This is a genomic window from Micromonospora arida (genome assembly GCF_003857035.1).
In the GTDB taxonomy this organism is placed as follows: domain Bacteria; phylum Actinomycetota; class Actinomycetes; order Mycobacteriales; family Micromonosporaceae; genus Micromonospora; species Micromonospora arida.
The window spans coordinates 1-42,736 of the sequence record NZ_QGSY01000215.1 but is presented as its reverse complement, the minus strand read 5'-3'; the positions used below and the strand labels follow the sequence as shown (position 1 = coordinate 42,736).

Sequence of the window (42,736 nt, the reverse complement as noted above, 5' to 3'; positions counted from 1 at the left end):
TCCCTCGACGTACCGGTGGTCCTCCACCGGGGTGTTGGCCAACCCGAGGTCGGGCTGGGTGTCGCTGAAGGACTTCACCGTCGCCCCCTACAACGGCCAGCAACTCGTCTACGCCACCACCCACGACACCGGCACCCGGTGGGGCTCGATGAACTTCGGCCTCTTCTCGAACTACTCGCAGATGGGCTCGGCCAGCCAGAACGCGATGAACAACGCGACCGTCGCGCCGTCGCTGTTCTACTTCGCGCCGCGCAACATCTGGGTGCTGGCCTACCAGTGGGGTGGGCCGGCGTTCTCCTACCGGACCTCGACCGACCCGACCAACCCGAACGGTTGGTCGTCGGCGCAGACGCTGTTCAGCGGAAGTATCACCGGCTCCGGTACCGGCCCGATCGATCAGGCGGTCATCGGTGACGGCACGAACATGTACCTGTTCTTCGCCGGTGACAACGGCAAGATCTACCGGGCCAGCATGCCGATCGGGAACTTCCCGGGCAGCTTCGGCTCCAACTACACGACCATCATGAGTGACACCACGAACAACCTGTTCGAGGCCGTTCAGGTCTACAAGCTCCAGGGCCTGAACAAGTACCTCATGATCGTCGAGGCCATCGGCTCGAACGGGCGCTACTTCCGGTCGTTCACCGCCAGCAGCCTGGGCGGTTCGTGGACGCCGCAGGCCACCAGTGAGAGCAACCCGTTCGCCGGCAAGGCCAACAGCGGCGCCACCTGGACCAACGACATCAGCCACGGTGAGCTGCTGCGCACCAACGCCGACCAGACCATGACCGTCAACGCCTGCAACCTGCAACTGCTCTACCAGGGCCGTTCCCCCAACTCCGGCGGCGACTACGGCCTCCTGCCGTACCGCCCGGGTCTGCTGACCCTGCAGCGCTGACCCTGTTTGATCACGCTCGACTGACCCGCAACGGGCGGGCTCGGCGCCACGCCGAGCTCGCCCGCACCACTCCGAGTGCGGTTGATCCTCTGGCGTCCCCGGTTGGGACCTGCCTCGCCCGGTCCGGCGCTTGACCCACTCGGGTTCCTGGAAGTCGGGGTGTCGTGTGAGCTGCGAAGCAACAATTTCGGCATTGGATCACTCCCGTGACGTCTGGCTGACAAAGACGGGATACGACACGCACCATCGGGGCGGCCTGTGGCTGACGAGTTTGGGACGATGCGCCGGTCGAACATCACCCGACTCGAAGGGAACCCCACGATGGCAAAGGTCATCTCCACGCTGTTCATCTCGGCCGACGGTGTGGCCGAGATCGACCCTGACTGGCACTTCCCGTACTTCGACGAGAACATGGGCCGCGCCGTCACCGAGGACTATGACCCCGCCGATGTGCTGCTCATCGGCCGCGAGACGTACGACAGCTTCGCCGGGGCCTGGCCCGGCCGGGAGGCCGCGGGTGGCGACGACGCGCCGTTCGCCAAGCAACTCGGCGACATGCGCAAGGTCGTCGTCTCGCGCCAGCCGCTGGAGTTCTCCTGGCGCAACTCCGAGCTGATCAAGGGGGAGCTCCTCGCCGCCGTCACCGCGCTCAAGGCCGATGCCGGCGTCCGGGCAATCCTCATCCCCGGGTCGATCTCCGTGGTGCAGCAACTGCTCGCGGCCGGCCTGGTCGACGAGCTGCGTCTGCTGGTGCATCCGGTGGCCGCGCGCAAGGGCCGCAAGCTGTTCGACGAGGGCGACGTGGCGTATTACCTGCGACTGGTGGCTTCGGAAGCGTTCCCGACCGGCGTCCTCCGGGTGATCTACGCGCCGGGCCCGGCACCGACTCCGGTCGGCTACGACGAGATCAAGGACCAGGTGCCCGCCGGAAACTAGTGCGCGTTTCGGGAACGGCCGCCGCGCCGGCCGTTCCCGGTCCGAGGCCGTCACAAGCCCGTGTGAAGATCGCGCCGTGGTCGCGTTCCGGTGCTCCGCAAGCACGGCATGCGAGTGGAGTGGAACCGCAAGCAGTCCCGGCGGATCCGGGTCACCGGTGCCCGGTGGTACGCACCACTGGATTGACCACCACCGATTCATCCCACACTCCGGACCGGTATTTAGTGAGGGTCATCGATATTGACGGTGGGCGTCGACGGCGACAGGATCTTGGGCACCACCACCCCTGATCCCTCCTGGGAGACTCCATGACCCGTCCCCGCCTGCCCCGCCTGCGGGCAGCCACCCGGTTGGCCGCACTCGTCCTGGCCACCGCCGGCGTGCTGCTCACCGTCGCCACCCCCGCCAGCGCCGCCGTGCCCACCGGCCGTTACGTCGCGTTGGGTGACTCGTACACCGCAGGTCCGCTGGTCCCCACCCAGGTCGACCTCAACTGCCTGCGGTCCAACCGCAACTACCCGTCGCTGGTGGCGGCGTCCGCCGGCTCGTCGTCGTTCGCCGACGTGAGCTGCTCCGGCGCTACCACCGACGACATCCTCTACGGCGGTAGTGGCCAACTGGGCATCACGTTGCCGCCGCAGCTCAACGCGGTCACGGCGAACACGTCGCTGGTGACGGTGCAGATCGGCGGCAACGACATCGGTTTCGCCGGCATCATCGGCGACTGCGCGGAGGCGAGTGTCAGCAGCCCGCTCGGATCTCCGTGCAAGAACCGGTACACCGCCGGAGGTGTCGACCAGTTGCAGGCGCGGATCGTCGCCGCCACGCCGAAGATCACCGCCGTGCTCCAGGCGGTCCGGCGTGCCGCACCGGGCGCGCGGGTCGTGGTGCTGGGCTATCCGGCGATCCTGCCAGACAGCGGTTACGGCTGCTGGCCGGTCGTTCCGATCGCCTACCAGGACGTGCCGTACCTGCGTGGCGTGGAGAAGTCGCTCAACGCGATGCTGGCCAGCGTCGCGAGCGCCAACGGCGCCACCTACGCCGATGTCTACACCCCGTCGATCGGCCGCGACGCGTGCAAGGGCAGCGGCACCCGGTGGGTCGAGGGTCTGGTGCCGCAGAACTCGGCCGCGCCGTTCCACCCCAACGCCCGAGGTGAGCAGGGCATGGCCACCGCCCTGATCGCCCGGTTGAACAGCTGACCGAGCCGTAAACGGCCGAGCCCGCCCCGCCGACAGCGGCGGGGCGGGTCACGCCTTCGGTGCGCCGCGCGGCGGTGCCCAGACTCGATGTGCTTGAGATCGAGGAGTCCGGGGTACCGAAAGCTATGCCGAATGTGGGGCAAGTCCTCGGAGACCGTTACCGCCTGGTCGAAAGCATCGCCAGCGGCGGAATGGGTGACGTGTGGCGGGCGGTCGACGAAACCCTCGACCGGTGCGTGGCGGTCAAGATGCTGCAACCTCGGTTGGCTACCGACGGCGGCTTCGGTGAGCGGTTCCGGCGCGAGGCGCGGGCCATGGCAGCCCTGCGTCACCCGGGTGTCGCCCAGGTCTACGACTACGGTGAGGTGGTCCAGTCCGGAGCGCCGGTCCTCGCCTACATCGTGATGGAATGCGTGCAGGGGCAGCCGTTGTCGGAGCGGATCGCCGAGGTCGGCCGGCTGGACGTGGCCGAGACGATGTCGATCGCCGCGCAGTCCGCCCGTGCTCTGCAGGCCGCGCATGACGCCGGTGTCGTCCACCGTGACGTCAAACCCAGCAATCTGATCATCGAGCCGGACGGACACGTCGTACTCGTCGATTTCGGTGTTGCGGTGACGCGGGAAGCGACGAGCCTGACCGGAGCGAACCAGATCGTCGGCACCGCCCTGTACATGGCACCCGAGCAGGTCGCGAAGAACGAGACCACACCGGCGATCGACATCTACGCGCTGGGGGCTGTCGTCTACCACTGCCTCGCCGGGCGGCCGCCGCACCAGGGCGAGAATGCCGTCGCGGTGGCGCTGCGGCATCTCGCAGAGGAACCGTCGCCGCTGCCCGAGGACGTTCCGGCGGAGGTCCGGCGTGTGGTCGCCACCGCGATGGCCAAGGAGCCCGCAGACCGCTTTCCGACGGCAGCGGCCATGGCCAGGGTGGCGCAGGCACTCGCGGCCCCGTCCGACCACCTGCTGGCCACCGCGGCTGGGGCGACCGAGATCGGGGTGCGGACCGAGGTCACGGATGCCCGGCGGTCGGCCCCCGGCGGCACGGTGAGCCGGGCCGTCACTCCTGGGCCCAGAGCGCTCGCGGTGCTTCTCGGATCCTTGGCCGCCGCGGCTGCCGTCCTGGTGTTCGCCGATCCCATCGGGATCATGCCCGGCCCGACCGGGCGCCCGTCGACGCCTTCCGTGGTGCCGCCCGCGGTGTCGCCAACGGTGCCGTCCCAGCGGGAACCGGGCCCCGGCGTCGGCGGCGGTGAACCCGCTACCCGCAGTTCCGCGGGCATGCCGGTCCGGGCGCCCGGCTCCGCGACCCCGACGCCTTCCCGGGCCGCGGGCGAGGGGGCGGTGGACCCATCGACGCCGTCCGGTGAAAGCACTGCGGATATGCCCGGTCCCACCGCGTCCGAGAGCGCTCCTGCGGAGCCGACGGAAGCCCCGACGGGCGGAACGACAGCGGCACCGACCACGGGGACGACGGAGGACGCAGCGGCGGACCCAACCTCGGAACCGTCGGCGGAGGAGTCGACGGCCGGAGGAGAGACCACGGTGCCGCAGGTGTAGCGGAATGCGGCAACGACAACGGTCTCGCGGCTGGACCGTGCCGCAAGATTGGCCCTTTGCTCTGCACCCGCGGAAGCGCCATCCAGCTGTGGGCCGGTGGTGCCTCGGCGGGTGCAGAGCAAAGGGTACGTCGAGCGGGGTCTGCCCGCGGCCGTCATGGACGCCGAGGCGGGCGGGGGGTTGCCCGCGCAACGCCCACTGGCGTGGCGACCGAAGCCGCCACGCCAGTGGTTCGATGTCAGGAACTGATCGGGGTCAACTGGTGCGACAGCTGATCGTCGGCCAGTTCCAGTTGCCGTTGGCCATGATCGTTACGCCGAAGTTGTTGCCGTTGCCGTTCGGCGTCGCGGTGACGGTGCCGCTGTTGCCGTTGACGGCGGCGTTCCAGCTGTTCTGAATGCTCTGGCCGCCACCGAGGCCGAGGCTGACGACCCAGTTGTTGGTGCCGCTGACCGCGACGTTGAGGTTGAACCGGTCACCCCACTGCTGGCCGGCGGAGATCGTCGCGTTGCAGTTTCCGGTCCCCGGGTTGCCGGTGGTGGGCGGGGGAGTGGTCGGGTTGCCACCGCCGCTGCCCTCCCGGACGGTGATGTCGGAGCTTCCGCTGCTCTGGTAACCCTCGGTGGCCATGACCTGGTAGCTGTGGTTGGTGCCGAGGTTCAGGCCGGCCCGGGCCCAGGCGTCGAAGTGGTTGGCGGTGGTGATGGTGCCACTCGAGCGCTTCTGCTGGCGGACGCTCCAGAACTGGTAGAACGTCTGGTTGCCGTCGATCGACGGGGCGTTGACCCGCTGGCTGCGGAGGATGTCGTAGGTGCCGCCGTCAGTGGTGACCGTGCCCATCCGCTGTGCGCCGCTGCTCGGGTTGTAGCTGCCGAAGTTCTCCACCACGTAGTACTCGATCAGCGGGTTGCGCGTCCATCCGTACAGGGCGAGGTAGGTGTTGTTGTTGCCCGGGTTGTAGCTGCCCGAGTAGGTGACCGTCCGGCGGTTGCCGGTGGCCCAACCCTTGCCGCCGACCCAGTTGTTGGTGCTCCTGTCCCAACTGCTGGTGTAGCGGCCGTCGGCGCGCAGCGTCATGCTGGCGTTGCCGCTGTCCTTCCAGAACGAGAAGTAGTACCCGTTGTGCGTGCCGGTGAGGTTCGACGTGAGGGTCCGGTCGGCCTCGGCGTACGCGTTGGTGGCCGTCATGGTGCCGGCGACGGCCACGACGGCGGCGCATGCGGCGCCCAGGAGCAACCGCATGCGGCCGCGGCCTCTCGGTTTGGTGTGGCTGGTGTCGGTCATGGAACTGTTGCCTCCTCTGACGGCTGGCGGGGGCCAGCGGCGCGGTACGCCTCGGCAGGCTGCCGGTGGTCGGGTAACGGCCACGGCGTCGTACCGCTCGGTGGTGGTGGGCCGGTCGTCCTGCACGACGACCGGAGAAGTGGGTCGTGGTGGCTGGTGCTGACGACAATCGAGCGCCGTCGATGGCGACCGTATTAACCCGGCCGTCGACTTGTCAACAATTTCCGGAAACAGCGTGGCCACACCGCTGTCATCTTCGGAGCAGCATCCATACAGGTCAGTAGTCGATCAGAGTCCGGGCCGGTCACCGCGGCGTCGGAACAGCCGAACATCGGTCGGGGTGGGAGCTGCCGGAAGTTCCGGAGACTTTCCGGACCAGGTGTCCCGGCCGTGGCCAGTGGTACGGGCAGACGCTCCCGTTGCCCGGGCGGTCAGCGACGGCGTAGGGCGTTGAGCCGGGCGGCCTGGCGGGTCAGATGGTCGCGTTCGGCGAGGTTGGGGGCCTGCTGGGCGGCCTCGACGTACAGCCGTGCCGCCGTTGCCGGATCGCCGTCGCGCTCGTGCAGGTACGCCGCCACCGCCGAGTACCGGGGCAGTGCGTCGTCCACCGCCGCGAGCGCCGTCAGGCCGGCCCTGGGGCCGTCGGCCTCACCGACTGCCACCGCGCGGTTGAGTCGTACGACCGGGTTCCCGGTCAGGCGCGCGAGTTCGTCGTACCACTCCACGATCTGCACCCAGTCGGTCTCGGCGGCGGTGGGCGCGTCCGCGTGCAGCGCCGCGATGGCGGCCTGGGCCTGGAACTCGCCCAGTTGGTCGCGGGCCAGGGCCGCCTGCAGGATCTCGACGCCCTCGGCGATCGACCGGGTGTCCCAGCGGCTGCGGTCCTGCTCGGCGAGCGGTACCAGGCTGCCGTCGGGCGCGGTCCGGGCGGCGCGCCTGGCGTGGTGCAACAGCATGAGGGCGAGCAGCCCCGCCACCTCGGGGTGGTCGATCGCGGCCGCGAGTTGCCGGGTGAGCCGGATGGCTTCGGCGGCGAGGTCCACGTCACCGGAGTACCCCTCGTTGAAGACCAGGTAGAGGACGCGCAGCACGGTGGCGACGTCACCGGGTCGGTCGAGGCGCAGCCCGGAGACGGTGCGCTTCGCCCGGCTGATGCGCTGCGCCATGGTCGCCTCGGGCACCAGGTAGGCATGGGCGATCTGCCGGGTGGTCAGCCCGCCGACGGCACGGAGCGTGAGCGCGACCGCGGACGACGGCGTCAGCGACGGGTGGGCGCACAGAAAGTAGAGCTGGAGCGTGTCGTCCACCGTGGGAGCGGGCCCCGGCGCCGGCTCCTCGTCGACGAGATCCTCCCGCCGACGGCGCGCGGCGTCGGCGCGGGCCGCGTCGAGGAACCGTCGCCACGCCACCGTGGTCAGCCAGCCCTTCGGGTCGCGCGGCGGGTCGGCCGGCCAGACGCGGACCGCCTCGACCAGGGCGTCCTGCACGGCGTCCTCGGCCGCCGCGAAGTCGATTCCGCGGCGGACGAGGATCCCGAGGACGCTCGGCGTGAGGCTCCGCAGCAGCGTCTCGTCCATCGGAGTCGTCACTCCGTGATGGTGGGCGGCTCACTCAAAAACGGGCGAAGCTCCAGCCACTCGTGGATCGGCTTGCCGCCTGCCCCCGGAGCGGCCGACAGTTCCCCGGCCAGCTCGACCGCCCGGTCGTAGCTGTCGACGTCGATCACCATCCAGCCAGCGATGAGATCCTTGGTCTCCGCGAAGGGGCCGTCGGTGACCGGCGGGCGACCCTCGCCGTCGTACCGGACCCACGCTCCCTCCGGGGCGAGTGCCTGACCGTCGACGAACTCGCCGGTTCCCTCGAGTCGGGCCGCGAAGTCGCGCATGTACTGCATGTGGGCCGAGATCTCCGCCGGGGTCCACTGGTCCATCGGCACGTCGTTCACTGTGGCCGGGCCGCCCCGGTAGTGCTTGAGCAGCAGGTACTTCGCCATCGTGATGCTCCTCGTTGCTGGCCGTGACCCATCGTGGTCACGTTCACTCCGGGGACGGAGCCGGTCGGCGCTTCTCGACATGGCTGTCCGGTTTTTTCCCTCCCGCAGGTTAACCTCGGGTGAATCGTCCGACATCGGGGCGCCACCGGCCGGCGCAAAACTTGATTCGTTCCAAAAAAGTGAGCTAGTGTTCGTCAAGTGATGTCCGACTTCGAGGTGCAACTGCGGGCCGCCTCGCTGCGCGTGACCCGGCCTCGACTGGCGGTGCTCGCGGCGCTGCGCGACCACCCGCACGCCGGCACCGACGCGGTGATCGCGCTGGTCCGCGCGGACCATCCCACGGTCTCCCACCAAGCGGTGTACGACGTGCTGCGGGTGCTCACCGACGCCGGTCTGGTGCGGCGCATCCAGCCGGCCGGGGCGACCGCCCGCTACGAGTCCCGGGTCGCGGACAACCACCACCATGTCGTGTGCCGCTCCTGCGGCGCCATCGCCGACGTCGACTGCGCCGTCGGCCACGCTCCCTGTCTCACCGCCTCGAACGACCATGGTTTCGTGGTCGACGAGGCGGAGGTCGTCTATTGGGGCACCTGCCCCGACTGTGCGACCGAACGTACGCCCCAGAGATCCGCAAGCTCGGAAGGAAGTACATGAGCGACACCCAGGACAACGGCCCCACCAGTGCGCAGGGCGTGGACAAGAAGGCAGCCGCCGGCTGCCCGGTCGCGCACGACTCGGTGACCGCGCACGGCAGCGAGAGTGAGAACCCGGCGATCGACTCGCCGACCCCGAAGACCGGCGGTCGTCCGCGCACCAACCGGGACTGGTGGCCCAACCAGCTCGACCTCTCGGTGCTGCACGCCCACTCGAACAAGGGCAACCCGCTGGGCGAGGACTTCAGCTACGCCAAGGAGTTCGCCAAGCTCGACGTCGAGGCCCTCAAGCGCGACATCACCGAGGCCCTCACCACCTCGCAGGACTGGTGGCCGGCCGACTTCGGCCACTACGGCGGCCTGATGATCCGGATGAGCTGGCACTCCGCCGGCACGTACCGCATCGAGGACGGTCGCGGTGGCGCCGGCGACGGTGGTCAGCGTTTCGCTCCGCTCAACAGCTGGCCGGACAACGCCAACCTCGACAAGGCCCGCCGGCTGCTCTGGCCGGTCAAGCAGAAGTACGGCCAGAAGATCTCCTGGGCCGACCTGATCGTGCTCGCCGGTAACGTCGCCCTGGAGTCGATGGGCTTCAAGACCTTCGGCTTCGGTTTCGGTCGCGAGGACGTGTGGGAGCCCGAGGAGATCTTCTGGGGTCCGGAGGACACCTGGCTCGGCGACGAGCGCTACGCCTCCGAGAAGGAGATGGCGGCTGGCGTCGGGGCGACCGAGATGGGTCTCATCTACGTCAACCCGGAGGGCCCCCGCGGCAACGCCGACCCGCTCGCGGCGGCGCACTTCATCCGCGAGACCTTCGCCCGGATGGCGATGAACGACGAGGAGACCGTCGCCCTCATCGCGGGTGGCCACACCTTCGGTAAGACCCACGGTGCCGGCGTCGCCGACAACCACGTGGGTCCGGAGCCCGAGGGCGCCCCGCTGGAGGCACAGGGCCTCGGTTGGCTGAGCACCCACGGCAGCGGCAAGGGCGCGGACACGATCACCAGTGGTCTCGAGGTGACGTGGACCGACGTGCCGACGCAGTGGAGCAACCGCTTCTTCGAGATCCTCTTCGGCTACGAGTGGGAGCTGACCACCAGCCCCGGCGGCGCGAAGCAGTGGGTCGCCAAGGACGCCGAGGCGATCATCCCGGACCCGTTCGACCCGGCGAAGAAGCACCGGCCGACGATGCTCACGACGGACCTGTCGCTGCGCGTCGACCCGGCGTACGAGAAGATCTCCCGCCGCTTCCTGGAGAACCCCGACCAGTTCGCGCTGGCCTTCGCCAAGGCGTGGTACAAGCTGCTGCACCGCGACATGGGCCCGATCGAGCGCTTCCTCGGGCCGTGGGTGGCCGAGCCGCAGCTCTGGCAGGACCCGGTGCCGGCCGTCGACCACGAGCTGGTGGGCGACGCCGACATCGCCGCACTCAAGGCGAAGGTCCTGGAGTCCGGTCTCACGATCGACCAGCTGGTCTCCACCGCCTGGGCCTCTGCCGCGAGCTTCCGGCACACCGACAAGCGCGGTGGCGCCAACGGCGCGCGGATCCGTCTCGAGCCGCAGCGCAACTGGGAGGTCAACCAGCCGGAGCAGCTTGCGACCGTCCTCACCACCCTTGAGGGCATCCAGCAGGAGTTCAACTCCGCTGGCGGCGCGAAGATCTCGCTCGCCGACCTGATCGTGCTGGCCGGTTCGGCCGCCGTCGAGAAGGGGGCGCGGGACGCCGGCGTCGAGGTGACCGTTCCGTTCCGGGCGGGCCGCACCGACGCGACCCAGGAGCAGACCGACACCGAGTCGTTCCGGGTCATGGAGCCGCGCGCCGACGGTTTCCGCAACTACCTGCGTCCCGGCGAGAAGACCCAGCCGGAGGTGCTGCTCATCGACCGGGCCTACATGCTCAACCTGACCGCGCCCGAGATGACCGTCCTCATCGGCGGTCTGCGTTCCCTCGGCGCCAACGTCGGTGGCAGCCAGCACGGTGTGCTCACCGACCGGCCTGGCGTGCTCACCAACGACTTCTTCGCCAACCTGCTCTCCCCGGGCACCCGGTGGAGCGCGTCGAAGTCCGACGAGCACGTGTACGAGATCCGCGACCTGGCCACCGATGAGGTGAAGTGGACCGCCACCGCGGTCGACCTCATCTTCGGGTCCAACTCGCAGCTGCGAGCCCTCGCCGAGGTCTACGCCAGCCAGGACGCCCGCGACAAGTTCGTGGCGGACTTCGTGGCCGCCTGGACCAAGGTCATGGAGCTCGACCGGTTCGATCTCGTCTGACACGTCGCCACCGACGAGCCTCGGCCGATCCTTCAGGGGATTGGCCGGGGCTCGTCGGCCTTTCCCGGCTGTGGCCAGTTGCACGTGGCCGATCGGGGTATGGTTGGCGAAACTTATACCCCCGGGGGTATCCTCGACGGAGGAGGTGTCGATGAAACTTCGACCGGAGATGACGTCGGATGCGCTGACCAGGCTCAAGCGGGCTCGTGGGCAGCTCAACGCGGTTATCGAGATGATGGAGAGCGGCCAGGACTGTCGCGAGGCGCTGACCCAGCTCGCCGCTGTCTCCAAAGCGATCGACCGGGCGGGTTTCAAGATCATCGCCTCGGGCATGCGGCACTGCGGCGCGGCGCGTGATCGTGGCGAAGAGCCGGAGATGACCGAGGAGGAGTTGGAGAAGCTCTTCCTGGCGCTCGCCTGAGACGAAACGAGCCCACCCACGTCGCGCGGTTGCGGCGTGGGTGGGAATGCACAGGTCAACAACAAGGCGTCAGTCTGTCTGCTGCATACCCCCGGGGGTATGCAGCATGACATGTGAAGGAGTAGGGCATGGCAGTTCAGGTCTCCATCGTTGAGACGTCCTCCCTCGGTGATCGCAGCTACCTCGCCTCCGACGGGCGGGTGGCGATCGTGATCGACCCCCAGCGCGACATCGACCGCGTGATGTACCTCGCGGGGGCATTGGGCGTCCGCATCACCCACGTCCTGGAAACGCACATCCACAACGACTACGTCTCCGGCGGGCTGGACATTGCCCGGATCACCGGTGCCCAGTACCTGGTGGCCGCGGCCGACGAGGTCCGATTCGAGCGGACGCCGGTCTCCGACGGCGACCAGGTGATCGTCTCCGACTTGCTACGACTGCGGGTGATCGGCACTCCCGGTCACACCTTCCACCACCTGTCGTACGTCCTGGACGAGGCCACCGGCGGCGGTTGGCGGCCGGCCGGTGTCTTCACCGGCGGGTCACTGCTGTTCGGCACGACGGGCCGGACCGATCTGCTGGGCGAGCAGCACGCTCACGAGTTGGCCCACCACCAGCACGCCTCGGCGAAGCGGCTGGCGGATCTGCTACCCGACGGGGCCGAAGTGTGGCCGACGCACGGATTCGGCAGCTTCTGCTCGGCCAGCCAGTCGGACGCGCCGGAGTCGACGATCGGCCGGGAGAAGGAGAAGAACCAGGTGCTGAGGCTGGTGGCGGACGACTTCGTCACCGAGACCCTCGCCGGTCTCGACGCCTACCCGGCGTACTACGCCCACATGGGCGTGCAGAACCTGGCCGGACCGGCCCAGGTCGACCTCACCCCGGTGACCCGCGCCGACGCCGCCGAACTGCGCGAGCGGATGGCCGAGGGGGAGTGGGTGGTGGATCTGCGGCACCGCAAGGCGTATGCCGCCTCCCATCTGGCCGGCACGGTCAGCCTCGGCCTGGACGGCCCGATGGCCACCTGGCTCGGTTGGCTGATCGAGTGGAGGGTGCCGATCACCCTGCTCGCCGAGACCCCGCAGCAGGTCGCCGACGCTCAACGCGAACTGGTCCGCATCGGTATCGACCGCCCGGCCGCGCAGGCCACCGGCAAAGCCGAGCAGTGGGCGGCTGATCCCGGTCAGCTGCGGGAACTGCGGATGTCGGACTTCGTGGCCCTCGCGGCGGCCCGGGAGGGCCACGTCCCTGCCGGTCTGCCTGGCGCGGACGTGGTCCTCGACGTGCGGATGACAAACGAATGGCGAACCAGCCACATCGACGGCGCCGTGCACATTCCGCTGCCCGACCTGCCCCAGCGGCTGGTCGACGTACCGGACGGGGCGGTCTGGGTGCACTGCGGTTCCGGCTACCGGGCCACCGCCGCCGGCTCCCTGCTGGCGAACGCCGGCCGCGAGGTGGTCGTCATCAATGACACGTTCGACCAGGCGAAGACCGCCGGCCTGAAGACGGTCACCGCCGCCTGACCTGCACAGTCCGAACCACCGGCCGGTGCCGCCCGGCATCCCCCTGCCGTGACATCTGGCAACTCATCCGTGAAAGAGGAGAAATGAGCCCTTCCGAAACCAACCGCCGCGGCACCCTCGATGCCACCGGCCTGCGGGAGTTGATGAACTCCGGCCACGCGCCACGCGTGCTGGACGTGCGTACCCCGGCGGAGTTTGAGACGTCGCACATCCCCGGCTCCTACAACGTGCCGCTAGACCTGCTCAAGGAGCACCGCCAGGAGTTGCGTGACCATCTGGACGAGGACGTCGTTCTGGTCTGTCGCTCCGGTGCCCGCGCCACTCAGGCCCAGCAGACCCTGGCTGGCGTCGGCCTGCCGAACCTGAAGGTCCTCGACGGCGGCATCATGGCCTGGCAGGCGGCCGGCGCGCCAATCAAACATGGCGCCCCTCGCTGGGACCTCGAACGCCAGGTTCGTCTCGTCGCCGGCTCGATCGTGCTGGTCAGCGTTCTCGGCTCGGTGTTCGTACCGCAGCTGAAATGGGTGGCCGGGTTCATCGGCGCCGGTCTAACCTTCGCGGCCGTCACCAACACCTGCGCCATGGGGATGATGCTCGGCAAACTGCCGTACAACCGGGGCGCCAGCCGTGACGTGGGCACCATCGTCGGCCAGTTGCGCGACAGGACCGGTGAACGCGTGTGACTCCGACCCTGGCACTGACCATCGGACTGGCCGTGCTGATCGGGGTCAGTCTGGGGTTGCTCGGAGGTGGCGGATCGGTTCTGGCCGTGCCGCTGCTGGTCTACGTCGCTGACCTGCCCGTGAAAGAAGCCATCGCGACCTCGCTGCTCGTCGTCGGCGCCACCAGCGCGGTGGGCGTCATTCCGCACGCCCGCGCCCATCGGGTGCGCTGGCGCACCGGCCTGATCTTCGGCTTCGCCGGCATGACCGGCGCCTACGCCGGTGGCCGCCTGGCCGAGTTCATTCCGGCCGGATTACTGCTCACCGGGTTCGCCGTGATGATGCTCGCCACCGCAGTCGCGATGATCCGCGGGAGGCGCAACGCCGACGGCAGGGCGGTGCCGCACGAGCTGCCGGTGCTACGGGTGATCCTCGACGGTGTGGTGGTTGGACTGGTGACCGGCCTGGTCGGCGCCGGCGGTGGCTTCCTGGTGGTGCCCGCCCTGGCGCTGCTCGGTGGCCTGCCGATGCCGGTCGCGGTCGGCACCTCGCTGGTGGTGATCGCCATGAAGTCCATCGCTGGCCTGGCCGGCTACCTGTCCAGTGTGCCTATCAACTGGGGCCTCGCGGCAGCGGTCACCGTCGCCGCCATCGCGGGCAGCTTCGCCGGTGGACGGTTCACCGGTCGGATCCCGGAGGACATCCTGCGCAAGGCGTTCGGCTGGTTCGTCGTGGCGATGGGCGTGTTCGTCCTCGGTCAGCAACTGCCCGAAGACCTGCGGACCAACCCGCTGCTCTGGGCCGGCGTTGGCGTCGCCGCCGCGATCTCCGTCGTGTTCACCGTGCTGAAGGGCCGGAGGCAGGCGCAGTCGCCACCACCGTCCACCTCGGTGTCATCCGGACGGCATTCCATGGGTAACGATTCCCACTGATGGATTTTTTATCTACGTGATCAAGTGGCGGACGGGCCTGTTCGTGGCAAGGTGTTGATCTGCCCGGGTGGCGGGCGCGGACCTAGTCACGCAGGGAGTCAACGTGGCCCATCCCGACCTGCAGGCCGAGGACGTGGACCAGCACGCCGCAAGCCCTGCGATACCCCGGCAGCGGTTGGTCCCCGCCCGGCGGTCCCGAGCGGGCGTCGCCGACAGCGCCGTCGCCTGGCGTCCGCTGCGGATCGCGATGATCGGCCAGAAGGGGATCCCGGCGACCTACGGCGGGATCGAACGGCACGTGGAGGAGATGGCCAGCCGCCTCGCCAGCTACGGGCACGAGGTCACGGTCTACTGCCGTCGCAGCTACGGCGAGACACCCGCCGACGGCTACCGGGGCGTACGGCTGCGCCAGACCCACACGATCGCCAGCAAGCACCTCGACGCCATCGTGCACGCGGCGACCTCGACCATGGCGGCGATGACCGCGCGGCCCGACATCGTGCACTACCACGGGCTCGGGCCGGCCCTGGTCGCCCCGCTCCCGCGTGCCCTGTCCCGGGCGCGCGTGGTGCTGACCGTGCACGGGCTGGACAACCAGCGGAGCAAGTGGGGGCTCGCCGCGCGGGCGGTGCTGGGCAGCGCCCACTGGTTCAGCGGGTACGTCCCGCACCAGCGGGTCGCGGTCTCCCAAGGGCTCGCCGCCCACTACTCAGCCCGGTTCGGCCGTCCGACGACCTACATCCCGAACGGCGTGAACCCGGCCCGACCGGCGCGGACCCGTCAGATCCGGGAGCGGTTCGGGCTGACCCCCGGCGGCTACCTGCTGCTGGTCGGTCGGCTGGTTCCGGAGAAGGCGGCCGACCTGCTGATCCGGGCCTTCCGCCGGACCGAGACCCCGATGCGCCTGGCGATCGTCGGCGGGTCGTCGTTCACCGACGACTTCGTGGACCGGCTGCGCCGGGAAGCCGGCGCGGACGACCGGATCGTCTTCACCGGGTTCGCCTACGGTGACCTGCTCGCCGAGCTGTACGCCGGTGCCGCCGGCTTCGTCCAACCGTCCCGGTTGGAGGGACTGCCGTTGACGTTGCTGGAGGCGGCCGCGTACAGGCTGCCGGTGGTCGCCAGCGACATCGCGCCGCACGTCGAGGTGCTCAAGGCCGACGCCGCCGGCGGGCGGTTGTTCCGCGACGGCGACGAGGACGACCTGGTCCGGGTGTTGACGTCGCTGCTCGCCGACCTGCCGGGCGAACGCGCCGGTGCCGTGGCGCTGGGCGAGCGGATCACCAGCAGGTACAGCTGGGACACTGCCGCCCGTGAGTTGGAACAGCTCTATCTCCGGCTGGCTCCGGAGCCCGGCCGACGATCCAGGGCACGACAGGCGGGGGCCGCCGACTGACCGGGCGGCGTCAGCCAGGGGAGTGTCGGATCAGCCCCCCGGAGGACGGAGCAGTCGGTGCAACGGCCCCTTCTGCCGTCGAGGTGACAGGACTAGATTGAACCGATCTTGTGCCGGGAGGACATCGGTTGGCCGCGCCCGGCAGCGGCCGGGCAACGCCGATTCAATTCAGTGGGATCAGTGGAACAACACACGCAGCAGGTCACCCCGCTCATGACCAGGCGGCTCGACCCGACCCGCCTGTTCACCGGCGGAGCGGCGCTGGCCGCCGCGGTCCTGGCGGTGGTCGCTGGTGTCTCCATGGCGGCCGGTGACCGCAGGGGCATGGTGCTGCCGCTCGCGGCGGTCGCGGGGATCGCGGTGGCCGTCCTCGCGCTGACCCGGTTCGCCGGGTACGTGCTGCTGATGCTCGCGGTGCGCTCCTGCGTCGACCTGTTCAAGCTGACCGGCCCGAGCGCCGGCCAGGCCGACTCCGCCGGAACGGCCCGGGCGGTGGACCCCTCCACCCTGCTCGCGGTGCTGTTCCTCCTCGCCGCCGGGCTCTGGCTGGCCGCACAGCTCAGCCGGCACGGGCGGCTGCGCGGCTCCCCGCTCAGCTGGGCCATGCTGCTCGTCGGCGCCAGCAGCGTGGTCAGCGCCCTCGGTGCCAGCCGGCCGGCGAACAGCCTGTTGGAGGCGCTGCGGATCCTCACCGTGGTGGTGATGTTCGTGGTGCTGGAACAACTCATGCCGGACACCGCGGCGATCCGCCGGGTCCTGCTCGCCTGCTACGCCTCGCTGGTGCTGGCGCTGGGCTACACCGTCGTGCTGTCGCTGCTCGGCAACCCGCCAGCCGAGGTGAAGGGTGACTTCACCCGGATCAGCGGCACGTTCAGCCAGTCGACCACGTTCGGCCGCTACCTGATGTTCATGGTGATCTTCGGGTTCGCCGTGTACCGCTTCCTGGATCGTCGCCTGCGGGCGTCCCTCGGGGTGCTGCTCGCGCTCTCACTGCTGTTCCTGCTGCTCACCAACACCCGCAGCGCCCTGCTCGGCGCGGCGATCGGCCTGGTGGTGGTCGCGGCGCTGCACCGCAGCAAGCGGATGCTGGTCACCCTCTGCGTGGTGGCGGTCGCCGGGGTGGCCCTGGTGCCCGCCGTCGGGGAACGCTTCGCCCAACTCGGTACGTCGCGCGCGGTCGGCGGAGACCCGACCGGAAACACCCTGGCCTGGCGGATCGGCTACTGGACCGAGATCGTCACGCTCGCCGACCGGAACCCGGTGACCGGCATCGGGCCGAACATGACCCAGCGTGAGACCGACGAGGCGAAGAAGCCGCACAACGACTTCCTGCGGGCGTACGTGGAGACCGGGCTGCTCGGTCTCGGGGCGTACCTGCTGATGTTGTTCGCCTTTCTGCACACCGCCCGGACCGCGCTGCGGCGCGCGCCTCCGGGCAGCTTCGAGCGTGGCGTCGCCGTCGGGTTCACCGGCTGCGCCGCCGCGTTCGTGGCGGTCAGCGCCGCCTCCAACGTCATTTCCAACGTGGTCACCCTCTGGTACTTCGTCGCGTTCGCCGCGGCGGCCAGCGTGATCGCCCGCCAACCGGCTCCGAACCTGACCGGCGAGCAGCCACGAGGCACGTCCGTCCCGGTTTGACTGAACGACAGCATTGGGGAAAAAGTGGAGATCGTCGACTACCTGCGGGTCGCCCGGCGGCGCCTCTGGGTACTCGTGGGGGTGCCGGTGCTCGCCACCGGCGCCGCGGCCGCCATCGTCCTGTTCGCGCCACAGCAGTTCAGCGGGACCGCGTACGTGGCGGCGCCGGCGTTGGTGGGCGGCGCAGCCGGGACGCAGTACACCGGTACGCAGGCGGCGAACCAGTTCGTCGCGGCGTTCGGCGCGGCGGTCACCTCGCCCCGCGTCCTCGCCGACGTGGCCGCTGACACCGGGGTGCCGCCGGAGCGGTTGCGCGACGGGCTCGCCATCACCCAGGTCGGCGCGAGCAGCCAGTTGGAGGTCACGTACACCGCCGGCGACCGGGCGAAGGTCGCGCCGGTGCTGACCGCGACCACCACCCGGGCGCTGGCCTTCCTCTTCTCCTCCCAGGTCGGCATCGCCACCGGTGAGGTCGAGGCGGCCAACGCCGACGTCACCGCGGCGACCAAGGCGATCGGTGAGTGGGAGAAGACGAACAAGGTCTCCCAGCCGGACCGGATCTACCAGGCCACGCTGGGCGAGCTGACCAGCCTGCGCCAGCAGCAGCTTTCCATGCAGGCGGTCGGCAACGGCCGAGGTGTCGACGCGGCGACCGCCGCGATCACCGCCGCCCAGAAGAAGCTCGACGAGCTGGGGCCGAAGCTCCCCGACTACCAGGCCCTGCTCGCCCAGCGGGACGCGGCGACCAACGCCCTGTCCCAGGCACGGGAGGGGTTGCAGGCGGCGCGGGCGCAGGCCCAGGCCGCCGATCCGAAGCAGGTGACCAGCATCGGCGAGGCGCACGAGGTGAGCCGGATGACGGAGCTGGTGCGCACCGCCCTGCCGGTGGGCGGCGCGGGTCTGCTGCTCGGGGTGCTGCTGGTGGGCGTACTCGAACTGCTCTCCCGGGGTCGTGCCGCCGCTCGGCCGGTGGCCCCGGCGGCGACCACCGCGGCCTCTCCGGCACCGGCGGAGACCGTGACCGCGGCACGGCCGTGACCGTCGGAGAACGGGCCGCTGGATGCGCGAGGTGACCGGCCGGTCGTCGGCCGCGCCGGAGGCCGGCGACCAGCAGGTACGCGGCATGGCCCGCGGCGGTGTGCTGAACCTGGGCAGCGCCGTGCTCAGCCAGGTGGCGCTCTTCCTGGTCATGCTGTTGCTGGCCCGGGTGCTGGGTGTACGCGAACTCGGCCGGTACGCCCAGGTCTACGCCGTGCTGTCGCTGCTGGGGCTGCTCTCGCTCTCCGGTTTCCGCGCCGGGCTGACGCGTTTCGTGGCGGTGCACCTCGCCGACGACGAGCCGGCCGCCCTCCGGGGCGCGATCCGCCTCGGGATCGGCATCTCGGCCGTGGCGTCCACAGTGATCGCCCTCGGTCTGGCGGTCGGCGCACCGTGGCTCGCCGACGCCCTGCACGATCCGCAGCTCACCACCGGGCTGCGGTTGGCGGCGCTCTGCCTGCCCGCCGCCACCGTCTGCGAGGCCGCGCTCGCGGCGACCCGGGGTTGGCGTACGCAACGGGCCTACGCGCTCATCGGCCAGGTCTACGAGCCGGCCGCCCGGCTGGTGCTCACCGCGCTGGCACTCGTCCTCGGGGCGGGCCTGACCGGCGCATTCTGGGCGCTGGTGGCGGCGAGCTGGAGCGCTGCCGGACTCGCCCTCGTGGCGCTCGCCCGGATGGTGCGCCGGGTGCCCGCCGCCCGTCCCGCGTACCGGCCGGGCGAGCTGTTTCGGTTCTCCACCGTCAGCTGGGTCTCCTCGCTGTCGTCCACCGGGCTGATCTGGGTGGACGCGTTGCTGCTCGGCTTCTTCGACTACGGTCCCGACGCGATCGGCGTCTACCACGTGGCGACCCGGCTGGTCACGATCGCGGTGTTCGTGCTGGCACCGGTGAACGCCTCGTTCGGTCCGCACCTGGCGCACCTCTACCACCAGGGTCGACTGGACGAGGTCCGCCGGATCTACCGGGTCGCCACCGGTTGGGTGCTCCGGCTGTCGTTGCCGGCCTTCGTGGCGTTGCTGGTCTTCCCGGAGCAGTTGCTGCGGCTGGTCGGCGGGCCGGGTCTGGCCGGCGGTGCGGCGGTGACGGTGGTGCTGGCGCTCGGCCAGCTCGTCAACGCCGCCACCGGGCCCTGCGGGACGCTGCTGAACATGTCCGGCCGGGTCTCGGTCAACATGATGGACAACCTGGCGGCCCTGCTGCTCAACGTCCTGCTCAACCTCTGGCTCATCCCGGCGTACGGCATTCTCGGCGCGGCCGTGGCCTGGGCGGTGTCGTTGGCGGCGGTGAACGTCGCACGGGTCTGGCAGGTGCGCACGCAGGTGCACACCGTGCCGGTGACCCCGGGCATGGTGAAGGGCCTGGTCGCCGCGCTGGTCGCGATGGGCGTCGGGTTCGGTGTGCGGTGGTTGGTCGAGGGCGGGACCGCGCAGCTCGCGGTCGGTCTGGCCGCGATCGTGGTGGCGTACCTCGCCGTGGTGCTCGCCCTCGGGCTCAGTCGGGAGGACGTCATGGTGTTGCGCTCGGTGACCCGCCGAAATGGTCGACGCGTCCCGGCCGACCCTGCCGGCCCCGCCGACGGTGCCGGTGTGGGCGCCGACCGCCCCGTGGTCCGCTCGTGACCGGCGTCGCGCGGCGTCAGGTCACCGACCGGCTGCGCCGGGGGGTACGCGCGGCGCGGGCCTGGGGACGCGCGGCCCGGCCGGGAGAGCCCGGTCCGCTGCCCGACTTCCTGGTGATCGGTGGGCAGCGCTGCGGCACCACGTCGCTGTACCACCATCTCGCCGCGCATCCCCAGGTCAGGGTGGCCAGCGGCAAGGAGTTGCAGTACTTCAGCGTCCACCACGGTCGGGGGGTGCGGTGGTACCGGGGGCACTTCCCGCGCCTCGCCCCGGGCGAGCGGACGTTCGAGGCGAGCCCCTACTACCTGTTCCATCCGAGCGTGCCGGCCCGGGTCGCGGCGACCCTGCCGCAGGCCCGCTTCGTCGTCCTGCTGCGCGATCCGGTGCAGCGGGCGTACTCGCACTACCTGCACACCCGCTCGTACGGCTTGGAGCCGCTGTCCTTCGCCGACGCGCTCGACGCGGAGGAGGAGCGGCTGGCCCGGGCGACGCGCGGCGGCCCGGACAGCGCCGCCGCGCACCGGGCGTTGCGCAATTATTCGTACGCGGCCCGGGGTCGCTACGCCGAGCAGTTGGACCGGTGGTTCGCGCAGGTCCCGCGGGAGCGGATCCACGTCGCCCGGACCGAGGACCTGCACGCCGACCCGGCCGGCACGTACGGCGACATGCTGCGCTTCCTCGGCCTGCCGGCCTTCACCCTGGAGGTGTTCACCCGGCACACCCGTCGCGTCGACCCTGGCGTCTCCGAACTGACCCCGGCCCTGCGGGACCGGCTGGGCGCGCACTTCGCGCCGCACAACGCTCGCCTTGCCGCCCTGCTCGGCTGGCCCGATCCCTGGCCCGGCTAGCGGACGGTGGCGAGGATCCGGTCCACCGGCTGGTCGGCGCGGAGCAGGACGGGGACGTCGGTCACCGTGGTGCCGCCGCCGGCCGCGCCGAGCGGGGAACCCACCGCCCCGGTCCGTCCGCCCGGTGTCGCCGGCACGGTCACCGGCCTGTTCGACGCCGACCAGAGCACCAGCGTGCTCGACCCGCCCCGGACGAACGCGACCCCGTGCAGTCTGCCGGCCACCGGGGCGGGCAGCGGGGTGACGGTGGCGTCCCGGGCCGCGTCGGCCAGGGCGGCCAGCATCCGGCCGGCGTCCCGTTCGGCGCCGTCCGGGTCGAGCAGGCCGTAGCGGACCTCGCTGCCGGCGGCGTTGTTCGGGTTGTACGCCAACGGCAGCCAACTGATCTCGCCGATCCCGCCGGCGACCAGCAGGGTGACCGTCTTGACCATCTCCGCCGCCCGACTGGCCGGGTCACCGTCGCCGTCGCGCCAGAACTGCCCGACCTCCCACGCCTGGATCGGCACACCCGGCGGTGTGGTGGCCCGCAGGTAGTCCAGCAGCGGGGCCACCCCGCTGAAGTGCTCGTAGAAGTGCACCTGGCGGACGTCGACGGTGCGGTCGGTCAGCAGCGACTCGGTCACCGCCAGGAAGCGCAGGCTGCGGCTGTTGGTCTCGGTGCCGAGTGCCCGGCGCAGCTGCGCCTCCCCGGTCACCGCCGGGATCTGCTGCCCCCGGGTGCCGACCCGACGTTGGAAGTACGCCTGGTAGGCGGCGATGGCCTCGGGCACCCGACCGGCGCGCACCAACCGGTCGGCGACACCCATGCCGTACGCGACGCTGCTGATGCCGGAGTCGACCACCCTCGCCTTCGGGTCGGTCGCGCGGATCGTCTCGGCGGCGGCCCGGACCAGCCGCGCGTAATCCTCGGGGCTGCCGGCCCAGTAGCTCGGCGCGTTGACCTCGTTCTCGATGGCGTACTCCCGCACCCCGTACGGGCCGTAGCGCTGCACCACCGAGCGGACGAACCGCTGGTACGCGCCGAGATCGGTGGGCATGGCCGACTCGGTCTTGTTCGCCGTTCCCCGGGTGTAGCGGGCGGTGCCACCGGTCGCCCAGCACACGCCGGTGCGGATCTTCAGGTGCAGGGTGATGCCCAGCTCCCGGCTGCGCGAGGCGATCTCGTCCAGCCCGGCCCAGTCGACCTGCCCCGAGGTTCGTTCGATCTCGCACCAGGAGATCTCCTCGTACGTCGCCGACCCGGCGAGCCGGCGTAGGTACGGCTCGAACTGCTGGTACCGCGACCAGTCCCAGTGCGCGCCGAACGGGTTGCTCACCTGGTCGGCGGTGCGCCCCGGGGTGCCGGCTCCGGGCGCCGCCGCCGCGGTGGGGGTGGCCGCCGGTGGCGGATCGTCGCCGCCGGCGGTGCAGCCGGCGGTGAGCAGGAGCGTGGCGGCGACGGCGGTGGCGACCGCGCGCAGCCGGCCGGGGCGGCTCACCGGTAGCCCAGCGCGCGCAGGGTCGGACCGGAGAAGACCCAGACCAGCAGGCGGAGGAACGGGTCGAGTTCGCGGCGGTAGCTGCCCACCCGGGAGCCGTAGATCGGCGCGGTGTCGCCCACCGCCGCGCGTCGTCGTTCCGCCTCGGTGGTGTACTTCTGGGCCACGTCGTGCTGCTTGCTCTCGTAGTCGAGGATGCCGTCCTCCCAGGGCTCGCCGAGGAACTCGAAGAGGCCCCGCATCGCCTTCTCCGGCTCGCTGACCGCCTGCTCGTACCGCAGCTCGTAGTAGCGGTCCGCCGGCAGGGCGGCGCCGGCCGCCCGCGCGGCGCGGATGTAGCGCGGCCACTTCACCACGCACTTCACCGCTGACCAGTAGCCGAACCGTTTGCGGTGCGAGACCACCACGTCGCGTCCGTCCCGGATGAGGTGCACGATCTGGGCGTCCGGGAAGACCTCGGTGACGAAGTCGAGCGACATCGCGTACAGCGGGGTCTTGTCGGCCCACCGGGTCTTGCCCCGCGCGGCGGCGTAGTCGGCGTGCACGCCGCCGAAGAAGTCCCGGATCCGGCGCAGCCAGTCCTCGCGCGGAAAGCCGAAGCGGGCCAGTCGTTCCCAGTCCCGGCCGACGATCCGTCGCAGGTCCGGCAGGAACCGGGTCTCCGGGCCGCAACTGATCCGCGAGTGCGAGTCCAGGACGAGGCGCACCATCGTGGTGCCCGACCGTTGGCAGCCGACCAGGAAGATCGGCGCGGTACTGGTTCCGGTCTCAGCCACTGTCGACCGCCTTCGTCGTCTCGGATCGGACGTCGGCCGCGGCGCGGTCGAGCCGGTCGGTCAGCTCGTCGCAGCGGGCCCGGACGCCCGGGTCGATCGGTAGCCGTCGGTCGCCCGCCGCGCCGTGCGCCGTGCGCGGGGCGATGTGCGCGTGCAGCCGGGGATGGTAGGGGAAGTCGAGGAAGGCGCAGAGCCGTCGGAGCTGCGCGGCGGGCTCCGCGACCAGGCTGTCGTAGCGGCAGAGCAGCACGTCGGGCCGTCGGTCCAGACCGAGCTGGAAGAACAGTGAGTTGCGGACGTACCAGAACAGCGCCGCGCCGCTGTGCGGATCCAACCCCTGCGGGTCGTGGGCCCGGATCAGCTCGACCGTGTCGGCGTCGAGGCGTTGCCCCTGCCACCGGCGGCCGATGCTGCCGTCGGCGATCGCGCGCAGGGCCCGCAGGTTCGCGTCACCGAACTTGGCGACCTCGGAGCGGGCCCGGTCGTCGACGTCGCGGTAGACCCAGAGCGCGCGCCCCGGCGTCACCCCCGGCAGGGCCAGCAACTCGTCCACGCGGTGGCTCTCGCAGAGTGGCTTGACCAGGACGTACGCGTGCCGGCTGCGATTGAGGGTGGCGGTCAGCACCGGGTCCGGGCGCAGTTGGAAGCGGTGGAAGACGGTGCTGTCGTTCTCGTTGCGGACCTCGACCTCTCCGGCGGCGTCCAGGCCCCGGACCAGCATGTTCGTGCCGGAGCGTTGCAGACCGACCAGATAGACCGGCATCGCCGAGCCGGGCGCCCGGCCGGCCCGCCGTCGCCAGCGTCGCTTCGCCAGGGTGGTGCCGATCCGCTCGACCGGGTTGAGGCGGTCCTCCTCGATGAGCCGTCCGATCCCCTCGGTACGGGCCCAGCGCAGATGCCGCCGGACCCGCCGCGCGGTGTACGCGAGCGCGGAGACCTCGTCGTCGGCTGCCACGGTCCTCCTCGTCGGACACCGGCCCGGCCCTACATCTGAGCGGGTGCGACCGGCGGCAGCCAGGCTATCGGGAGATCATGGCGGGATGCCAGGCCGCGGACCGCACGGGCAGACGAAGATCACCCGTTCAGCCACATGCCAAACGTGAACTGGACTCGCCGACCCGCCCTGCATACCGTGGGCCCTGGCCGGGGCGGGCAGACCCCGGTCATCACCTCCGGGCCCGGTTCGCCCGATCGACGTGAGCAGGGCGAGTCGATGCGCGTGCTGCATGTGAACAAGTTCCTCTACCGCCGTGGCGGCGCGGAGGGGTATCTGCTCGATCTCGCCGACCTGCAACGGGCTGCCGGCGACACGGTCGCCTACTTCGGCATGAGCCACCCGGAGAACGAGTCGCCCCTGCCGTACGCGGCGCGGTTCCCGTCCGAAGTGGAGTTGGAGCCGGCGCCGAGCGGGGTGCGGCCCCGCGCGGTGGCCGTCGGCCGGATGCTGTGGTCACCGACGAGCCGCCGTGGGCTGGCCCGGGTGATCGACGACTTTCGACCGGACGTGCTGCACCTGCACAACATCTACCACCAGCTCTCCCCGTCGGTGCTCGCCGCGGCCCGCGCCGCCGGTGTGCCGTGCGTGCTGACCATGCACGACTACAAGCTCGCCTGCCCGAGCTACCAACTGCTGGACCGGGGCCGCCCCTGCCAGGCGTGCGTCACCGGTGGCCCGTTGCAGGCGGCCCGTCGCCGCTGCAAGGACGGATCGCTGTCCCGCAGTGGCCTGCTCGCCGTGGAGTCCTGGTTGCACCGCCAGTTCGACGCGTACGACCCGGTGCAGCTTTTCGTGAGCCCGAGCGGGTTCCTGGCCGATGTGATGCGCCGCGCGGGCGTGTACCCGGACCGGTTGCGGGTGGTCAACCACTTCGTCGACCTGACCGGCGTCGCGGCCAAGCAGACGCCCGGCGGCGGTGTCGTCTTCGCCGGGCGGCTGGCGCCGGAGAAGGGTGTCGACGTGCTGATCGAGGCGGCCGCCTCGCTGCCGGACGGGGTCAGCGTGGACATCGCCGGAGACGGCCCGGCCCGCCCGGAGTTGGAGGCGCTCGCCGCGCGGCGGGTGCCCGGCCGGGTCCGGTTCCACGGCCGTCTCGACAAGCCGCGCCTGCACGAGCTGATCCGGTCGGCGGCGGTGGTCGCCGTTCCGTCCCGGTGGCACGAGAACCAACCGATGGCGGTGCTGGAGGCGTTCGCCTGCGGTGTGCCGGTGGTCGCCACCGACCTGGGCGGGCTTCCCGAGCTGGTCGAGCCGGAGGTGGATGGCCGGGTCGTCGCCGCCGACGCGCCGACGGCCCTCGGCGACGCGCTGAACGACCTCCTGGCCGACCCCGAACGGGCGTACCGGATGGGCCGGGCCGGCCGGGCGAAGATCGCCGCCCAGTTCGCCCCGGACCGGCACCTGGACCGGATCCGTGGGCTGTACGCGGAGGCCGCCGAGGCGCTGCCGTCGCGGCGGCGGGCCGGCCGGGCCACCGCCGGTGGGGGAGCGGCCCGGTGAACCCGGTACGGGTGCTCTACCTCGCCGGCAGTGGTCGCAGTGGCAGCACCCTGGTGACCACGGTCCTGGGACAGTTGCCGGGTTTCTTCGCGGCGGGCGAGCTGCGATACCTGTGGCGACGCGGCATCCTGGAGAACCGGCCCTGCGGCTGCGGCTCTCCGGTCGCCGACTGCCCGCTCTGGGCCCGGGTGCGCGCCGACCTGCCCGACGCCGACCCGGCCGGGATCGCCGCCCGGTTGGCCCAGCGGCTGCGGCTGCGGGGGTTGCCCGCGCTGCTGCGCCGCCAGCGTCGGGGGCAACCGCCGGTCGCGGGTCACCCCGACGACACACAGCTGGCCCGGCTCTACGCCTCGATCGCCGAGCACGCCCTGGCCGGCCGGTCGGACGGGGTCATCGTCGACTCCTCCAAGCTGCCGCCGTACGGGGCCCTGCTCGGCAGCCTGCCCGGCATCGACCTGTACGTCCTGCACGTGGTGCGCGACCCGCGCGCCACCGCGTACTCCTGGCGTCGCCGACGCCCACTGGACGGGCGCGCCGACGATGAGCTGATGAGCCGACCACCCGTCGGCAAGGCGGCGCTGCTCTGGCTGGTCTGGAACACCGCGACGGTACGACTGTGGGGCGGCCGCCGCCGCGCGCCCGGCCGCTACCTGCGGGTGCGGTACGAGGACTTCGTGACCGACCCGGCCGGCGCCACCGCCCGGATCGCCGGCTTCGTCGGCGTGACCCCCGACGAGCTTCCGTTTCCGTCACCGGCCACGGTACGGCTCGCCCCCACCCACTCGGTGGCCGGCAATCCGTCGCGGCACCGCACCGGGCTGGTCGACGTGGTCGCCGACACCGAGTGGCTGACCGGGCTGCCCACCCGCGCGTACGCCGTGGTGACCGGGCTGACCGCCGTGGCCCTGACCCGGTTCGGCTACCCGTTGCGCCGCCCGGCGGTCACCTCTCCCGCCGGCCGCCTCGCCGCGGACCCGGCCGTTTCCCCGTCACCCGCCACCCGGCAGGAAGGCTGAACGATGCTCTCACTGGTGGTGGGCACCGGTCGGTGCGGTTCGACCCTGGTCCAGGAGTTGCTCTCCCGGCATCCCGCGGTCGGCTTCGTCTCCGGCCTGGACGACAAACTGGCCCGGCTCAACCCCAAGGGCAGGTTCAACGGCGCGCTCTACCGGCGTTCGGCGCCGCGCCCGGCGGGGATGACCTCGCTGCGACACAGTCGACGGTTGCTGGAGCGGGGCCGGCTGCGGGTGGCGCCGTCGGAGGCGTACCACCTGCTCGACCGGCAGGTGCTGGCCGGTTTCTCCCGACCGTGTCGGGACCTGGTGGCCGAGGACCTGACCCCGTTCGTGGCCCGGCGGCTGCGGGCCTTCTTCGACGAGCGGATCGCGCGGCAGGGCTGTCAGCAGTTGGTGCAGCACGTCACGGGGTGGCCGCGGACCGGCCTGCTGCACGCCGCGTACCCGGAGCTGCGGGTGGTCAACGTGGTGCGCGACGGACGGGCGGTGGCCAACTCGTGGCTCCAGATGGGCTGGTGGGACGGCTGGCGCGGGCCGGACAACTGGATCTACGGCCCGCTCCCGTCCGACCTGCGCGAGGAGTGGGCCGAGTCCGGTCGCTCCTTCCAGGTGCTCGCCGCGCTGGGCTGGAAGATGCTGATGGACGCCTTCGCGCAGGCCCGGCTGCGTCACCCGGCCGACCAGTGGCTGGACGTGCGCTACGAGGACCTGGTCGAGCAGCCGCGCGAGCAGGTCGGCCGGATGCTCGACTTCCTCGGCCTGAACTGGTCGACAGCCTTCGAGAAGGGCTTCTCCCGGTACGACTTCACCGTGGGTCGGGCGGAGGCGTACCGGGACGAACTCAGCCCGGCGCAGCTCGCCGCGATCGAACGGGTGCTGGAGAAGCCGCTGGCCGAGTGGGGCTACCCGGTCTAGGGGGCGTCTGTCGCCGTCCTCGCTATCGACGGACATCACGGGGGGCGGCTAATCTTTGGCCCCACACCATCGATGTGAGGAGATGCGATGGCGCGCCGTACCGGCCGACCCTCCTACCAGTTGGACAAGGCCGATGTGCGTCACCGCCGTACAGTGCGCTTCGTGGCGGTCGCGGGCGTGATCGCACTGGTCACCGCGTTGGTGGGTGGGTTGATCGGCTACCAGGTGGGCCGTCCGGACGCGACCGAGGCGACCATCGCGAGCATCAAGCAGGACGAGGCGAAGCGGGACGCTCAGCAGATCGTGGAGCTGATCGAGACAGCCCGACGCGTACGCGACCAGGTCGCCCCGGTGCTGGCCGCCGTCAAGACGGAGACGACCGCCGGACGCGCGCCGGACCCGCAGAAGGCACGCCAGTGGCAGGAGGTCATGCGCCAGGCGGCCGAGCCCTTCGCCGACCCGCCGTCGGGGACCACCGCCACCAACGTGGCGCGCGGAGGGTTGCGCGGAGCGGTCCAGCAGGCGTCCCTGGCTGTCGACGCCTACGCGCTGGCGGCCGGCGTTCCGGCCGAGCAACGTGCGGCCCTGCTGGATGTCACCGCGCGGCAGGGGGCCGAGGCCGCGACGATCTGGTCGGTCGCGGCGACTCAGCTCGACCAGATCAGCGTCGACTCCGGCCAGGGCCACCAGCATGTGTTCCTGGACACAGACCCCCAAGAAGGGGCCCTCACCCCGGACGGGGCGGCCGAGGGAACCGGTGGCTGAGGCACCTTGCGGGGCATGTGTCGGGTTTGCCGGCTAAGGTCGCCGGGCCGGGCCGGCGGAGCGGTCACGGCGTGATCTGGGGGCGGCGCGCCGGATCGGGTACGGTCGCTTATCGCAAAGTCTATGAACCAGATTGGCTTTCAGTGCAATGGAAGCCGAATCGGAGGGACACAGCCGTGAGGTTCCCAAGCGCCGTCCGTCAGGCCGGCCTCGTCGTGGCCGTCGTCGCCCTCGCGTTGACCGCGGGTTGCGCGAAGAAGGATGACAGCGAGGTCCAGGCGAGCGGTGTCAAGCTGGTCGCGGCGGGCAAGCTGACCGTCTGCACCCACCTGCCGTACCCGCCGTTCCAGTCCAAGGACGCCAGCGGCAAGGTGACCGGCTTCGACGTGGAGATCATGGACCTGGTCGCCAAGGAACTCGGTGTCGAGCAGACGATCATCGACACCCCGTTCGAGGGGATCAAGTCCGGCCAGGATCTCAACACCGGCAAGTGCGACGCGGCCGCCGCCGGCATGACCATCACCGAGGAGCGGCGGAAGGTGGTCGACTTCTCCGATCCCTACTTCGACGCCACCCAGGCGATGCTGGTGAAGACCGGCAAGACGTACAAGTCGCTCGACGACCTCAAGGGCAGGAAGCTCGGCGTCCAGGCGGCCACCACGGGTCGTGACTACGCCAAGAAGCTCGAGGCGGAGAAGGGCCTGAAGCTCGTCGAGTTCGAGGACCTCGCCGCCCTCCAGCAGGCCGTCGCCAACGGCCAGGTCGAGGCCGCCATCAACGACCTGCCGGTCTGGACCGAGTACCTGAAGAAGAACCCGGGCGGGTTCGAGGTGGCCGCCGAGTTCGACACCGGCGAGCAGTACGGCTTCCCCGTGAAGAAGGACGCCAACCCGGAGTTGCTCAAGAAGATCAACGAGGTGCTGGCCAAGGCCAAGCAGGACGGCGCGTACAACACGATCTACGAGAAGTGGATCGGTAAGCAGCCGAGCGCCTGAGCGCCGCGCAGTACCGGAGGGCGCGCGTCCCGCGCGCCCTCCGACGTCGGTAACCTCCGGGAAGGCAACGAGCGAACGTGAAGCTGCGACGCCGCCAGCGGGAGCGGCTGTCCCTCGGGCTCCAGTACCTGGTCTTCATCGCCATCATCGCCACGGTGCTCGTCGCCGCGGACTGGGACAGGTTGGCCGACGCGTTCTTCCGCGTCGACATCATCAAGTCGATGTTCCCGACGATCATCACCGTCGCGCTGCGCAACACCATCCTCTACACGCTGGGCGCGTTCGCCTTCGGCCTCGTGTTCGGCACCATCCTGGCGCTGATGCGCCTGTCCCGGGTGGCGCCGTACCGCTGGGTGGCGACGGCGTACATCGAGCTGTTCCGGGGTCTGCCCGCGCTGCTGGTGCTCTTCCTCGTCGGGTACGGAATCCCGATCGCCTTCCCGGAACGCGAGATTCCGGGCGGTGTGTTCGGTTCGATCGCGATCGGCCTCGGGTTGACCGCCGCGGCGTACATGGCGGAGACGATCCGGGCCGGCATCCAGGCCGTGCCGAAGGGGCAGATGGAGGCGGCGCGGACCCTCGGCATGTCGCACTTCACCGCCATGCGCACGATCGTCATCCCGCAGGCGTTCCGGATCGTGATCCCGCCACTGACGAACGAGCTCATCCTGCTCACCAAGGACTCGTCGCTGGCCTACGTGCTCGGGGTGACGGCGCAGACGATCGAGATCACCAAGTTCGGTCGGGACATGCTCAACGACCGGGTGAACGCGACCCCGCTGCTGGTGGCCGGCCTCGCCTACCTGGTGATCACCCTGCCGCTGTCGCAGGTGGTACGACGCCTCGAACTCCGCTACGCCAAGGCTCGGTGACCCAGATGACGACCACCCCTGCCCGCCCCGCCGTGGAGATCCGCGACCTGCACAAGTCCTTCGGGCCGCTGGAGGTGCTCAAGGGCATCGACTTCGAGGTCGGCCAGGGCGAGGTGGTCTGCGTCATCGGGCCGTCCGGCTCCGGCAAGTCGACCCTGCTGCGCTGCGTCGATCTGCTGGAGGAGCCGACAGCCGGCAAGATCTGGGTGAACGGGGTCGAGATGACCGACCCGGACGTCGAGATCGACGCGGTACGCCGCGGCATCGGCATGGTGTTCCAGTCGTTCAACCTGTTTCCGCACCTGACCGTCCTGAACAACCTCACCATCGCGCAGCGCCGGGTGCTGCGGCGAGGTCGCGCCGAGGCCGAGCGGATCGCCCGGGCCAACCTGGAGCGCGTCGGGCTGACCGACAAGGCCGACGCCTTCCCGGCGCAGCTCTCCGGTGGGCAGCAGCAGCGGGCGGCGATCGCCCGGTCGCTGTCGATGGAGCCGAAGCTGATGCTCTTCGACGAGCCGACCTCCGCGCTCGATCCGGAACTCGTCGGCGACGTGCTCACCGTCATGCGCAAGCTGGCCGAGGACGGCATGACGATGATGGTGGTCACCCACGAGATGGCGTTCGCCCGCGACGTCGCCGACCGGGTCGTCTTCATGGATGGTGGCGTGGTGGTCGAGCAGGGGCCGCCGCAGGAGGTGCTGGGCGCGCCGAAGCACGAACGGACCCGCGCGTTCCTCTCCCGGGTCCTCGACCCGACCCACGTCGCGCAGCTCGGTGCGCCCGACCAGTCGGGCCCACCGTCGGCCGGCTGACCACCGCGACGATCTCTGACCACAGCTTCCGTACGTCTGCCCGCCGGGCTGCCGCATTGACGGCAGCCCGGCGTCTGCTTGTGTGTCAGCTTCATGTCAATCGACGGACGTCGTGATGTCAAGGTAATCTTTTTGCAATCAGACCTGTACTTTCGTCGATGGATTACATAAGTTTCAGTCATCCATCGAAAGTTCTGAGTCTTCCGAGCAAAGTCCGCGACGAGCCTCACCCTCAGTCGTGCCACCGCCCCCGAGCTCGGCGGTCGATGCACCCTGCCCTCGTCGCGTCTTCGCCCGGTCGGGAACGGAGACCCATGGACGATCACGCTGGTGGCCCTCACCGCCACCTGTCCCGCAGATCGCTGATCGCCACCGGCGCGCTCGCCGCCGGGGCGTTGGGCGCGTCCGCCCCAACGATCGGCACCGCGTTCGGCGGCAGCCCCGCCCGGGCCGCCGCCGGTGTCACCAAGAAAATCACCATCTACGCCGAGCAGTTGCCCGGCAACCTGTTCGGGTACGGCCTGGCACCCGGTCAGGCCACCGTTCCGGGCCCGATCCTGGAAATGTACGAGGGTGACACGCTGGAGATCACCCTGGTCAACACCACCAACCAGCGGCTGTCCATCCATCCGCACGGGGTGGACTACAGCACCGAGTCCGACGGCAGCCCGTTCAACGCCTCGTTCAACAACCCGGGTGAGACGCGCACGTACGTCTGGCGCTCCCACGAGATGGTGGCCGCGGCCGGCCGGCGGTACATGCCGGGCAGTGCCGGCTACTGGCACTACCACGATCACGCGATGGGCACCGACCACGGCACCGGCGGTGTCGCGAAGGGACTGTACGGGGCGTTGATCGTCCGACGGCGTGGCGACATCCTGCCGTCGAAGCAGTTCACGGCCGTGTTCCACGACATGATGATCAACAACAAGATGGCTCCGGCGACCCCGATGTTCGAGGCGAACCTGGGCGAGCGCGTCGAGTGGATCGCCATCGGCCACGGCAACCTGTTCCACACCTTCCACCTGCACGCGCACCGCTGGGCGGACAACCGCACCGGGATGTTGGAGGGGCCGAGCGACCCGAGCCTGGTGGTCGACAACAAGGACCTCAATCCCGGCAGCTCGTTCGGTTTCCAGGTGCTGGCCGGGGAGGGCGTCGGACCCGGCGCGTGGATGTACCACTGCCACGTGCAGACCCACTCCGACGGCGGCATGGCCGGGATCTTCCTGGTGCGCAACGCCGACGGCAGCATGCCGCCGGGCGCCGAGGAGGCGATCCACCGGTTCCAGGGCCACACCCACACGCACGGAAGCTGACCGAACCGAAAGTGGGGACGGGCATGACCAGAAAACTACGACGAACCCTCGCCGCGGTAGCGGCCTTGGCGACACTGCTCCCGGCAACGACGGCGGCTGCGGCCGCTCCACGAACGGCGGCCGCCCCGCAGGCGGCGCAGCCGCAGCAGACAGCGGTCCTGGTGTTCCACGGCCCGGTGGCCGAACAACAGGACCCGGTTTCTCGCGCGGTGGACACCATCAAACAGCTTGGCGCCGTTAATGACATCGATGTCACGGCCACCACGGACCCGGGCGCCTTCACGGCGGCCGGGCTGTCCGCGTACCGCAGCGTGGTCTTTCTCTCCGCGACGGGCGCCGCGCTCAGCCGCGACCAGGAGTCGGCGCTCCAGAACTACGTCAAGGCCGGCGGCGGTTTCGTCGGCATCGCCGACGCCGCCCGCGCCCAGGTCGACTCCACCTGGTTCACCGGGCTGATCGGCACCCGCCCGGCCGGCGCCATCCCGGTCGCCGAGCCGGTGACCCGGGTGACCGCCAGCGGCGAGAACCCGCCCAACGAGACCAAGGAGAAGCTGACCGACGGCGACGCCAACACGAAGTGGCTCGTCCGCACCCCGACCGCCTGGGTGGCGTACGAGTTGAGCGCACCGAAGAAGATCACCGGGTACGCGCTCACGTCGGCCAACGACTCCGCCGGTCGGGACCCGAAGGACTGGACCCTGCAGGGCTCCACGGACGGTCAGAGCTGGACCGACCTGGACCGCCGCACCGGGCAGACCTTCCCGGACCGGTACCAGACCCGGCGGTTCGACATCGCCGCGCCGCAGGAGTTCACGCGCTACCGGCTGAACGTCACCGCGAACAGCGGTGAACCGCTGGTCCAGCTCGCCGACCTGCGCCTGTTCACCGGCAGCACCACCGCTCCGGAGCCGCCTGCGGTGAACCGCGCGGTGGTGAACATCCTGGACCGGAAGCACCCGGCGACCGCGTCGCTGCCGATGACCATCACCCGGTCCGACCGTTGGGAGAACTGGGACCCGAACCCGATCGGCACCGTGCACACCCTCGCCCAGGTCGAGGAGCGGCACTACAACCCGGGGGCGGCAGCCAACGGCGCCTTCCACCCGGTGTCCTGGTGCCGGGACTACGACGGCGGTCGGTCGTTCTACACCGGCATGGGCCACACCGAGGGCAGCTACGGCGAGGAGGCGTTCCGCACGCACCTCACCGGGGCTCTCAACTGGACCACCGGTCGGGTACGCGGTGACTGCCAGGCCACCATCGCCGCGAACTACAAGGTGGAGCGACTCACCGCAGCCAACCAGACCGGGCAGCTGGACCAGATCGGCGAGCCGCACGGGCTCACCATCGCGCCGGACGGCACTGTCTTCTACGTCGGCAAGGCGGCCTGCCCGAGCGGCCCGATCGCGGACTGGAACAACCCGAAGGTCGGCCTGGGCTGCGGCACCATCCACTCCTGGGACCCGCGCACCAAGCAGGTCAAGCTGCTCACCACCCTGGAGGTGATGGGCAACCGGGGCAGCGGCTCCGAGTTGGTCAAGAACGAGGAGGGTCTGCTCGGCATCGTGCCCGACCCCGCGTTCGCCGAGAACGGCTGGCTCTACGTCTACTGGATGCCGCACGACTCGGTCGACCGGGTGAAGCGGGTCGGTCAGCGGACCGTCTCGCGGTTCACCTACGACCGCCAGGCGCAGACCGTCGACCAGGCCACCCGCAAGGACCTGTTGCAGTTCCCGGTGCAGATCCACAGCTGCTGCCACGCCGGCGGCGGCATGGCGTTCGACGCCAAGGGCAACCTCTACGTCGGCTCCGGCGACAACAACTCCTCGGAGGGGTCGCAGGGCTATGCCGGCAACAACTGGACCCAGGAGTACCAGGGGATCTCGTTCCAGGACGCCCGCCGCACGTCGGGTAACACCAACGACCTCGCCGGCAAGATCATCCGGATCCATCCGGAGTCGGACGGCACGTACACCATCCCGGAGGGCAACCTCTTCCCACCGGGCACCGAGAAGACCCGACCGGAGATCTACGTGATGGGCGTGCGCAACATCGCCCGCCTCCAGATCGACCCGGTGCACCAGTGGCTGACCGCCGGCTGGGTCGGCCCGGACGCCTCGTCGCCCAGCCCCACCCTGGGCCCGGCGAAGTACGAGACGGCCACCATCATCACCTCCGCCGGTAACCAGGGCTGGCCGTACTGCATGGGCAACCGGCAGCCGTACCGCGACCGCAGCAACACCGACGCGACAGTGCTGACCGGCTGGTACGACTGCGACAACCTGAAGAACGAATCGCCGCGCAACACCGGACTGGTGGACATCCCGGCGGCCCGGGACAACATGATCTGGTATTCGCCCGACGGCGGTGGCCCGGTGTTCCCGAAGCGGACCGACGGCAGCGGCCTGCCGACCTACGTGGCGACCGACGCCACCTACACGCAGCCGTACCTGCGCGGCGGCGGGCAGGCCATCATGTCCGGCCCGACGTACCACCGCAGCCTCGTCGACACCACCAGCGGCGTGGCGTGGCCGGAGCACTGGGACGGCAAGTGGTTCATCGGCGACCAGTCGAACGCCTCCAACCGGGTCGCGGTCACCGTCGACCCGGCCGGCGTGCCGCAGGCCGCCCCACCGGTGTACGCCGAGTCGCTGCGGGCCATCATCCCCGGTGGCAACGGCGACAACCGGTTGCAGAGCTGGATGGACGCGAAGTTCGGCCCGGACGGCGCGCTCTATCTGCTCGACTACGGCGGCGGCTTCTTCAGCCTGCACGCGAACCAGAAGCTGATCCGGGTCACCTACACCGGCGGGGCGCCCACCCCGGCGCCGGCGGCGACCTCGGTCGCCGTGCAGAACAAGCCGCTGACCATCGCCTTCACCGGTTCCCGCTCCGGCGGCGTCAGCCACCGCTGGGAGTTCGGCGACGGCACCACGTCGACCGAGGCGGACCCCCGACACACGTACGCCACGGTCGGCACCTACACCGCGAAGCTCACCGTCACGTACGCCGACGGTCAGACGGCGACGGTGCAGACCACTGTGACGGTGGGCTGCGCGGTGCCCGACGACCGCTCGACGGTGTGGCTCGGCGACACCGACACCGGGGTGCCCAGTCGCACGGTCGGGCAGGGTTGCACGGCCAACGACCTGATCGACGACGAGAGCACCTGGGCCGACCACAACGGTTTCGTCCGGCACGTCACCGCGGTGGCCCGCGCGTTGCAGGACGACGACCTGCTCAGCACCCGCGAAGCGGGGACCCTCACCCGCCTGGCCGCCGCGTCGGAAATCGGCCGGGACGGTCACACCGGGTACGAGCCGCTCTTCGACGGCACCGCCGAGTCGCTGCGCGGTTGGCAGCAGGCGCCGTCGGGACAGTTCGGCATCCAGCCGGACGGGTCGCTGCGCTCCAGTGGCGGCCTGGGCATGCTCTGGCACACCAAGGAGCTGGGCGACTTCTCGCTGAAGTTGCAGTTCCGGGATATCGCGCCGGGCACCGGCCGGGCCAACACCGGAGTCTTCATCCGGTTCCCGGATCTGCGAACGCCCCTCGACCAGCGGCCACCGGACAGCTGCGGCACGGTCGGGTCGGCGCGGACCTCGCCGGCCTGGATGGCGATCTACTGCGGACACGAGATCCAGATCTACGACGGTGACACCGGTGAGCCGCAGAAGACCGGCTCGGTCTACAACTTCGACCCGGTGCCGCTGGCCCAGGCCGGCGTGACGCCGAAGAACGAGTGGAACGACTACGAGATCCGCGCCGTCGGGCAGCACTACACGATGATCCGCAACGGCGTGGTGATCAACGAGTTCGACAACACGCCGGGCAAGCAGTCGTCGCGCGCCGGCGACCCGCCGACCGACCTGCGGCAGTTCCTGCGCGGCTTCATCGGCCTGCAGAACCACGGTGACAACGACCTGACCGAGTTCCGCAACATCCGTGCGCGGGAACTCTAGGAGTGACGATGACCCGACGACTGACGGCTGCGCTGGCGGCGCTCCTGCTCACGGTGATCCCGTTGGCAGTGGCCCCCGCCTCCGCCGCCCCGCGTGTCGCCGCCGACCAGGTGTTGACCTGGACCGCCGACGACAGCATCACCCGGTACAAGTCAGCGCCCACCACGGCGGTGGCCGGAGCGACCACGATCATCTGGGAGAACAGCGCGGCCACCGGAAACACCACCGGGATGCCGCATACCCTGACCTTCGACACCAGCACCGAGGGCTACAACCACGACGTCACAGTCAACATCCTGGCCAGCCCGTTCGACGCCAACGACGGCCGCCACCAGGCGACCGTGACGCTGACCCCGGGCCGGTACCGGTACTTCTGCTCGATCCCCGGCCACAGCTCGATGGTCGGCGAGCTGGTGGTCACCGAGGGCGGCGGCGGTGACGACACCACCGCACCGACCGTGACCGCCGCGGTCTCCGGCGACCAGGACCAGGACGGCAACTACCTCGGCGCGGCCACTGTGACCGTGACGGCCACCGACGCCGACTCGGGGGTACAGACCGTCGAGTACCAGGTCGACGACACCAGCTTCCTGCCGTACACCGAGCCGGTGCGGGTGACCGCGATCGGCGACCACGCGGTGCAGTTCCGTGCCACCGACCAGGCCGGCAACACCAGCGCCGTCGGCTCGGTGGCGTTCCGGATCGTCGAGCCGGGAGAGGAGGACACCACAGCGCCGGTGGTCACGGCCGCACTGGCCGGCGACCGCGACGGCGACGGCAACTACGTCGGTACGGCCACCGCCACGTTGACCGCCACCGACAGCGGATCCGGTGTCGCCACCATCGAGTACGCCCTGGACGGGGCGGCCTTCACCGCGTACACGAACCCGATCGTGGTGAACACGGTCGGGATGCACATGCTGCACTACCGGGCCACCGACGTCGCCGGCAACACCTCAGCGGAGCAGATGTCCCACTTCACCGTCGTCGAGCCGCAGGCCGAGGACACCACCCCGCCCACTGTCGCCGCCACGGTGGCCGGTGACCGGAACGACGACGGCGGGTACGTCGGCGGGGCGACCGTCACCGTCACGGCCACCGACGCCGAGTCGGGCGTGGCGACGATCGAGTACGCGCTCGACACCGGAGCCTGGACGGCGTACGCCGCTCCGGTCGCCGTCCGCGCACCCGGCGCGCACACAGTGCGGTACCGGGCGACCGACACGGCGGGGAACTCCTCCACCGAGCAGTCGACGTCGTTCACCGTGGTGGTCGACGACACCGACCGCTGCCCCGACTCGGACACCCGGGCAACCGTGGTCATCGACGGGGGCGACACCGGTGTGGCCAACGTCGACACCGGCGACGGCTGCACCATCAACGATCTGATCGACGAACACGCCGACTACCCCGGCCACGCCGAATTCGTCCGACACGTGGAAGCGGTCACCGCCGCGCTCGTGACCGGCGGCACGCTCGACCGGCGGCAGCAGGGCGCCATCGTCCGGGCCGCGGCCCGATCGGACGTCGGCGCATGAGTCCTCGAACCTCACCGACAGGGAGTACCACGATGCCCGGACGTACCGTCGCCAAGCTCGCCACCGTGAGCGCCGTCATCGCGGCCTCGGTGCTGGCAGTGGCGCCCACCGCACACGCCGACCTGGTCACCCACTGCATCGGCACCGGCGGCGCGGTGACCGTGCCCAACGACCTGCTCGTGCCCGCCGGCGAGTCCTGCGCGCTGACCGGCACCACGATCACCGGCAACGTCACCGTCGCGGCCGGCGGCAACCTGGTGGTGACCGGTGGCCGGGTCAGCGGTGAGGTACGCGTCGCCGCCGACGGGTACCTCGACGCGACCGAGACGACAGTCGACGGCCAGGTGGTACTCGCAGCCGGGGGGTACGGCATCTTCCTGAAGGACGCCCGCACCGGCACCGTCACCGTACGGCCGAAGGGCTCCACGACCATCGACAGCTTCCTGTTCGCCGAGGCGTCGACGGTCGCCGGGCACGTCAACGTCGGTGCCGGCGAGGTTCGGCTCGACCGGGGAACCCAGGTGCAGCGCAACCTCAGCAGCACCGGCACCTACTACACCGACCTGCACGACTCGTTCGTCGACGGCACGCTGTCGGTGCTCAACAGCGCCACCGGCAGCGTGGTGTGTGGCAGTGCGGTCCAGGGCCGGGCCACCTTCGCGGGCAACCTGGGCGGTGTGCAACTCGGCCCGAACGGCACCCTCGACAGCTGCGCCTCCGGCGGCTACTGGGGTGGGGACGTGAGCATCACCAGCACCACCGGTGGGGTCACCGTCGACGACAACATCATCAACGGTCAGTTGGCGGTGACGTCCAACGACCCGGCCGCCCAGGTGGCCGCCAACAACCGGATCCGCGGTGGCGTGACCGGTGACCAGGCGGCGTCGAGCACCAACCGGGCGGCGCGGGTGGCCGCTCCGGACCGGGAGGACGCCGGCGACCAGCGGGCCGAGGTCCGCCGTACCTCGGCGGTGCAGGAGGCCGCTGCGGCGGGCGCGGCGAAGCTCTAACTGATCGACGCAACGGCGGCCGGTCACCCGCCAGGTGATCGGCCGCCGTCGTACTGGGTCCGACCCGTCGCGGCGGCGGCGTCGGCGAGGCGGTGGGCGCTGGCCGCTTGGACCAGGCATTCCAGGAGGCGGTGCACGGCGTGTGAGGGGTTCTGAGTCGGCGGGCCGGCCGGTAGCGTTGGTGGCACGGCGGCCTGGGCGCCGGCGACGCGTTCCGCGCTACGAGGAGGTCCGGGATGGATTCCTTGCCGGAGTTGACTTTCGGGCAGCGGTTGAAGGTCTACCGGGAACGGTCCGGGAAGACCCGTGCGGTGCTCGGGGGGTTGGTGGGGCGCAGCGCGGAGTGGGTCAAGGCGGTGGAGACCGATCGGATCCTGCCGCCGCGTATTCACATGCTGGACCGGATCGCGCGTGCCCTCAAGGTCGAGGTGTCCGCCCTTGCCGGCGAGTTGGGGGCCCGGTCGGCTGTGGTCAACGGGCCCGAGCATCCGGCGCTGCCGTCCGTCCGGGACGCGGTCAACCGCTTCGCACTTTCCGACGATGTTTCCCCGGAGCCGTTGACGAGCCTGAGGGACCGGCTTGCGATGGCATGGCGTGCGCGTCATCAGGCGTCGGACCACCGCACCGTGCTGGGCGGGTTGTTGCCGGGGGTGCTACGCGACGTGCAGCGTGCCGCTTTGGCCTACGAGGGTGCAGAGCGTCGGCAGGCTCAGGCCCTGTTGGCGGAGACGTTCGGGCTGACGCAGATGTTCCTCGCCTATCAGCCCGCTGCCGAGTTGTTGTGGCGGGTCGCGGACCGGGCGATGGTGGCGGCGCAGGAGTCCGGCGACCCGGAGGCGGTGGCGTGCGCGGGGTGGTTCCTGTGCCAGGTGCATCGGGATGCCGGTGACTGGGACAGCGCGATGTCGGTGACAGTGGATCTCTTGTCGGCGCTTGAGTCGCGTGCGGCCGACGGGAACATGAACCTGTTGGCGCTCTGGGGTGCACTGAATTTCGAGGCTGCGTACACCGCCGCCCGTGCTGGTGAGGAAGGTAGGGCCTGGCGGTACTGGGATCGCGCGGATCAGGTGGCGCAGCGCCTGCCAACGGGTTTCTATCAGCCGCAGACGTCGTTCTCGCAGGTCATCATGGGCGCTCACGCGGTGACCGTGGCGGTGGAGTTGCAGAAGTCCGGTGAGGCAGTGCGACAGGCACGCCGCCATGATTCCGCGGCGATCCCGTCGAGGCCGCGCCGGGCACGCCATCTCATCGAGGTCGCGCGGGCGCACTACGGCAAGGACGACAAGGAAGCGGCCGTGATGACCCTCCGGCAGGCGTATGGGTCGGCCCCGGAGACGATTCGCTTCAACGGGTACGCCCGCCAGATCACCTTGGACCTGCTCGACGGCCCACGTTCCACTCGTGACGACGCCCGTGACCTCGCGGTCAAGGTCGGGCTGCTCTCGTGATCCAGGGGTAGAAACCGTACCCATTCCGCCCCGCGACTCACCGTAGCTTCTTGCTCACGGGATGCGGCGGGCGGTGCGGATATCGCCTGGTCGCCGCGTCCCCTCAGCGTGGAGGGCGGGAAGTCGTCCTCGTGCTCGAACGAGGGAGAGTCCGTGCGGCGCGTCTCGTATGACGAATACCTCTCGGCCACCGCGCTGACGCTCGCCCGCCGGCACCGGCCGGTGTGGTCATGGCGGCTCTGGCGATATATCTGCCGCTGCGGCATCGACCTGCCGTGCCGTGCCCGGCACCGGATTCCGATCAGTCGTGGCCATTGGCCGCAGGAAGGCGAGCAGTGAGTAGCCGGCAGCAGAAGGCGATCGTCGCGGTTCGCGTCCGAGGGCTGGACGGCAGGTGTAGCTGCTGCCGGACGTGGCTCACGCCGTACCCCTGCTGGCAGGGCGAATGGGCGACCGGTCGGCAGACGCTGACGAGCACCGCCGGACTTCTGGCGGGTGCGCGGTGACCGTCCACGGCCCGGTCATGCCGATCTGGAGCTGCGGTGGCTGCGGCCTGCCCTGGCCCTGCACGACCCGCAAGCGCGAGTTGCGCGCGGAGTACGCGGATGCGCCAGTGTCGCTGGCGCTCTACCTCGGGTCCTACCTGGTGCAGGCGACTGAGGACATGCAGTGGACGCCGGCCGGCGTGCTGCACCGCCGGTTCCTCGGATGGACCAGGGATGCCGCGCAGTCGAATCCAGCAGTGCCGCAACCGGTCCAGCCGGCCCGAGCCGAACCCTAGTCGACCGACGTCCTGGCGGGGCTCGTGTCGCCGCCGCCCGGCCCGTGCATGCGTGGCGGTGCCGGCGTCGGAAGGTCGGCCTGCTGCGCAAGTAGCAAGTAGGCGGTTACGTGGGGTCTCCGGCGTCCGGTTCGGCCTGGTAGCTGAACCGTCCACCGGAGACCCCGCCGCCCTCTGTCGCCGATCGACGACGGCATTCAGGCCGGGTCAGCTCAGAAGTTACCGGCCGAGTTGCACTTCACGCCCTGGTCGAGGCAGTTGCGCACCCGTGCGGCGAGTGCCTCGTCCTTCCACGCGTTGAAGAAGTCCGCGTGCATGGAGAACGACGTGCCGGACGCGAGGGTGATGCCGTCGGTGTTCGCGCTCAGCGGGTACGAGATCACGAAGGACACCGAGGGGACGGGCACCGGGTGGCTCTTGGGGCACGCCCCGGTGTGGTCCCCGTTGGCCATGTGCGCCTTGTGGTCGGGGCTGTCCAGGTGCTTGCCGTCCCAGCAGTCCGGGAAGGTGATCTGCCGGACGATGTTCGCCGTCCTGGCGCAGACCGGGAACGTCTTGTCGGCGCTGCGGCCGATCTCGCCGCCGATGCCGGCGCACCAGAAGTGGTTGCCCTGCTTGTCCGGGGTGTCAACCTGGTTCTTGGCGTTACCGGTGATCATTCGCAGGCCGAACGGGAAGGGCTGGGTCCTGCTCGGGTCCTTCAGACGGGAACCGTAGTAGACGGTCACCTCCTTCGGGTCCACGACCTTGCCGTTCTGGTACATCGTCGGCACCCAGTAGGCGGACTGGTCGTCCGGCGAGTTGCAGGTGGTCGCCTTGGACGCCCGCAGCGATTCGGCGGTCGAGTTGGCGTCGGTCGACCTGTTGCCCCAGAACGTGTGGTTGTGCGAGCCGCCCACCAGCTTCGGCAGCACGATCGGGTCGTCGCTGTTGTGGTGGCTGGTCGTACAGCCGACGTTGAATTCGGGCACCTTGACGGGGTTGCCGGTCACCGGCTTGGGCTTGCGCGCGAAGAACGCCTTCGTCGCGGCGGCCTGCGCGGCGGCGTCGATGGTGATCCAACCGCCGGATGCGGTGGGCGGGGCGGCGCTGGTCGCCGGCGTTCCGGGCTTGCCCGGCGCGGACGGGGTGGCCGAGGTGCCCGGGGCGCTCGGCGTGGCCGACGGGTCGCCCGGGGCGGTCGCCGTCGGCGCGCCCGGGCCGGGCGAGCCGATGCCGGTGTCGCTGGACGGGCCGGACGCGCCGGGGCTTCCCGGCGCCTCCTTGCATCCGCCGGCGAGCGCCAGGCTCACCAGCAGCAGGGCGGTGACGGAACGACGGTGTCGAGGGGTGGAACGGAAATTTATCAACGGGGGCGCACCTTTCTTCCGAGAGGGAAGAATATGAGTGGCCCCCCTGCCTGCTTCCAGTTGAAACGATTAATTCTCCCTTAAATAGCGCTCAGCGATTGCCTGGTCAGCCTTGTGGAGTCGCCGTGATGTCGGCTCGATCTCAATTCTCTGATTTCTCTCCAAAAACCGTAATCGACAGCTGCGGTGGCACTCCACATCTCAGCGTGGCTGCCGGTCCAGTCAGCGGCGGTCGCGGGCCTTGCTCAGGAAGCCCGCCCCGACATGATTCTCGTCGAACGTTCGGTGAGCGGCTCGACATCGATGCCGGGGCTCGGGC

At 70.4% G+C, this 42,736-nt stretch carries 36 protein-coding genes; 29 read left to right on the top strand and 7 right to left on the bottom strand.

The window, feature by feature from the left end:
- From DLJ58_RS20690 to DLJ58_RS34285, 4 genes are all read left to right on the top strand, one after another.
- On the top strand, window positions 1-898 hold an 898-nt coding region (locus DLJ58_RS20690; RefSeq protein WP_124858671.1), incomplete at its 5' end, for a glycoside hydrolase family 62 protein.
- A 321-nt stretch (window positions 899-1,219) separates the two neighbouring features.
- Window positions 1,220-1,834: a dihydrofolate reductase family protein gene (locus tag DLJ58_RS20685; protein WP_124858670.1), complete on the top strand. Its 615-nt coding sequence runs from the start codon at window positions 1,220-1,222 to the stop codon at window positions 1,832-1,834.
- A 308-nt stretch (window positions 1,835-2,142) separates the two neighbouring features.
- On the top strand, window positions 2,143-3,036 hold the full coding sequence (locus DLJ58_RS20680) for an SGNH/GDSL hydrolase family protein (RefSeq protein ID WP_124858669.1): 894 nt from the start codon (window positions 2,143-2,145) through the stop codon (window positions 3,034-3,036).
- 125 nt (window positions 3,037-3,161) lie between these two features.
- On the top strand, window positions 3,162-4,595 hold the full coding sequence (locus DLJ58_RS34285) for a serine/threonine-protein kinase (protein WP_208741235.1): 1,434 nt from the start codon (window positions 3,162-3,164) through the stop codon (window positions 4,593-4,595).
- Between the two features lie 255 nt (window positions 4,596-4,850).
- On the opposite strand, the gene DLJ58_RS20670 is transcribed toward DLJ58_RS34285, so the two are convergent.
- The 3 genes from DLJ58_RS20670 to DLJ58_RS20660 form a co-directional block, all read right to left on the bottom strand.
- A complete protein-coding gene (locus DLJ58_RS20670; protein WP_124858668.1) occupies window positions 4,851-5,879 on the bottom strand; it encodes a glycoside hydrolase family 11 protein in 1,029 nt (342 codons plus the stop codon).
- 431 nt (window positions 5,880-6,310) lie between these two features.
- Window positions 6,311-7,456, bottom strand: a complete 1,146-nt coding sequence (locus DLJ58_RS20665) for an RNA polymerase sigma factor (RefSeq protein ID WP_124858672.1) — start codon at window positions 7,454-7,456, stop codon at window positions 6,311-6,313.
- An 8-nt stretch (window positions 7,457-7,464) separates the two neighbouring features.
- Window positions 7,465-7,872 (bottom strand): YciI family protein, encoded by a 408-nt coding sequence (locus DLJ58_RS20660; RefSeq protein WP_124858667.1) that lies wholly within the window; start codon window positions 7,870-7,872, stop codon window positions 7,465-7,467.
- Window positions 7,873-8,070: 198 nt separating this feature from the next.
- Here DLJ58_RS20660 and DLJ58_RS20655 point away from each other — a divergent pair, with 198 nt between their 5' ends.
- From DLJ58_RS20655 to DLJ58_RS20605, 11 genes are all read left to right on the top strand, one after another.
- Window positions 8,071-8,526, top strand: coding sequence for a Fur family transcriptional regulator (locus tag DLJ58_RS20655; protein ID WP_279635897.1), 456 nt, complete (start codon window positions 8,071-8,073; stop codon window positions 8,524-8,526).
- The gene (katG, locus tag DLJ58_RS20650; RefSeq protein ID WP_124858665.1) at window positions 8,523-10,799 is read left to right on the top strand and encodes a catalase/peroxidase HPI; all 2,277 of its coding nucleotides are present in this window, start codon (window positions 8,523-8,525) and stop codon (window positions 10,797-10,799) included. Before DLJ58_RS20655 ends, katG begins: the two co-directional genes overlap by 4 nt.
- 151 nt (window positions 10,800-10,950) lie before the next feature.
- A complete protein-coding gene (locus DLJ58_RS20645) occupies window positions 10,951-11,220 on the top strand; it encodes a metal-sensitive transcriptional regulator (protein WP_124858664.1) in 270 nt (89 codons plus the stop codon).
- Window positions 11,221-11,348: 128 nt separating this feature from the next.
- The gene (locus tag DLJ58_RS20640) at window positions 11,349-12,749 is read left to right on the top strand and encodes an MBL fold metallo-hydrolase (RefSeq protein ID WP_124858663.1); all 1,401 of its coding nucleotides are present in this window, start codon (window positions 11,349-11,351) and stop codon (window positions 12,747-12,749) included.
- Between the two features lie 83 nt (window positions 12,750-12,832).
- The gene (locus DLJ58_RS20635; RefSeq protein WP_124858662.1) at window positions 12,833-13,432 is read left to right on the top strand and encodes a rhodanese-like domain-containing protein; all 600 of its coding nucleotides are present in this window, start codon (window positions 12,833-12,835) and stop codon (window positions 13,430-13,432) included.
- Window positions 13,429-14,343, top strand: a complete 915-nt coding sequence (locus DLJ58_RS20630; protein WP_124858661.1) for a sulfite exporter TauE/SafE family protein — start codon at window positions 13,429-13,431, stop codon at window positions 14,341-14,343. The genes DLJ58_RS20635 and DLJ58_RS20630 overlap by 4 nt, the downstream gene beginning before the upstream one ends.
- Window positions 14,344-14,446: 103 nt before the next feature.
- Window positions 14,447-15,739 (top strand): glycosyltransferase family 4 protein, encoded by a 1,293-nt coding sequence (locus DLJ58_RS20625; RefSeq protein WP_124858660.1) that lies wholly within the window; start codon window positions 14,447-14,449, stop codon window positions 15,737-15,739.
- A 180-nt stretch (window positions 15,740-15,919) separates the two neighbouring features.
- Window positions 15,920-17,377 (top strand): O-antigen ligase family protein, encoded by a 1,458-nt coding sequence (locus DLJ58_RS20620; RefSeq protein WP_124858659.1) that lies wholly within the window; start codon window positions 15,920-15,922, stop codon window positions 17,375-17,377.
- A 24-nt stretch (window positions 17,378-17,401) separates the two neighbouring features.
- A complete protein-coding gene (locus DLJ58_RS20615) occupies window positions 17,402-18,415 on the top strand; it encodes a Wzz/FepE/Etk N-terminal domain-containing protein (RefSeq protein WP_124858658.1) in 1,014 nt (337 codons plus the stop codon).
- 22 nt (window positions 18,416-18,437) lie between these two features.
- Entirely contained in the window at window positions 18,438-20,036 is a 1,599-nt protein-coding gene (locus DLJ58_RS20610) for an oligosaccharide flippase family protein (RefSeq protein ID WP_124858657.1), read from the top strand.
- The gene (locus DLJ58_RS20605) at window positions 20,033-20,884 is read left to right on the top strand and encodes a sulfotransferase family protein (protein ID WP_158629615.1); all 852 of its coding nucleotides are present in this window, start codon (window positions 20,033-20,035) and stop codon (window positions 20,882-20,884) included. Before DLJ58_RS20610 ends, DLJ58_RS20605 begins: the two co-directional genes overlap by 4 nt.
- On the opposite strand, the gene DLJ58_RS20600 is transcribed toward DLJ58_RS20605, so the two are convergent.
- Genes DLJ58_RS20600 through DLJ58_RS20590 form a run of 3 tightly spaced genes read right to left on the bottom strand, consistent with a single transcriptional unit; the run spans window position 20,881 to window position 24,093 of the window.
- Complete coding sequence (locus tag DLJ58_RS20600) at window positions 20,881-22,362, bottom strand: hypothetical protein (RefSeq protein ID WP_124858655.1); 1,482 nt, start codon at window positions 22,360-22,362, stop codon at window positions 20,881-20,883. The two genes, DLJ58_RS20605 and DLJ58_RS20600, sit on opposite strands and share 4 nt — an antisense overlap.
- Window positions 22,359-23,138: a sulfotransferase family protein gene (locus DLJ58_RS20595; protein WP_124858654.1), complete on the bottom strand. Its 780-nt coding sequence runs from the start codon at window positions 23,136-23,138 to the stop codon at window positions 22,359-22,361. Before DLJ58_RS20595 ends, DLJ58_RS20600 begins: the two co-directional genes overlap by 4 nt.
- A complete protein-coding gene (locus tag DLJ58_RS20590) occupies window positions 23,131-24,093 on the bottom strand; it encodes a sulfotransferase family protein (protein WP_124858653.1) in 963 nt (320 codons plus the stop codon). The genes DLJ58_RS20595 and DLJ58_RS20590 overlap by 8 nt, the downstream gene beginning before the upstream one ends.
- Before the next feature lie 258 nt (window positions 24,094-24,351).
- Here DLJ58_RS20590 and DLJ58_RS20585 point away from each other — a divergent pair, with 258 nt between their 5' ends.
- The 14 genes from DLJ58_RS20585 to DLJ58_RS20520 all read left to right on the top strand — a co-directional run bounded on the left by DLJ58_RS20585 (window position 24,352) and on the right by DLJ58_RS20520 (window position 41,068).
- Window positions 24,352-25,635 (top strand): glycosyltransferase family 4 protein, encoded by a 1,284-nt coding sequence (locus DLJ58_RS20585; RefSeq protein ID WP_158629614.1) that lies wholly within the window; start codon window positions 24,352-24,354, stop codon window positions 25,633-25,635.
- On the top strand, window positions 25,632-26,651 hold the full coding sequence (locus DLJ58_RS20580) for a sulfotransferase (protein ID WP_124858651.1): 1,020 nt from the start codon (window positions 25,632-25,634) through the stop codon (window positions 26,649-26,651). Before DLJ58_RS20585 ends, DLJ58_RS20580 begins: the two co-directional genes overlap by 4 nt.
- A 3-nt stretch (window positions 26,652-26,654) precedes the next feature.
- Window positions 26,655-27,566, top strand: a complete 912-nt coding sequence (locus DLJ58_RS20575) for a sulfotransferase family protein (RefSeq protein WP_124858650.1) — start codon at window positions 26,655-26,657, stop codon at window positions 27,564-27,566.
- Window positions 27,567-27,653: 87 nt separating this feature from the next.
- Window positions 27,654-28,331: a hypothetical protein gene (locus DLJ58_RS20570; protein ID WP_124858649.1), complete on the top strand. Its 678-nt coding sequence runs from the start codon at window positions 27,654-27,656 to the stop codon at window positions 28,329-28,331.
- Between the two features lie 176 nt (window positions 28,332-28,507).
- Complete coding sequence (locus DLJ58_RS20565; RefSeq protein WP_124858648.1) at window positions 28,508-29,326, top strand: basic amino acid ABC transporter substrate-binding protein; 819 nt, start codon at window positions 28,508-28,510, stop codon at window positions 29,324-29,326.
- 77 nt (window positions 29,327-29,403) lie between these two features.
- Window positions 29,404-30,198: an amino acid ABC transporter permease gene (locus DLJ58_RS20560; RefSeq protein ID WP_091406922.1), complete on the top strand. Its 795-nt coding sequence runs from the start codon at window positions 29,404-29,406 to the stop codon at window positions 30,196-30,198.
- A 5-nt stretch (window positions 30,199-30,203) separates the two neighbouring features.
- Window positions 30,204-31,010 carry an amino acid ABC transporter ATP-binding protein gene (locus DLJ58_RS20555; RefSeq protein ID WP_167493724.1) on the top strand — a complete coding sequence of 269 codons (807 nt, stop codon included), beginning with the start codon at window positions 30,204-30,206 and terminating at the stop codon, window positions 31,008-31,010.
- Between the two features lie 314 nt (window positions 31,011-31,324).
- Window positions 31,325-32,329: a multicopper oxidase domain-containing protein gene (locus tag DLJ58_RS20550; RefSeq protein ID WP_091406920.1), complete on the top strand. Its 1,005-nt coding sequence runs from the start codon at window positions 31,325-31,327 to the stop codon at window positions 32,327-32,329.
- 23 nt (window positions 32,330-32,352) lie between these two features.
- Window positions 32,353-36,291, top strand: a complete 3,939-nt coding sequence (locus tag DLJ58_RS20545) for a ThuA domain-containing protein (protein ID WP_124858646.1) — start codon at window positions 32,353-32,355, stop codon at window positions 36,289-36,291.
- A gap of 8 nt (window positions 36,292-36,299) precedes the next feature.
- Entirely contained in the window at window positions 36,300-37,829 is a 1,530-nt protein-coding gene (locus tag DLJ58_RS20540; RefSeq protein WP_124858645.1) for an OmpL47-type beta-barrel domain-containing protein, read from the top strand.
- Between the two features lie 32 nt (window positions 37,830-37,861).
- Window positions 37,862-38,839 carry a hypothetical protein gene (locus DLJ58_RS20535; protein WP_124858644.1) on the top strand — a complete coding sequence of 326 codons (978 nt, stop codon included), beginning with the start codon at window positions 37,862-37,864 and terminating at the stop codon, window positions 38,837-38,839.
- 236 nt (window positions 38,840-39,075) lie between these two features.
- Entirely contained in the window at window positions 39,076-40,287 is a 1,212-nt protein-coding gene (locus tag DLJ58_RS20530; RefSeq protein WP_124858643.1) for a helix-turn-helix domain-containing protein, read from the top strand.
- 153 nt (window positions 40,288-40,440) lie between these two features.
- Window positions 40,441-40,626: a hypothetical protein gene (locus DLJ58_RS20525; protein WP_124858642.1), complete on the top strand. Its 186-nt coding sequence runs from the start codon at window positions 40,441-40,443 to the stop codon at window positions 40,624-40,626.
- Between the two features lie 163 nt (window positions 40,627-40,789).
- Window positions 40,790-41,068, top strand: coding sequence for a hypothetical protein (locus DLJ58_RS20520; protein ID WP_124858641.1), 279 nt, complete (start codon window positions 40,790-40,792; stop codon window positions 41,066-41,068).
- A gap of 212 nt (window positions 41,069-41,280) precedes the next feature.
- On the opposite strand, the gene DLJ58_RS20515 is transcribed toward DLJ58_RS20520, so the two are convergent.
- A complete protein-coding gene (locus DLJ58_RS20515; RefSeq protein WP_124858640.1) occupies window positions 41,281-42,417 on the bottom strand; it encodes a DUF1996 domain-containing protein in 1,137 nt (378 codons plus the stop codon).
- Between the last annotated feature and the right edge of the window lie 319 nt (window positions 42,418-42,736).

Excerpts from the sequence above, each read along its gene's own strand:
- DLJ58_RS20685 (WP_124858670.1), top strand. The coding sequence starts at position 1,220 with ATGGCAAAGGTCATCTCCACGCTGTTCATCTCGGCCGACGGTGTGGCC.
- DLJ58_RS20680 (WP_124858669.1), top strand. The coding sequence starts at position 2,143 with ATGACCCGTCCCCGCCTGCCCCGCCTGCGGGCAGCCACCCGGTTGGCC.
- DLJ58_RS34285 (WP_208741235.1), top strand. The coding sequence starts at position 3,162 with ATGCCGAATGTGGGGCAAGTCCTCGGAGACCGTTACCGCCTGGTCGAA.
- DLJ58_RS20670 (WP_124858668.1), bottom strand. The coding sequence starts at position 5,879 with ATGACCGACACCAGCCACACCAAACCGAGAGGCCGCGGCCGCATGCGG.
- DLJ58_RS20665 (WP_124858672.1), bottom strand. The coding sequence starts at position 7,456 with ATGGACGAGACGCTGCTGCGGAGCCTCACGCCGAGCGTCCTCGGGATC.
- DLJ58_RS20660 (WP_124858667.1), bottom strand. The coding sequence starts at position 7,872 with ATGGCGAAGTACCTGCTGCTCAAGCACTACCGGGGCGGCCCGGCCACA.
- katG (WP_124858665.1), top strand. The coding sequence starts at position 8,523 with ATGAGCGACACCCAGGACAACGGCCCCACCAGTGCGCAGGGCGTGGAC.
- DLJ58_RS20645 (WP_124858664.1), top strand. The coding sequence starts at position 10,951 with ATGAAACTTCGACCGGAGATGACGTCGGATGCGCTGACCAGGCTCAAG.
- DLJ58_RS20640 (WP_124858663.1), top strand. The coding sequence starts at position 11,349 with ATGGCAGTTCAGGTCTCCATCGTTGAGACGTCCTCCCTCGGTGATCGC.
- DLJ58_RS20635 (WP_124858662.1), top strand. The coding sequence starts at position 12,833 with ATGAGCCCTTCCGAAACCAACCGCCGCGGCACCCTCGATGCCACCGGC.
- DLJ58_RS20610 (WP_124858657.1), top strand. The coding sequence starts at position 18,438 with ATGCGCGAGGTGACCGGCCGGTCGTCGGCCGCGCCGGAGGCCGGCGAC.
- DLJ58_RS20585 (WP_158629614.1), top strand. The coding sequence starts at position 24,352 with ATGCGCGTGCTGCATGTGAACAAGTTCCTCTACCGCCGTGGCGGCGCG.
- DLJ58_RS20575 (WP_124858650.1), top strand. The coding sequence starts at position 26,655 with ATGCTCTCACTGGTGGTGGGCACCGGTCGGTGCGGTTCGACCCTGGTC.
- DLJ58_RS20570 (WP_124858649.1), top strand. The coding sequence starts at position 27,654 with ATGGCGCGCCGTACCGGCCGACCCTCCTACCAGTTGGACAAGGCCGAT.
- DLJ58_RS20555 (WP_167493724.1), top strand. The coding sequence starts at position 30,204 with ATGACGACCACCCCTGCCCGCCCCGCCGTGGAGATCCGCGACCTGCAC.
- DLJ58_RS20550 (WP_091406920.1), top strand. The coding sequence starts at position 31,325 with ATGGACGATCACGCTGGTGGCCCTCACCGCCACCTGTCCCGCAGATCG.
- DLJ58_RS20545 (WP_124858646.1), top strand. The coding sequence starts at position 32,353 with ATGACCAGAAAACTACGACGAACCCTCGCCGCGGTAGCGGCCTTGGCG.
- DLJ58_RS20540 (WP_124858645.1), top strand. The coding sequence starts at position 36,300 with ATGACCCGACGACTGACGGCTGCGCTGGCGGCGCTCCTGCTCACGGTG.
- DLJ58_RS20535 (WP_124858644.1), top strand. The coding sequence starts at position 37,862 with ATGCCCGGACGTACCGTCGCCAAGCTCGCCACCGTGAGCGCCGTCATC.
- DLJ58_RS20530 (WP_124858643.1), top strand. The coding sequence starts at position 39,076 with ATGGATTCCTTGCCGGAGTTGACTTTCGGGCAGCGGTTGAAGGTCTAC.